This is a genomic window from Streptomyces sp. NPDC057939 (assembly GCF_042887545.1).
Lineage (GTDB): Bacteria > Actinomycetota > Actinomycetes > Streptomycetales > Streptomycetaceae > Streptomyces.
Genome location: NZ_JBHVPG010000003.1, coordinates 169596 through 227266, shown reverse-complemented (window position 1 = coordinate 227266; position 57671 = coordinate 169596). Strand labels below are relative to the sequence as shown.

The window sequence follows — 57671 nt, the reverse complement described above, 5'->3', positions numbered from 1 at the left end:
GGCCACGGCCGCACGGCGCTCGGCCGGGCCGGTGTTGTCGTCGGCCAGGATCGTCGTGGCCTCGACCCGGTTGTCGTCCTTGGCCGCCTCAAGTGCTCCGTTCTCGAGGAACGTCCGCACCTTCGTGGGGTCCTCGGTCCTGAGCACGGCCACAGCCGCCAGGGCCACGTTCTTGGTCGAGATCGCGGCCATGGCCGCGACGTTCTCGACGTTGTCCTGCCGCAGGGCGATCAGCCGGTCGGCGTCGATCCAGTGGACGACGTCCTCGTCCGAGCCGGCCAGCGCGAACTCCGCGGCCTGATGGGTCCACGTTCCCGCCCGCCCGATGAGCTGGATCGCCGCCTTGCGTCCGGCCACCACGGCGTCCGCGGTCCGGCCGGCCTTCAGGGCCGACTCCGCCGAGCCGATGAGCGCGAGCAGTTCCTGCGACAGGCGCGCTTCCTGGGTCCGCTCCCGGTTGTACCGTTCGAGCTGATTCGTTTCGGCGCTCGCCTCCAGCCGCGCCCGCTCGATCGCCTCGGCGGTCTCCTCGGCCAGTCGGGCGGTTTCCGCCTCACGGGCCGTCTGTTCGACCGCACGCGCCTTGTCGACGGCGTCGGCAGCCTTGTTCGCCGCCTCGACGGCCGCGTTGGCGGCTGCCGTCGACCGGTTGGCGTAGTCGACCGCCTGGCCCGCGTGGTTCGCCGCCTCCATCGCGGCCGCTGCCGCCTTCTCCGCGTGATCGGCGGCACTGTTGGCCGCGTCCCGCGCCGCACGGGCGGCGGTCGCCGCCTGCCCTGCCAAGGTCCGCGACTTGGCCGCGGCCCGCGTCGCCCTGCCCGCGGCGGCCTCGGCCACGGCGGCCTCCCGCTGCGCCACGGCGGCCTCGGACTGCGCGGCGCCGGAGGCCACGGCCGCGTCGGCCGAAGCCCGAGCCGCGGCGGCGGCGTTGAGGGCCGAGCCGGCGGCGGCCGCACCCGCGGCGTCCGCCGCTTCGGCGGACTTGGCCGCGAGATCGGCCTTCTCCGCCACGGCGCGGACGAACTTGACCATGGCCGTGGCGGCCTGCGCCGCCGCTCGGGCCGCGTCCGCCATCGCCGCGTCCTTGGAAGCCCCGATCGCGGCCTGGTACGCCCGGGTCGCCGCCCGTCCCGCCGACGCGGCCGCTGCCGCGGCGGCGTGCGCTGCCGCCACCGAACGCTGCGCGGCGGCCTGCGCCGTCCGCGACGCCGACACCGCGGTCGACGCGGCTGCCGCCGCACCCCGGGCCGCCTGCGCCGCCTTGTTCGCGGCCCTCGCCGAACGCTGGACGTCCTGATTGGCGGCCTCGGCCTCGGCCTTGGCCTCCAGCGCCGCCTCCTTCGCCTTCTCGGCGGCCTTCACGGCCTGCTGGGACAGCTCGACGGCCTCGTCGGTCTTCCGGCCGGCGCGCTGCCCCTCCGCCTCCACGACCTTGACCAGCTGCTGGATCGTCGCGGTCTCCTCGTCACGGGCACGGGCGATGTACTGGCCCGTTTCGAGGAACCACCGGATCGCCCTCGGCGTCCCGTCGTCCAGTGCCCGCTGCGCGTACACCCTCACCTGTGGTGACGCCGTCACGAGGATCGACGTCACCTGCACCCGGTCGTCCTCCTCGTGGGCGGTGAACTGTCCGCCGCTGAGGAAGGCGCGCAACGCGAAGTCCGAATCGGCCTCCAGCGCGGCGGACGCGTCACGCTTCACCGCACGACCACCGCGGGCCATGACCGTGGTCACGGCCACCTTCAGGTCCTCGCGCACCGCGCCCTGGAACCCGCCCTTGAGGAAGGCCTCGACCGCCGCCGTGCCCCCCGACAGCGCCGCTCCGATGCCTTCGCGAGTCGCCTTGCCCGCCATGACCAGGGACTGCGTGAGGGTGAACCTGTTGTCCTCGGCCCGGGCGGCGGCCAGCTTCTCGTCGAGGAACGCCTTCACGTCCGCCGTGCTGCCCACCAGGGCGGCGGCGGCAGCGGTGCGGACGGCTCGGCCGCCCGTCCGGTACGCCCAGACGACCTTGCCGCGGTCGGTGTCCGGCAGGCCGGACCCCTCGGGCACCGCGGCGGACCCGACCGGACCCGCGGCGTACGCGGACCGGCTGAGCACCGTGCAGTTGGACAACGCACAACCGGCCGCCACCCCGGCGAAGGCGGTGAGTATCTGACGTCTGTTGAGCTGTCGTGAACGTGATGCCATCACGACTCCCTTCTCTTGCGCTGATCCCGACCAGGACGTGCTCCCGGCCTGACGGGCTGTCATGGTCGGTGGTCCGCACCGGGTGTGCCGTTCGGACTCGGTGAACACGACCGCGATGCCGTGTTCTCCGGTGACGCCGACCGGGTTCGCGTTTCGCTCCCCGGCGGCGATCACCACTCTCGGCGCACCGCGGGGGTGGGCGGAAGGGAAACCGGCCGGCCGAAAGGGGCCCTGACCCGTTCCGGCCTGGGCAAACGCCCTCCGGCGCTCCCCCTCCCACTCCGCGGCGCATCCGGAACCCGGGCGCCATCCCCGCCATCGGAGGCCTGCGGTACGGCACGTTCCGCAGGCCGCTCCACGCAGCGAAGTACCTGTCGGATCCCGACCACCGGGGGCGAATTGCCGGGCAGGACAACTGGTCAGGGCAGCTGGACAGGGCAGCTGGACAGGGCAGCTGGACAGGGGCGAGTCCTTGGACGCCCGGCCCTGCGTCGCCGGCTCCGTTGCGCCGGCGAAGGCAGGTTCACCTGACGCCGGCCGGAGCGGGTGGGCAGCTCGGGCTGAGGGGCGATTCGGGCGGGTGGGCAGCTCCGGCTGAGGGGCCGGCCACAGCGGGTGTAGGGGCCCACGCTCCCGGCTCGACGTGGAGCAGGACGGATCGCGGTGGCACGGATCCATGCGGGGATCCCCTGCGGAACGTCGTCCTGGAGCCTGTCCCGGTCCGGGACCGGGACGACCACACCGAGCAGGTTGGCGGCGACCACCGTCCCCTGCCGGAACGGGGCACCGGCCTGCTGGAGCGCATGGAACTGCTGGAGGAGCAGAAGGAACCGCTGATCAGGACGCCCCCGGCCGCCCCGCCTCGGCGGCTGGAACCCGTACGCCTGCCCCGAGGCCAGGGGCGGGTCCGGTCCGGCGGGCGCCGACGTCCGGTCAGGGCTGGTCGGCTTTGGTCAGGGTGCGTCGGGCGGTACGGCGACGATGCGGCCGTCCACGCACCGCGTCACCAACAGCGGTTCCCCGCCGGGTGCCCGGGCGGCGTGGAGCTGGAGTTCGCGTCGGGCCGTCCGACTCCAGCCGCCGACGGTGGCCGCCCAGTGCGGGTGGGCGTCGATCCGCAGGCCGGTACGCAGCAGTTCCGCGCGCATCGCGCGGCCGTCGGGCGGCGGGGAGGCCGCCAGCCGGTTGAACAGTCGTGTCCAGTGTTGCTGGAGCGCGACCAGGTCGTCCGGGAAGCCGGCGTTCGACGGTCTCGGACCGTCCCGACCGGTGCTCACGCCGCGGTACCCCAGCCACGGGCCCGTGCCCGGCGGCGCAGGTCCGCCCCGCCGGCCCGGGAACGCCCCGGGGCCGACCAGTACGGGTGGGCGTGGATGCGGCAGGAAAGGCTGATCAGCCGCCGCCGCAGGACGGCCGTACCGGAGCCGGGAGGTGTACGGGCGAGGGCGCTGTAGGTCGTCAGCCAGGCCGCCTGGAGGGACAGCAGATCGTCGGGGAAGCGGAGCGGGTCCATCCACCCAGTGAAACATGTGTTCGAATTATTGAGCCACACGCGAGGACCCGTTGCGGACGGGGGACGTGGGTGTGGGCGGGCTCGGCGTCGCAGTCGGCCGCTGAGCGCCGTAGCTGACCGGCCTGCCCGACCATCCGCCCGAGAGGTGCTGGGGGGGGTGTCTCGTCGCGCCGAAAAGGATTGTCACGAAGGCCGGACATCGTCGATGATCACCTCATGACGACCAGAAAGGGCCATGCCGTCTAGGCGCCCCGCTCACCTCTCCCCCGCTCTCCTCACCGCCGCCACCGCCGCTCGCGCGCCGCCGACCGCCGCTCACCGCAGCGTCCGATGGCAGTACCCGACGGCAGTGACCGCCCACCCAGGAGAGCCCGCCCGTGCAGAAGACCGCCCTCGTCCCCCACCTCCACCTTCCCCGAGCGCACCACGACCGCCACGTCCTGACCAGTACCGTCGATGTCTTCGGCACCGCCCACTGGCTGCTTGCCGAACGAGCCCCGCAGCCCCGCGGCGACGTACCGCCCGTCGACGCCCTGGTCGTCTCGGTCGATCCCGACGGCGACGTGGAACTCACCGAGCTGAGCGGCGTGCGGGGCCGCCGGCCGTACCTGGACCGCCTGCCCGACGGCGGGTTCGTCGTCGCCGTGTCTCGCACCCGCCGGTACGAGGAAGCGAAGCAGGTCCAGGTCTTCGACGTGCTCGGCCGCGAGACCTCGTCCTTCTCCGTCGGGGACGCCATCGAGCACCTGCTCGTGGACGAAGCCGGCCACATCTGGGTCGGGCACTTCGACGAAAACCCGGTCGGGATCCGCCGCTGGAGCGCCACGGGCCGGCTCGTCTGGACGTCGGACGGCGCCCGCATCCCCGGTCTCTTCGACTGCTACGCCCTGAACGTGTCGGGCACCACCGCCTGGGCGTGCCCGTACACGGACTTCCCGCTCGTCGAGATACGACCCGACCGCCCCGACCGGCCCGTCACCGTGTGGACGAACGGCATACGGGGCGCCCACGCGGTGGCCGTCCACGGCGATCGGGTCGCCTTCTACGGCGGCTACGGCGAGGAGGGGGACCGACTCGCCCACGGCAGGCTCACCGAAACATCGGTCGAGCCGAGGGACGTCGGCCTGCTCACCCTGCCCGATGGCTCCGCCCCCGGCCGCCGGCGGATCGTCGGCCGAGGAAGCAGGATCTACGTCCAGGCCGAGCCGTTCACCGCGTGGGGCGTGTTCGACCTCAGCAGCTGCAGCTGATGCCAAGCACAGGGAAGACCGATCGAGCCGCTGGCCGACCATCCGACGGCCCGTTCCGCGAGGAGTTTGCCGCGGCGGCGCCCAGGAACGGCGCGTCCTCCCGGATCCCGGAGCCGCCCCGCACCCCGAAGGCAGTCGCCATCGAGGTACGGGACCAGAACCACCCAAGGCAACGTTCGACGCCCGGACCTGCGGCTCAGGGCTAAGGCGTGGGCTCAGGGCATGCTGGTGAGTGGCCAGAGATTCGGAGCGCTGCGTCGGATCGCCGCGCGTATGTGGACCATGGCCAGCACGGCACTCATGTCGGTCTTGCCCACGGTGTACCGGACGTGATCCTTGCAGAACCAGAGCGCGTTCTCGGGTTGCCCCTCACGATCGGTTGGTGGCCGTATCGCACGGAAACGCACGAGGGTGAAACTCTCGTAGTCCTGGTCATTGTGGGACGCGGTGCAGATCGGAACTGCGCAATACGGAGGCATCACGGCTGGTCAACTCCACTCCCCCGAAAGAACCTTGATCGCAATCCTATGTTGGGACGGTCACACGCCTGCCCACCCCGTCTCGGTTTCGACGTGGTCATTCGACCGAGGCATTCGCAGGCGCGCCGACTAGCCCGCAGTTGCGCTCTCGGCATGGCGTGCCCGCACGGCGGCGATCACCCGCTGACGTGCCAACCGCCGGGCCTGCTTGAGCTTCGCGTCTGCCAACAGGAGGGGCGCGAACCAGATCCAACCCCACACGCTGTAGGAGACGGTCCCGCTCAGCACCAGCGCCTTGTTGGTGACGAGGACCAACACGAGGGCGGCCCCGTACGCGACCGCCCGATGGCGGACCATGAGCCGGAGCGGGGCTCGCCAGGGGCCGGCCAGCAATTCCAGTGCGGCCGCCACCTCGGCGGCTCGCAGGTCCTCCGGATGCGCGGGCGCCCGTACACCTTGCTGCAAGGCCTCGGCGACCTCGATGCCGTGGGACGCCTGAGTCGCACGCTCGGCCCGCGCGGTTGTCGTCCTCTGCCGCACGTCCTGCCAGTAGCCGCGCCCGGCCCAGCCGAGCGCGTCCTCGACCCTGGCCGCCTCGGGCGACCCCGCCGGAGCCAGCACCGCGATCCTCTCCTTCAGCAGGACCGCGCGATTGCTGCGCCCGGGGTGTTCCCAGCTGTCGGCCCGCAGGCACAGCTCCAGGTAGGAGACGAGCAGGCCGAGGTCGTCCGGCCATTGTGCGAGCCCGGTCTCGTAGGCGGTCTCCGCCTCGGCATCGTGGTCGTCCTCGTCCTCCGCGGCGTGTGCGAGACCGAGCCATCGATAGAGCACCGGATCGGGCCCGAGTTCGTCCAAGCCGGACTTGGCCGCCTCGCGAACCGTCGAGAACCCACCCACCGCGAAGAGTTCCTCGCAGCGGTCCGCGTAGTCGTCGTGTGTCATTTCCCCGCCCGCCCCGGTCGATCGCCCAGTCGATCGCCAAAGCCACCATCTGTTACACGAAATCGCAGGTCAAGGCCCACATTCCGCCATCGCCGGACTTCATCGGCCGGGTGAACGGCGCCGTCGGCCCGGAGCACCCGCCTCCGGAGAACTTCCCCCACCGGCAACACGGTTGGTGCAGTCGTCGCCGACCACCCCCCGAAGCGTCCTCCAACCAAAGGCACACACCCCTCAAGACCTTCGCAACAGCACCGTCCGTCCTGGTCAGGGGCTCGGTCCCGGTCGGCGTCGTTGACTGAGGTCATCTCCCGGCGGGGTGTGTGCGGGCGGACCCAACCAGACCGGTGGGTACATGTCCGCCTGACTCAAAGGCCGTTGGTCACCCACACCGAATTAACCTTAAGGTTGACATGCGAGTTAACCCTAAGGTTAAGTTCAGTGTCGAGATGGATCGAGGCAGTGGGAGGAGCCCTACAACATGGCCGAGTCACAGATCCCGTCATGGGAGTCCGCCGTGGCAAGCGAGGAAACGCGCCAGGCGTGGCAGCGCACCAGCTCCGCGAATCGCCGCGCCGCGGCCCTCAGCCGCGGGGTCGAGGAGTTGGGGAGTCAACAGGAGGTCGCCCGAACCCTGGGGGTGAGCGCTGCGGCGGTCAGCAAAGCACTCGGTCAGGCACGCCAGAGGAGCGCCGGCGAGGTGCCGCCCGCCGACTTCATGGAGCTCGACCTACCTCGTACGGCGGGGCACGTACTGACCCTTGAACAATGGCGGGCCCTGCCCGCCGACCGGCAGGCGGCCGCGGCCGAAGCTGCCGCGCTTCGGTGGGGCGCCATCGCGACGGCCACGCAGCGGCTCGCGGCGCAGTTGAAGGAAGCCGGGGCCTACCTGTACGAACGGACGCCGTACGACCCGGAGAACAAGACCGTCGAGCAAGAAGAAGCCGTCCAGAGCGACGAGGCGGACAGGGCGGTCAAGGCCGGTGAGAAGCCGGCGCCCGCCCTGATCGGGCCCGACGATCTGCGCGTCGACCCGCTCCCACTGGCGACCGTCTACCTCGACCTCGGCGAAGCCATGCGCGCGCGGACCCTGGAGGCAATCGGCTCCGAAAGGTTCTGGAGCAGCCTCGCCCACCATGCCCCCGCCTCCGACTGACCCCGACGCCCCTGTCGGACAACCCGCTCGGGGAGCCGGTCCGCACCGGCGTGACCCCGACGAGTACTCACAGAGGAAGCACGCCGGGGAAGGCGCCGTGGTCGGCGTGCGGCGAGGTGAGGGCGAGCCAGCCGTGGCCCCGGGTCCCGGTCCCTGAGCCGACCGTGTCCGGGTCGACCGAGAGGTGACCACAAGCGGTGCGCGCACCGGCGGTTCCCGCGTTGGGCGGAGCATCGTCGTACTCCGCATCGAAGTCGGGGTCGTCGACCGCGAGGGTCTCCCAGGGGAGCGGGTCGCCCTCCCATTCGGGGTCGCTCTCGGCGGCGTACTGCCGGATCACGTGACCTTGCTCGGCGACGAACCACACGTCGGAGCCACCGTGGTCGTCGAGGAAGAAGAGCTGCGCCCGGTCACAGTGCCGGCTGACGCGCTCGACGGTCTCGACCATGTCCTCCCAGCCGTTTCCGACGAGGTGGGCGTACGAGCCGAAGACGAGGCGCCAGCCGTCCAGTTCCGGGGTGATGAAAACGCGGCCCACGGCCTGGACGGCGCCGTCGCCGCCGGGAGCGGGCACCTGGATGTCCTGGCCCTCCACCGCCTTGACGCCGGCGGTGCACGTGATGGGTCGCCGGTGGTGGAGGTCCAGTGCGTCGAAGAGGCCTTCGTACGAGGCTCCCGGCACGGCCAGCCACCATCCGAAGAGCTGGTGCGACGGTGCGCTCGGGGTTTCGCCCGCGATCTTCACCCGGATCAGGCGCTCGATCGTCGCACGGTCGCGGGCATCGAGCCCGTCGATGCCGCCGCCCGCGACGAGCACGGCCATCGCGCCCCGGCGGGTCCGCAGTGACGCGGCCGGGTCCCGGCGCAGGGCGCGCAACCTGGTGCGGTACGCCTCGTGGGTCAGGCAGGCGTAGTCGTCGGCCTTGTAGGGGGCGGTGCGGCGGCCCGCGTAGCACGCCAACAGGGCACGCAGCCCGGCGTCGGATTCCGTCCGCAGCCTGACGAGTCCCGCGAAGCCGTTGCCCGCCGCGCCGCGAGCGGGATCGGTGGCCAGCTCCGCGTACCGGTCGGCGCACCGCTCGTCGAACGAGCCGAGCAGGCGACCCACCGCCCAGTCCTTGATGTGGCCGCGCCGCCAGGCCGCGAGCACGGCGTCGAAGGCGGGCGGCCCGATCAGGGTCAGGATCCGTATGACGGGCTGGAGCGTGGCGGTCGACCGGGCGTCGGCGACGCTTGCCAGCAGCGCGGGCACCACATCGTCGGCGCGCTCCGTGAGGAGCGCGAGGACGGCCTCGGCCCGGGCCCTTTCGTCAGTGTCACGGTCGGCACCGCCGGCGTCGACGCCGACGCCGACGCCGACGCCGGCGGTGGCGGTGGCGGTGGCGGTGGCGGTGGCGGTGGCGGTGGCGGTGGCGGTGGCGGTGGCGGTGGCGGTGGCGGTGGCGGTGGCGTCGATCGGATCCACGAGGTCACGGATACGGCGGAAGTGTCCCGAAGCGCCAGGTACCTCCGGTGCGTCCACGGTGTCCAAGGCGCCGCGTTCGCGCAGCGTGCGGAGGTCGTCGAGAAGAGATTCGATCTTCATGCCGCGCACGCTATCCGGCCCCGCTGACAGGGCAACGGCACACTCGGCCGCACCGTCGCACGGCCCTCCGACCACCACATACAGATAGCAACTCATCTTCCCCGTAGAGGAGTTCGAGGACCGATGACCCTGGCCATGAAGCTCCTGCACTCGTTCCCGGACAGTTGCCGCATGCGGCGATGGAGGTCATCGCGCGGCCGCCCCGGCCAAGCTTCCCTCCCTCAGCAGCGCGGCGGACTCGGTGAGCAGGTTGGGGATCAATTGCGTCTGAGTAATCCTTGCCATACTTGACATGCAGTTGAAGTTAATCATGGGGCTCTATACCTTCGAGACCAGAGCGCAGGACGCAACGTCTGACGCAGCCTCACCAACCCGCCTCACAAAGGGAGTAGCACCATGTCCAAGACCTTCAGGACCACCGATGCCGCCACCGCCTCCGATGCCCACCTGCTCGACGAGACCGTGATGGTGGTGCGTGCGGCCGGTGCGGCGTTGCGTGAGCGGTTCGGGGAGGTGGTCCGTTACCGGAGTCGTGAGGAGTTGATGCGGGCGTTGGCCGTCAATGACGCTGCGGCTCTCGACATCCTGCGTCCCCGCCTCACCGCTCTGCGTCCGGACGCGGGGTGGGTGGAGGACGAGTTGGACGGCGGGGCGTTGCCGGCGGGTGAGTGGTGGGTCGTGGACCCGGCCGAGGGCAACGTCAACCACCTGCACGGCTTGGCGGACTGGGCGGTGACCGCCACCCTGGTGCGTGAGAACCGGCCGGTGCTGACCGTGGTGCACCTGCCGTTGACCGGGGAGACCTACACCGCGCTCAGCGGCGCGGGCGCGCACCTCGACGGCCGGCCGCTGCGCGTGGCCCCCACCACCGACCTCGCTCTGGGCATCGTGGCCACCAGCCAGGCCCGGCCGGACGAGGACGAGAAGATCGTGCGGCGCGTCGGATCCTCGATCACCGCGATGCTCCTCGACGCGCTCGTCGTGCGTACCTCGGTGCCCGCGACCCTGCACCTGGTGAACGTGGCCGCCGGCCGGATCGACGCCTTCTGGCAGTTCGCCGGCGCCCGGGCCGACCTGCTGCCCGGAGCCCTCCTCGTCACCGAGGCCGGCGGACGCGTCACCGACACCGAAGGCCACCCCTGGACCCCGCGGAGCGAGGGCCTCCTGGCCGCCGCCCCCGGCATCCACACCCAAACCCTCACCACGCTCTCCCACTGACCACACACCCCGCACCCGCACCCGCACCCGCACCCGCACCCGCACAAGGATCGGATCACCATGACCACGATCGCAGTACTCGGAAACGGCCGCGTCGGCGGCAACCTCGCCACCGCCCTCACCCGCGCCGGACATCACGTCACCGTCGCGGACCGCACCCCGGGCGCCGCCGCCGACGCCGCCCGCACGGCCCGCATCATCATCAACGCCACCCCCGGAGCCGGCTCCCTGGAACGACTGGTCGCCCTGCGCGAGGAACTGCGCGACAGCATCCTCATCGACGTTTCCAACGCCACCACCGACGGACCCGACGGCCTGCCCGCCGACCTCATCCACCCCGGATCGAGCCTCGCCGAACAACTCCAGGAAGCACTCCCCGACACCCACGTCGTCAAGACGCTCAACACCATGCTCTTCCCCGTGATGACCGCACCCGCCACACTCACCCAGGCGCCGACCGCGTTCCTCTCCGGCGAGGACCAGCAGGCCAAACAAACCGTGCGCGCACTCCTCACCGACCTCGGTTGGCAGGACCACTGGATCACCGACCTCGGCGGCATCCGAACCGCCCGCGCCACGGAAGCCGCGATCCTCTTCGTACCCCACGTCATCCGCGCCAACGGATTCACACCCTTCGCCATCTCGATCGCCCGCTGATCCGCGCACGGCGCGCACGGCGCGCAGTCGCAGCCGCGCTTGTTCTCCCCCGCGTGCAGCCCGTCAGCCGTTTCGTCCGCTGCACCACCAACGGCATACGTGCCGGAGCCCGCACGGGGCTTTCTTCCACAAACAAGGAAGGAAGCCTCCGGAAAGGACTTACGGGCCTACGGGCCCCGGATCCGAGATCGGCCGCCCCAGAGCGATACGGCCAGCAACTCTCCGTGAGATTCGGGCAGCTTCGGGGTGAGCCGCCCCATAGGACCCACGTCACATACGACCCGGGATAGTAGAACCCGCAGGCCCGGTACGACCCCTTCGCCGGCCCCCACACGCACCGATGCCCTCGCGCTCGCCGTCGGGTCCTCGGTCCCCGGCTGCGAGGGCGGGTAGTAATCGGGTTCGTTGCCAGGCCGGTGGGCCGTCTGTAGAACTGGATGAGTCGCCGAGCGGCCCGGGTGTTTCACCCGCCGCTGACGAAGCCCTCCGCATCACCTGAGTGGCTCACGCACGTCCTCGACGTGCAGCGACCGCCCTCGTCCCCTGTGGAAGGCTCCCCCGTGTCGAACACCGTCATCCGCCGCATCGCCGCCTCGAAGAAGGCCCTCGCGGGCACCGTCGTCGCCCTCGGCGTCGCCGGCTCCATGCTCGCCACGGTCCCCGCCCAGGCCGCCCCCATGAGCGCCAAGGCCGTCGCCCAGCAGATGATCAAGGACCCGGCACAGTTCGCGGCGTTCAACAACATCGTCTCCCGCGAGAGCGGCTGGAACCACACCGCCACGAACTCCTCCTCCGGCGCCTACGGCCTCGTCCAGGCCCTCCCGGCCTCGAAGATGTCCTCCGCCGGCTCCGACTGGAAGACCAACCCCGCCACCCAGATCAAGTGGGGCCTGGACTACATGAACTCCCGCTACGGCAGCCCCGTCGGCGCCTGGAACTTCTGGCAGACCCACCACTGGTACTGAGCCACCAGCGGAACCCAAGACGCACAAGAACGCCCGGCCGGGAAACCCCCGCCGGGCGTTTTCGCATTGCATGAGCAAATGTCTGCCATCAATCCAAGGATCGGGCTCCATCCCCGGAGGCGGTTCAACGCCGATCAAACCGCTTCAATGATGTCCCCGACGGAGCAAACGAACCCCTTCACGAGTGCGTGTGGCAGTCGACCGGTTTCGCCCGCAGAGCTCGTACTGCCGTCGCGCGGAAAGATGACGGCCTCGGCCGCTTCGATGCCCCCGCGAATGATTCTTACGTGATCGCCTGCATTGAAGTCCCCGTCGATGAGCTCGACGTAAACCGCACTGCCCCTGTCGCTCTTGGCGAAGACAAAGACCTCAGTGACCTCTGCCCGACTCACCGGTTGATCCTCCATCAGTGCCATCCCGTTCTTCGTGGGCGGAGACCGGCCATCGCCTCCAGCAACTTCCTCGGGCTGTCGCTCGGACAAGCCCCCTCTGGGCACAGTTGCCCGGAGCCGCGGCGGCGAGTATGCCGCCGCGGCGATCCGTCGACAAGGCCTCGCTCCGCAGTGCCCCGCAGCGCCCCGTAGTACTACGTAGTACTACGGCCACCGGATCCGACGGAACGCGGCTCCGGCAGGATGAGCATGTGACTGCCGGAGATGAGCTCGTGGAGCTGCTGAAGCGTGCCGGGCTGGAAGTTGTGGAGAGTCGGTGCACCGAGGACGTGCTGCCGGTGCCTGCCGCTCGGCGCCTGATTCTGGCGGACTTGAGCGAGCCGTCGGTCTCCCTGCGTACAGACCGGCCGGACGCGATCGCCGAATTCAACGCGCAGTGGCACCAGTACGCGGTCGAACACGGGGTGATCGGCGAGGACGGAGTCTTCCTGATCGACGTCGTCCGCAGCTCGACGAGCGGTATGCCCAGCTCCTGGACCCGCGTGCGACTCACCGATCACTGGGACCTCGCCGGGGTGCTGGGCGAACGACCGGGAGAGCCCACCTTCATCTCGCTCTCGATGAACGGGAACGTCCTCCTGGCGACGGCGACGGCGACGACAGTGACAGCGACGGCCCCTGCCGACGGCGAGCTCCGACTCACCGTCATCGACCGGATCGAGGAGCGGCTGGACGCCGACGCGCAAACCGCAGCTCGGGAAACCGAGACCGAGCGGAGCAGCGCATGGGAATCCCTCCTCCAGGAACCACTCCCTTCGGAGCGGACCCGTGAGTCGTGGGCCCACGGCCTGCTGTTCAACCCGACCACACCCGACGAAATCCGATGCAGCCTGGTGGGCTTGACGCGCCACGCCCTGTGGCGTCCCGTCCCGACGGCTGTGATCGAGGCGGCCCTGACCCACCCGGAATGGAAGCTTCGAGCCCTGCTGGCCGAAGCCCAACCGAACATGACGCCCGACCAGTGGAGCCGGCTGATCCTCGGCGAACAGAACACCCGGCACCGGTGGATGCTCGCCATGCTCGCGGCAAACCGAGAAGCCACTCTCACCGACACGGCATACGAGCAGCTGGCCGCGGACCCCTCCACCAGGGTCCGCGAAGAGACCGCCCGGCTGCCCGGCATACCCGCCCGACTGGCCTTCGTCCTGGCCACCGATCCCGGCCAGAACGTGCGAGCCGCCGTCTGCCGGAACGCCTGGCCCCACCTCGACGGCCGAACGAGAGCCGCCCTCCTCGACGACCCCGCCGACAAGGTCCGCGTCGCGGCACTCCTCCGACACCACGAGGACCACCCCATGCCTCGGGCGGTCTTCGACTCCGAGGAGCTCGGCGACGAAGCCGCCGAAACCTGTCGGCTGGAGCGCGACCTCGCCGAACACTTGATCCGGCACGGCGATCCCACCCGGCGCCGACGTCTCGCCGGCAACCTCCGCCTCGATCCGGATGTGGTCGAACTCCTCGCCGCCGACCCCGACGAGAACGTGCGCTCCGCCGCGGCGACCCACCCGTCCCTCACCGAGGAACAGCGCGCAACCATCGACTACGACTTCGACCCAGGAGTCCACCACTCCCCGCTCGCGTGGGTCACCGCACTGCACGAGAACGCCGACGCCATGCGCCTCCTGGCAGCGTCCACCCACCCCCTCATCCGCAGGAGCGTCGCCAGAGCCAGGCACCTCCCGCCGGACGTCGTGGCGGCCCTCGCCAACGACGGGGACCGTGTCGTCCAGCTTTTCCTTGCCGAGTCCTGCGAAGACGCACCGGCAGACATGCTCCTGAGGGTGTGGCTTTGGTCGACGGGGAGCCTCAGCATCCCCGACCGCCCCCACGGCCACCGGAACTTCCCCCGCCACGACCTGCTCCGGTACGCGGACGATCCGAACCCGCGCCTACGTCAACTAGCGCTCGACGACCGCGAATCGACAGCCGAACTCGTGGAGCGATTCAGCCGCGACGGCAGCGAAGAGGTACGCCGGCGCGCCGCAGCCGATCCACGGCTGACGACCACCTCGGCCCTCCGCCTCCTCGACGACGCACACTCCGACGTCCGCCACTCAGCCCTCGGGCACCCCCGGCTTCCCGCACGCGTACTCGTCCGCCTCCTACGTGATGCCGACACCGCGGAGGCTGCTGCTCGGCACCCGGCCGTGCCGGCCCCCGTAATGGAGTGGATGCTCCGGTCGCTCCAACCCCCGCCGGCCACGGGCCCGGTGGGTTGGCCAGGTCGGTCTGCGGGCGGGTGTTCATGACAGTGCGACTCCTACGGTGGCAGTCCACCGAGACCGCCCGGCACACCGAGATCCGCGACCCGGACCGGCGCCTCTTCGGTACCACGCAGGGATTCCAGTCATGCGGGTTCACGGCCTCGCCGGCAGCACGGAGAGCGTGCCGGGGTGAAGTGGACGGCGGCTTGAGTTCCTTCCGTCGCTCCTCAGTGGCGTGGCTGAGCCCGCCATGGCCATCGGGTCCTACGGGCGGTAGATCACCTCGACGGCGAAGGCCACGATCACTCCCCAGACCCCGCAGCCCAGGAGCCAGAGAGCATCCAGGACGAGTCCGGCGCCGATGACCGTGAGACCACCGCTCCCGACGGCGAGCACCGCTCGCCGGACACCGCGGTCGGGCCCCCAGGAAGTGGTCATACGGACAGCATCCCGCCGGAGCGCCACGGTGGCCACGGTCCGGCGGAAACCCTGGCACGATCCTGACGCCGTCTGCCGGTTCCCCGGTACATCGGGCGGGACATCCGCTCGGCGAGCCCTGCCCGCAGCGCCGGGGGCTCTCGCCGCGTGACCTCGCGGACCGGGGTACGGAGTTCCCGCCGGTGGCACAGCCACCGGCAGGGGGCTCATCCGGCGAAGTCGCGGATGACCCGGCGTGCCAAGGTGACGGCGGCCGGACCCAACTCCGCGGCCACGGCGGCCTCGCGCGTGCCGTCGCACGCGACCACCGCCGGGTGCGGTCCGACCGTACCGACCGCCGCGGCCACCTCGTCGATCAGCCCGAACAGGTGCGGCGCGTCCTGCCTGTGGAGCACCGGTCCGTCCTTGGGAAGGCGCCGTGGACGGGGCCGCAGGACCGCCGCCAGACCGAGCAGCACGACGCCGATCACCGGTTGCGGCCCCGCGTCCCAGCCCGCCGCCACCAGCAGCACTCCCGCCACCACGAGCAACGCGGTGAAGCCGTGGACGAGCAGGGAGAGTCCGAAGGCCGACACCGACACCGCCTCCCGCCCGGGGGGCGTTCCGATGCCGGCTCCCCGCTCCAGGTCTGCCGCCAGCTTCTCCCCGTGCCGGTGGACGAGACGCCGGCGCACGGCCGCGATCCGCCCGGGCTCCGGATCGGGCGCGCCCGGGTCGACGTTCCAGTCGCAGGCGTCACACCACTCCACGTACCTTCCCGTCCACCGGCACCGGTGCCGCGCATGCGGGACACTCCCGGGTCCCCGGCCGCCGTGGCCGGCGCCTCCACGCTGTCCATCGCTGTGCTTCCCCTCCCTGCCCGCTCCTGCGCCCGAGGTCCCCGGAAGGATAGGAGGGCAACGAAAGGCCAGACCCCCCCGGGCCGGCGCACCATGGCACCCCGCTCACTGAACCGGTCCCCCGGGTGCGGCGACGGCCGGATGCGGTCGAGTCCGGGGGGCGCCGCCCGATGCGGTGCAGCACGGTGTCCGGTGGGGCAGGCCCAAGGCGACAGCTCCCACCCCCAGGTGCGCCGCCGCACTCAGATCCTCTCAACCGCCCGCCGCTGTCCGCGTCATGCGCGTGGGTGGATGTCCGTGGCGCCACCCACGTTCAGGTCACCCCCCGCCTCATCCGGCAGCCACTCCCCCGCCAACACCCGGACCCCGAACGTCCGATCAGCCGGATCATCCACGACGGCTCGCACCCCGTGAGCGGCGTCACCCCCACCGTGCGGCTGCCCGCTCACACGTCCGCAGGCTTCGACCTCCCTACCGACCTAGGGATGCAGCCGGCTCGCGCTACGCCGTTCATGTCGAGGCCCGAGCCGGCCCCTCGTTCCACCGCAGGCCTGATACCGCCGCACGGCTTGCGGACACGGCCGCCCTGTGGCTCACCGGCCGGCGCCCCCCCTGAAGTGGGCTCATTTCGGGACGATTTGGGCTAGCTTGCCGAGTCTCCGAGCGGGGTGCTAACGCCGTTAGCACCCACCCGAGGTGCTAACGGCGTTAGCACTGGAGTAGCAACTGCCGCAGAAAGTTAGCAAAACGCTTCTATTGGATCACCGACATCGCCCTCCACGGCAGTATGCTGCCGTGCATGTCATCTCCGAACTCGGGAGCTGAGCGGGAGAAGCTCGCCTCCAAGCTGCCCGCCCACCTCCAGCAGGCACTCAAGGTCCGTGCGGCACAGCTCCAGACCGATATGCAGGACGCCGTCGCCTCCGGCATCCAGGCCTGGCGGGACTGCCACGACGAGCTCCCCCCAGTCAACACCGCCGGGGCCGACTCCTTCGGCACCTACCTCCCCGAGGGCCTCTACGAGGACTTCAAGACCGACTGCCGGGAACGAGGCGTCTCCTACATCCAGGGTCTCGCCCAGTCCGTCGTCCTGTGGCTGGCCGACAACCCGGCCGAAGCGCAACGGACCACTCGGCGGATCATCGTCTGCAACCAGAAGGGCGGCGTCGGCAAGACTGCCGTATCCGCCGGTCTGGCCCAGGCCCTCGCCGAGGACCCCACCGCGGTGGGTGCCGCAGCCTCCGCCGCGATCGGGGGCCTGCGGGTCCTCCTCGTCGACTACGACCCCCAGGGCCACCTCACCCACCAGCTGGGCCTCACCGCCATCCCCGCCGGCGAGGAAAGCCTCATCACGCACATGCTGCACCGGGAGCAGGCCAAGCAGTCGCTGCTCGACCTCACCGTTGCCATAGGGGGTGACCGCTTCGCCGACCGTCTGCGGATCCTGCCCGCCGCCTTCGACGCGTTCCTCCTCGACTCGGGTCTCACCGTCTTCCGAGGACCGCGCGAAGCCGCACTGGAGCGGGCGCTGGCCCCTCTTGAGGAGCACTTCGACGTCATCGTCGTCGACTCGCCCCCCAGCCTCGGGCTCGCCATGGACGCCGCTCTCAACTACGGCCGCCAGCGCGACGGAGAGAAGCCCGGCTCCTCCGGCCTCGTCATCCCCGTCGAAGCCGAGGACACCTCCGCCCAGGCGTACGGCATGCTCATCCAGCAGATCGACTCCCTCTCCCGGGACTTCGACATCGAGATCGAGCAGCTCGGTCTGGTGGTCAACAAGTTCGACAGCCGCCGCGGCTACATCGCGACCTCCTCCCTGGACAAGTGGAAGTCCCTCGGTACTCCCCCGGTCCTCGCCGTCGTTCCCGACGTCAAGGAGCAGCGCGAAGCCGTACGCAAGCAGCGGCCGCTCCTCGACTACGCACCCGACTGCGAACAGTCCCACCAGATGAGGCAGATCGCCCGCGGGGTGAAGACCGCATGAGCAAGGCAGACATGCTCGGTGACTCCCCCACCTTCAACGCGGTCGCCCAGCCCATGAGCAGCCGCGCGGCGTCCTTCGCACGGTTCGCCGGCCAGGACGCTCCCGCCACCGACCAGGCTCCCCCCACGGCGGCCGGGACGCTCCGCGTTCCGCTGGAAGCCCTCGCGCACAACCCCTACAACCCTCGCGAGGAACTGAAGTCGGTCGAGGACCTGGCTGACAGCCTGACGTCCCGAGGAGTCATCCAGCCCCTCGCAGCCGTCACCCGGCAAGCGTTCCTGGCCGCGCACCCCGGCCACGAAGCACAGATCGGCCAGGCCGCGTACATCGTCGTCGACGGCAACCGGCGCCTGGCCGCCGCGAACCTTGCCGGTCTCGACGACCTCCCCGTCCACGTCGACGACACCCTGGCGCAGGACGCCGACACCCTCCTTGAGACGGCCCTCATCGCAGCCGTCCAGCACGAGAACCTCGACCCCCTGGATGAAGCGAAGGCCCTCCAGCGCCTCGTCGACGTTCACGGGTCCCAGCGAGCCGTTGCACGCGCCCTGGGCAAGTCGAGCCCCTGGGTCACCCAGCGCATCGCCCTGCTCAAGCTCACGCCAGAACTCCAGTCGGCCGTCGAGGACCGTACCCTCCCGGTGGAGATCGCGCGCAACGTCGGCCAACTTCCCGAGCAGCAGCAGAAGAGCGCCGCCGAGGAAGCCCTGGCCAAGCGAGCTGCTACCAAGCGACGCAGGCAGGGCAACCAAGGCGCCGACGCCGTTGCCCCCGTCGAATCCTCTCGGGGTGCTAACGCCGTTAGCACCCCACCGGCCCCCGCAACGGCAGCCACCGTGGTCGCGCCTTCGGCCCCGGCCGCTGCCGAGGCCGAAGTCCCGGCGAACGAGGGTGCCGAGCAGAGTGGGTTCTCGACGCCGGAAGCCGTCCCCTTCCTCGTGGACCTTCGATCTGTTCCCCGCCTCCCGTGGGATGACGGGATCAAGGTCGCCGAAATGATCCTCGAAAGGATGGACGCTGCGCAGCGCGAGCTGCTCCTGGAGCGGCTCCTGGCCGCGCACGGCGAGGAGTAGCCGCGCAGCAACTCGCTCCCGACTGAGCCCGTCCGGAATTCCGGACGGGCTCAGTCACGTTCCGGACCCAGGGGTGCTAACGCCGTTAGCACCCCTCAGCCTCGCCGGCGCCCGTCCCACCACCCGGCACGCACCGCTGGACATCGACCACGCCCGCACTGACCGCGCCCAAGGCCCGGCTGAAAGCGAAGGTCGTCATGTGCGGCGACCGGCCGCACATGACGGCGGACGACGGCGGACAATGAGCACCATCGCCTCGACGATCCGGATCGCGCATGAAGCCGGGGGAGAGGTCCTTCACCCACGGCAAGTTGATTGGCTGTCCTGCTTCACGGAAGGCTGACCGATCTCACCGACCGAAGGCTGACCAGTGCCTTCCGACCGGCACAGGCGCGCAAGTCGCAACGTGGCTTCGTCCCGGACATCAGGGTCTCTGTCCGCTGCCAACGCCCGAAGCTGCACGATCAGCTCGTCGGCGTCCTGTCCGGTCGCCCAGCGTGGGTCACAGTCGAGCTCCGCAGCGAGCTGATCGGCGGTTCCCTCGTCAGAAGCGACTGCACGCGCAGCAAGCACCGCCCGCAAGCCGGCCAGATCCCTCCGAGCCAGGAGAGCCGACGCCGTATCCGACGTCACACCGGTGTCCTGAACGTCCAGCAACAGACGGTGCAGAACACCAGCGACATCCTCAATCTGGTGAGCTGCCGCCAGGCATCGTCCTGCGGCAGCCCGAATAGACCAAGCCGGCGATTCCGCTGCGTCGATCGCGTCGAGAAGCCCTTGCCTGATGAAGTAGTCCACGCGATCAGGCTGTCATCGGAATGTCTCGATCGCGCCTCGTTGAGACAACACCGCAGTGGTCAATCTTCCCCTTGGCCCCGCAGGGGAGGGCGGGAGGTCAAGCTCTGTCCACACGACGAACCTACGGCGGAAAGTCCCATCCACCGGGCCGCTCGAACGACACCGGACCTCAGGACAGACGATCGGAGGAGACCTCGTCATCAGCGGGCGTGCCCGGTGAGTTGAGCATGCAAGCCAAGCACTGTCGATCACGCAGACGGCTCGGGCTGTTGCAGCCAAGGGACGGCAACATGCATCCGTAGGTGCCCATCGGGAGGGCCGGGCTCTTGTCCCCGTACTCCTCCGCGTGCACGGCCAAGCGCAAAGGCGGGCCCGCACCGATGTAGCTCCCGCTCTATGGCCGAGTTCGGTTCCGTAGCGTCCGCTCCCTTAGTGGTCGGCTCCGGAAGTCCTTCGGGGGTTGATCAGGCGGCGAGGCGGCGCGAGGATTCTTCGGGGTGATCGGCGGTGTGCCGGTCGAGCCTGGCCAGTAGATCGTCCAGGTCGGAGGTTCTTCAACCGGTGCCGCTCGGCGGCCGTCGGAGATATCGGGCGGGCGGCGGCAACGGGCATGGCAGACAGGCCGATCGAGAGAAGTGGATCACGATGAACGCGGCCTGACGCCTCGGAAGAAGCTGGCCCGCGCGACACGCCGCGCATACACAGCGGCCAGCCGCCTGGGACAACTGCGAAGAGGATTGCCGATGGCTGGAGCCCGGCCTCCCCTCCGTGGGGGAGGAACCCGACGCCGGAGTCGCTCTCAGGTATGGGTGGTCGTCGACCTGAGCGCGGATGTGGAGGTTGGAGGGTCTCTGGAACAGTGCGACGTGAGCACGCGATTCGTTGCCCCGTTCCGGGAGGGTCCGTACATGTCCAAGGTCGCCGTTCTTCGCCCCGAACCCGCAGTAGCCGATGTTCCGCTGCCGTCGCGGCGGGCCGTCAGGGCCGCCTACGCATCTGCGTTCTCCGCGACTGTCGGCTTCATCCCGTTGCACGCGGTGTGGGCACTCGGTATTCCGCTGTGGGTCGACGAGAGCAAGTTCCGCGACTGGTACGCCGTCGGCGGCGGCCCCTACCTGTTCGTGCTGGGCGCGCTGGCCGTGATGGCCGGCGTCCTGGCGCTGAGCCTGGTCCGGCCGTGGGGGCTGGTGTTCCCGAGTTGGGTGCCGCTTGTGGCGGGACGCAGAGTCCCGCCACGGACACTGGCCCACACAGCCTTCACAGTCGCGGCCTTCCTGCTTCTGTACACCGTCTGGTCCGCCATCCTGACCGTCATCCAGTGGAACGACCCCGGCATTTTCAGCCGATGGATCGTCGTCTACGGGATCCCACAGTTCTTGGTATGGGGAATCGGCCTTCTCGTCGCCGCGCACTCCTACCGCAGCCGGACGACACCGCACCACTGACCCGAGTCCACGGACGCCAGCGGCCGACAGCTGAGGAGTCCGACAGACAGGTTTCTGGGTCACCTCAGATCACCAGGTGGTCGCTTCCACCAGTGCCATCAACTCTCGACAGCCGCCCTCGAGACCGACGTGAAGCCGACGTCAGAGTCAACCCCCGAAGGACTTCCGAAGCCGACCACTTAGCAGCAGGCAGCGATGAGGGAGTTCTCCTGGAGGAAGAGGAACTCGGCGACGTGCGGAAGCGTTTGGGCGAAGCCTGACGGACCATTGCGACGAGCGAGCCTTCAGGCTTCACCTGGTATCCCACGGCGAAAGACGACAAGGAGCGTCAGATCCGGATCGCGGGAACCGCCCATCACGGTCGACCACGACACCGAAGCATGCCGACTCGTGCATGGCATGGAGGAGAGGTTCCCGTCGAAAGGAACGAGGCAGTCCTTGCAGACGCGTGGGGGAGGGGTGACTGAGCTACCTCGTGGGTCAGCTGCGGGAGCAGGCGTAGGACGACATTGACGCGGATCGCGCGAAACCTGATGGCCTTTGCGTGGGGTGCCGCGCACCTTGCCGGCCGTAGCGGGCTCAGGGTTGGATCGATGTGGTCCAAAAGAGCAGCCGCATTGGGCTGTTGAGGTGACTTGGACATGCCCTCACACCGCCCTGGAGCCGACCGAAAGCCGCAGGAGCCTCTCTGGCGGCCTTTCAGGCCAGGGGTGAAGCAATCACTCAAGGAGCCTTGAGAACGGGCCTTCAGGGTGCCATTCCGTGGGTCGCTTATAGCCCACTATTGCCTATTTCTGCGTTTTGTCATGGAGTGCTACTCCCTCTCATCGCAGCCGGATCCTGTCGGCTGTCGCAGCCGATATCGGGCGTCGGAGGCCCCGGTTACGGTTGCCGAGTGAACGAATGGAATGCACCAGCCGGAGCACCCGCCCACCACGAAGCGTTGCTGCCTCTCCTCGGGACCGACCCGGAGGCCGTCGCCTTCTTCGCCGGGGTCGCGGACCTCGATGCGACGAATCCGGCCGACCACCTCTTGGAGACCGGGATCCGGCTCGCCTCCGGGGCCCGGCTGGAGCAGTTCGCGCGGGCGGGCTCCGGGGACGCGTTCTGCTTCGTCGGCGAGGGTGGCGAGGAACGACCTGTGGTGTACGTCAGCCTCGATGGCGAAGCCGGACCGGTTGCTCTGGGACTGCTGGAACTGGTGCAGTTGTGTCTGGTGGCACCGTGGTGGCGGGACGCTCCCGGACGGACGGCCGAAGAACTCCGGGCCGTCGTCGCCGAGTACCGGGAGGACATGCCCGACCTCGACCAGCGGCGCGACCGTGCGGCCTCGACTCTCGGTCTCGATCCGGCCGGACTTCCTTCGGAGACTGAGGCCCTGGAGCGACTCGTAGAACTTGGCCGGGGACCGATCGCCGCGACCTGCCTTGTTGTCGGATACGGGGACGACCCTCTCGACCCCCTGTTCAACGCTGCCTCCGACCGCCCCTGACCGAATCGCCCATCCGGGTTTCTGTGCGCTGCCGGAGATCGGGAGAAGCCAAGTGTCCGCTGCTTCGGGGTCCGTCCGCAGTCGGAACTCGGCCACCACGCTCGGCAGCTGATGGATCCGCGATCTTGTCCTCGATCAAGTGCTGCTCGGTTGATCCCAGGGGCCGGCCCCTGGACCCCGCCAGCGCCTGGCCGCGCTGGACCGGCCCTGGCATGGGGGGCTGCCCGCCCCCCAGACCCCCCGGCCAGGCGCTCGGGCGCCCTGGACCCGCTCACCCTCCAGTCCTGCGCCAACTCCCTTACGGTCGCCGGCGCACCGGTCGGGCGCAGGGCGCCCTTCCTGGACAGGAGGGCCTCCAAGGCAACAGCGGCTCGCGCCACTTGGGGCTGACGTGGGGGGCCGCCCGTCACATGTCACCTATACCAGGTACAGGGTTGAGGTGTTGTGGCCGAGCTTCGGGAAGGGGAGACGCGAAGGTCCTGTCAACGTACGAGCCAGACCAACGAACTGGCACAAGAAGCCGGATCGCCGCCGACGAGAACGAAGTTCGTACGCCGCAGGCCACAGCTCGCTCTTTAGTAAGAACCCGCGGCAAATCCAGCCCTCTGACCTGCATGTTTACGACCAGGGATGTGCCGCCCGCAGCACATTCAAGCCCGTGAAGTGTGTACCCGGCGGGCACATTTGGAGAAAAAATCAAGCAACAGTTGATTTTCCGCAAGCCCGTTCCCGCCGAGCATCACCGCAGGTCGGAGCCTGGGGGATCGAGACGAAAGGCCGGGGGAGCGCTACGTCCGACCACTCTGGAATGTGTCGTCATGACGACACATAAAATCAAGCACACATGGACTTTCAGCCCGCAGGCGCAGCAAAACTTCACGTGGCGTGTACTTTCCGATCCCCCTCCGTGTGGTTCGCGCATCAGAGGAGACTCCTGGCGCGCCGGTGCGCCAAAAGACAAGCCCACGTTGATTTTTCGGTAGTCTCGGACCGCCTGAGTAACAAGGAGGTCCTGTGACATCTGATCCGCCCGCCCGTCGTCGACAGCGCGGGCCCCGGCCTGTCCCGGCACCCGCCGCGGCAGGGAACGACGCCGAATACGGAGACATCCTGGCCGTGCTCGGCCAGCAGCTCGGGGAGAAGGTCGCGCAGGCGACAGACCCCGGCGGTCGCCGTCGCCTCAAGGGCGTCCACTTCGAATACGCCGCGGACCCGAGATCCGTTCACGACATGGCCGGCGGCACCGGATACAGCCTCGCCAGCAACTGGTTCACCCAGCTCCTGGCGCAGCTCGCCGTCGCCAACAGCATCACCAAGTCCCAGCTCTGCGTCTTCCTGTTCGTGGCCGGGGGCCAGGTACCGGGTACCGGAATCGCCCAGTACACCCAGCAGGAGATCACCGACGGGCTGAACAGGATTGCCGCTCAGAAGGGCGGCAAGATGATCACCCGTTCCACCGTCAACCGTGCCGTGCAGGCACTGTGCGGCTACAACTGGGTGGAGAAGGCCGGCAACGGCCGGATCCAGATCAACGTGCGACTGTGGTTCCAGGGCAACAGCACCGCCCAACAGGAAGTACTCGCCGAGATCGCCGACAAGCACGACCACGACCCCGAGGCGTTCCCCTACGCGGTGGGACCGGAAGGCGCCCACCAGGAGGAGCTGGACCTCGACTTCGGTGCCGAAGCCAGTTTCCGTGGAAGGAAAAGGACCGGGTGATAGTGCTGACATGCCCGCGCACGGGCGACCGCTCACGAGGAAGGCCATCCCATGGCTAACGTCATGTCTCCGATCGTCGCGGAGCGCATCTGGGCCCTGCCACTGTCAGGATCCGCCGTCAAGTTCCTCCAGTACCTCGTCTCCCGCAGCGACTTCGGGGGAGCACTGCCGGTCCGGCAGAAGGACATGGCGGCCGAGTACGGTGTCACACCCCAGGCCGTCAGCGGACTCATGGCGCCCTTGTGTGACCTCAACATCGTCCTCAGGCCGCGCAGTGAGGAACGGAACGGCAATTCCTACCGGCTTCACCCGCTCGCGGCGAAGTACGAAAGCCCCGACGCGATGGAAGCCGCGTTCCGGGCCGCTCTCGCACGGATCCAGGCGGGCGACCTTCCCAACCTGAAGCTGCCGACCTACCACCAGGCTCCGCCGGCCCCGACCGGCAGGCCGAAGCTTCAGGTCGCCTGACCGGAGACCGAAGTCCCGGTCGGAATCCGCCGACCCGACACATACAGAGGGCCCCCACCAAGGTGGGGGCCCTCTGTGCCTGAGTAACAGTTGTCGGCCAGTATATCCGCCGAGCCGGTTCCCTGCAGGCGAGTCGGGAATCTGCCGCGACCCCTACTCCTGGCTCTCCCGCAGGGGCCGGCCGGGTTCGTCGGCCATGACGAGCTGGGTGACGGTGAAGTCGTCGGGAGTGCGGATCGAGACGCGGTGAAGGCCCGGCGCCGCCACGGTCGCGAGGGCACTGACTTGGCCGTCGTCCCAGCTCAGGGTGAGCTTTTGCTGGTCCTTCGCGTCTTCGAGGTTGGTGAGGAGGCAGGTGGTCCCGGCGAGGGAGTCGAGGCCGCTGAGGGTGATCTTCCACGGAAGGCCGGCCTCGACGAGGTCGGGCGCGGTCAGGCCGCATCCGGCTTCGCCCAGCGGCGGGCCCATGTGGGCGTCCTCGCGGAGGATTTCGGTGATGGCCTCAAGCGCGGTCCCGGCCTTGGCGACGTCGCCGTGCTGGAGGGGGAGCGTGGTGACCGCGGGGGCGATGGCTGCCGATTCCTTGTAGACGGTGCCGTCGCCGTGGACGTGGAAGAACTTGATGTTCTTGTTGCTGTCGCGGATGAACGTGCCGTCGGCGTGGGCCCGGGCGCCGTCGAGGTGTGCTTCGACCTGTCCGTCACGGATGGTCAGGTTCTGCCAGGTGGGCTGGTTGATGCCGACGACGGAGCGGTGGTCGGGCAGACCGATCGACTTCTGGCCGTGGTGGAAGCGGGCCGCGTCGCGGGCGAGTTCCGCGTTGCCGCCGATGGACGCGATGTCGCCGGGCGTCAGGTGGCGGATGTCTCCGTTGCCGCGCAGGCTCTTGTACTGGGGCAGCAGGTCGTGGAGGCCGGGCATGTCCGCGCAGATGGCGCGGAGCCTGCGGTGGGGGAGCGGAACGGGGGCTCCGCGGCCGCTGTTGAGGATGACCGCGGCCTTGACCGCTCCGTGGAAGGGGGTGCCCAGGGTGATCACGCCGCGGGTGTCGCCCAGGAGGTCGCTGTCGTACCGGTCGTCCAGCGCCGCCCGGGTCACGAGCCCGCCCATCGAGTGGGCGACGAAGACGAGTCGGGCTTCGCGCTCGTCGACGCGGTGCCGGCGGGCGGCGTCGTGGGCGGGGTGCAGGCGCCAGGATGTCAGGTGTTCGCGTGCCGCCACTGCCAGGAGACGGGCGTTGACCGCGACGGGCAGCCGCCAGTCGTACGCGAATTCCAGTACGGCGGCGGGGTCGGCGACACTCGTACCGACGGTTTCCACGAGGTCGGTGTAGGGCTCGAAGCCCGCCAGATAGGGCGTCCAGGCACTGTGCTTGAGCAGGCCGGTCGCCTTGACCCGGGTGTGCTTGCCGTCGAGTTCCTCGTCGGTCATGCGCAGGCCCTCAAGGCCCTCGGGGCTGGTCCAGGCCTTGCGCAACCAGGAGATTCCTTCCAAACCCCACACATGCTTGTTCCTGTGGGTGTCGAACAGTTCGCTTCCCATGATGCCGGGGACGATCACGACGGCGTCCTGGGTGACGTGATCGGGTAACTCGCCGGTCATACCGGCGGCAGCCGTGACCCGAAGCTGCTGATTCTGGTCCATGGGTGTGAACAATAGGGAAAGTGAACGGGCAGCGAGGCGAGATCGGCTCAGCACGACCGACCCCTGAGCCGGAGGCCGCCGAGAGCCCCCATGTGCCGGGCCAGGGCGCGCTCTTCCTCCTGCTCCTGGAGGACGGCACTCCCGAGATGCGGGCCGCGATCGACGACCAACTCGACGCGGTGGCCGCCTGGTGGTTGAAGGCTCCTCCCGACGGACCGGGATTCAGACAGGTCGAACCGGAGCACCCCGCGACCGGCCGGCACGACGTGGAACGCTTCCTCGCCGACTCGCGCATCCGGGAGGTGCAGGCCCACGTCCCGCTGGTCCTGTACGTGACCGGGCACGGGATCACCTCGGGGGCGGCGATGCACTACGCGATGCTTCGCGACACCGTCCCCGAGCGGCTCCTCGCGACGGGACTGCGCACCACCGAGATCATCGTCGCGGCACTGGACTCGCTCTCCCAGGACGTCCTGGTCATCGTGAACATGTGCGAGTCATCCGACGTCGGCTCCGAACTGCAGGCCATGGAACGCGACCTGACCCACCGCACGAGGTCCGCGACGCTGCACGTCATGGCCACGGCGGGACCCCAACGGAAGGTGGCGGCCGGCGCGTTCGCGGCGATCCTCCGGGAGGCGTACGAACTGTTGCGCTCCAGCGAGGAGATCACCCGCCCCTTCCTGACGATGGAAGAGTTCAGCGGAGCCCTGCGCCAGGCCACGCGTGCCATCAACGCGAGGGAGGGCCGCGAGCTGGAGGGGCCTCGGGTCCTCCTGTCGGGCAAGCAGGACGTCCCGACCGCGACCCTGCCCAATCCGGGGTACCGGGTGGTGGCGGCGGCCGTGGAACCGGGCCGGCAGGAACTCGCGCCGACGCTGGAGCACCTGGACTACTGGTTGGAGAAGGCCAGCGGCCGCACCAGCGCCACCGACGCCGGCTGGTACTTCTTCGGCCGCAGGCCGCTCAACGAGGAACTGGCGTCGTTCTTGCGGGGGCCCGCCGCCGTCATGGTCGTCACGGGCATCGCCGCCAGCGGCAAGTCGGCGATCCTCGGCCGCGCGGTGACCCTCAGCGATGAGAGCTTCCGCCGTTCCAACCGGTTCGAGGCCGCGGTCCTCCACTGCCCGCCCGAGACGGTGCCCGACGAGGGTTCGGTGACGGTGGCCGTGACCGCCCACAACCGCGATCCCCTGGACCTCCTGCGGGCCGTCGCCGTGAAGCTGGGAGCCACCGCGGATCCGTCCGGAGGGACCGACGCCCTGCGCAGGTGGCAGGCCGGGTTGAGCCGGTTCCTGCAAACCCCCGGGCCGATGGTCACGGTCGTCGTCGACTCGCTGGACGAGGCCAACGATCCCGTGGGATGCGTACGGAACGTCCTGGTGCCCCTGGCCGGGCACCGAACGGCCCACGGCACGCGCCTGGACCACGTTCCGGCACAGCCCGCACAGGCCACGCCCAAGGGCCGGGGTGTCCGACTGGTGATCGCCGTCCGCAGCAGCAGCCCCGCCGACGACATGTCCCGCGCGGGCCACATTTCCCGCGCCGGCGACACGTTCCACGGCGACGGCGTCCCGCTCGGTCCGGACAGCGAACACGAACTGCTGTCCGGGCTGAAGGAGTCCTTCCCCGAGATCACCGTCCTGCGCACCGACCTCGAAGAGATGAGGGAGGACATCGCCGGCTACGTCCGCGCCCTCCTGGACGGCGAGGAAACCTGGCGGGGGCAGGACCTGGGCGAGGTCTCCCAGGTGGTGGCGGCCGCGGTCGGCCGGTCCTTCCTCGACGCCCGCGTGGCCGCGGAGCAGCTCAGGACGGGCGGGCCCGTACTCCTGGGGGACGCGTGGTGGCTCGACCGGCTGAACACTGGCACGGTGGGTCTGCTCGCCGCGGACCTGGACAGGGTCGCGGAGGACGGACTGGGGGGCGAGGAAGCGTTGGCGCTCCTGCGCGCGACGGCGTTCGGTCTGGGGCGCGGCATTCCCTGGGGGGAGGTGTGGCCCGCGATGGCGGCAGTGCTGCTGGAACGGCCGCTGGAGGGGGCCGACGAGAAGATTCGCACACTGCTGGGCGGGCGTCTGTCCGGGTATCTCACCCATGACAGCGAGGACGACCGTCGTGTCTACCGTCCGGCGCACGACCGGCTGGCGGCGGTCCTGAGGCGCTGGCCCACGGGCGGCGCCGTCGGGGGAGGGGGGAACGGAAGTGACAGCCGACCATGAAAGTCGGGCAGCGGAGCCGACCGGCGAACCGGGTGTGCACGCGCGGATCGCCGAAGCCCTGGCGCAGTTGGTCGCCAGGGACGGGGAGACGCCCCCGCCGCCGTACGTGCGCCGGTACCTGGCGGCTCACGCCCAGCTCGGAGGCGCGCTCGACGATGCCCGTGTTCCGCCGGAACTGCTGCCCTGGGCGACGGGCGCCGGAATCCGGGGAATGCTGACCTCGTCCGGGGCGCGGGAGCCCGGTTCGTGGCTGGAGGCCTGGGCCACGGTCGAACCCTATTTGCACCGGGCGGACGTCCCTTCGCGTCTGGCCAGCCTCCAACTGGCCTATGCGGGGCTGCGCTTCCCCCGAGTGCCCCGGGCGCGCATGCCCGCAGAGGTGGCGTCGCCGCCCGCTTCGCGGCTGGCGGTCCTGTGGTCCCAGTGGACCCCGCCCGTCAACGTCCTGGCGAAGGTGGCCGTCCCCGTCCGCTCCCTCGCGGGATGGACCACGTCGGAGGGCCGCTCCCTTCTGGCGGCGGGAGACGAACACGGCGGAATCGAGATCATCGACCCCGTCGACGGAAGCGCGGTCGGCGAGCGCATCACCGCGCACGAGGGCGAGGTCCGGTGCCTGCTCAGCGGCACCCGCCCGGGCCAGGGCCCGGTGCTGGTGTCCGGAAGCACCGACGGCGCCGTCCGGGCGTGGGACCCGGTCCGCGGATCACTCGTCGACCAGGTCCACCAGCCGGCCGGCATCTGGATCGACGACCTCGGCACCTACCGCGACGCCGAGGACGAACTGGCCGTCATCGCCGTCAACGGGTGCGCCGAAGTCGTGCGCTGGAACGAGCGCATGGGAGCGGAGGAGCTGATGGCCCTGCCGGGGGAGACGCCCCGGACCGACAAGGTCGCCCTGACCACCTTCGAGGACGAGGCGGGCAGGCGGTTCCTCGCGATCGCCGACGGGACGTCGCTGACCTTCAGGGATCCGGAGGACTGCGGGAACATCGCCGCGGCCTTCGATCTGCCCTGTCCCGTCCGGGCACTGACGGCCACCACCCGGGCCGGCGAGGTGGCCGCGGGCCACGTGGACGGGACCGTCACCCTCTGGGGCAGGGCCGGGAGGACCGCGACCCAGGAAGTCGGCGCCGCTCCCGTGCTCGCCCTGGCGGCCCTGGCCGTCGGTTCCCGTCATCTGATCGCCGCCTGCTCGGCCAACGACATCGTCCTGTGGAGCACCGACCGAACCGCGCCGGCGGCCCTGCTGAGCGACCACAGCGCGCCGGTCACCGCCCTGACCCGCGTCACGGTGAAGGGCAGCGACGCGCTCGCCTCGGCGTCGTTGGACAACACCCTGCGCCTGTGGGACCACAAGGATCTGGTCAAGGTCCTGGACAAGGCCCTTGGAGACGGTTCCTCCTCGCCCCCACGCGTGACCGACGGGGTTCTGGCCCGCGACGACCACACGAGTCCTGCCTGGTTCGCGCTGAGCGGCGGCAGCCGTAGCGGCATCGACGTGTGGGACGTGGCCGGCGGGACCGTCGTGACCGGCGTGCGCACCGGGGCCCCGCCCGCGGCGATGGCCTGGGCACGACGAACACAGGGCCGGACCCTGCTCTGGGCCGAGCCGGACCATCACATCCGCATGTGGGACGCCGGGACGCGAACCCACCTTCCGCGCCGTCTTGAGGGCCACATCATGCGGGTGCGGGCACTCGCTCCGCTGACGACCACGGACGGCCGCCACCTGCTCCTGAGCGGCTCCGACGACTACACGGCCAAACTGTGGGACCTGGACGAAGGCAGCCTGCTGTGCGACTGGAGCGGCCACCACCTGCGCGTTCTCGCGGTCGCCGCGGCTTCGAACCACCACGGCCAGGACTGGTACGCCACCGCCGGTTCCGACGGCACCGTCCGCCTGTGGAACATCGAGGACGGCGCCCAGGGACAGCCCCTGCGATGCATGCAGGGCCGCATCCACACCGTCGGCATCAACCCCAGCCCCGCCGGCGGCTTGCCCCCGCACCTCGCCAGTGCCGGCCAGGACGGCACCATCCGCTTGTGGGACCTCCTTGAGCACCGCCCGCTGAACGAGCCGCTGACCGGTCACACCGGTGCAGTGCGCGCCGTCGCCCTCTGGACCCTCGACGGTCTCGGAAGTTTCCTGGCCAGCGCCTCCGACGACGGAACGATCAGGATCTGGAACACCGCCACCGGCCGCTGCCTCCTGCTGCTCGCCACGGGCAGCCCCGTCCGAACGCTTTCCGCCCACCCCTCACCCGACCCCACCCGCATCGTGCTCGCCTTCGCCGGCGAAGCCGGCGCCGCCATCCTCGAACTCGAACTCGACGAACGCTGACGCAAGCCCCTCTGACACCATGCGCCCCCTGAAATCCCTCGTGCGCCCCCAACTGATCGCCGCAACCGCTCGCTTCGGTCCGGCCGGCGCATAAAAATGATCGTTCGGCATGTGCCCGGGACCAGCACCTGACGAGACCCTCGCCCGGCCTCCGCGCTGCGCGACCACACCGGTCCCTTCCGCGACCCCGGTCCGTTCGGCGACCCCATGCCGGCGACAGCGGACCGACGAGCCACCAGCGTTGCCGGCACACGCCCCTTGCCGGGCCCGGCCGGAGCAAGGAGCAGCTACATGACCACGGACAGGACCCCAACGGGCATCAGCCTCATCCAGGCGCCCGAGCGTGGCATCTGGCGGCTGGGCAAGGCGAACGAACCCCTGAAGTACGACACGATCAGCAGGCAGGTCGCCTCCGGCTCCGGAGGCAAGCCGTGGAGCATGGCGAGCTACGGAACGTTGTACTGCGCCACGGACCAGGAGGGGTGCTACGCCGAGGCCCTGGCACCCTTCCGCCTCCACCCCACCACGCTCAGGGACGCCGTGGAGGACTGGAAGGACCCCTCCTACATGCCCCCCGGCCGGCTTCCACGGGACTGGTCCACACGCCGCATCCTCGTCCGCTTACAGCCCGTCAAGGAAGCACGCTTCCTTGACGTCGACGACGAGGAGACCCTGGAAGCCCTGTCCCGGGAACTCCGCCAGGAACTGGCGGCGCTCGGGGTCTCGCGGCTGACCACGGCCGACATCCAGGGGTTCAACCCCCGCGTCACACGCCGGATCTCCGCGTGGGCCATCACCCAGCGCACCGGTCCGTCCGAGCAGGAACGCCTCATTCACGGCATCGCCTACCGGTCCCGCCTCGGCTTGCGCCAGTGCTGGGCCGTCTTCGGCGACGTGGAGCTCAAGCAGGTGGAGTCAAGCCTCGTCTTCCCCGAGGCGGAAGCGTTGCGCGAGGTCGCCGACGAGTGCGGACTCAGGATGCTCTGAGCGGTACCGACCCGGAGCCCACCCACTTGCCCACTTGCCCACTTGCCTGCCCACCTGCTTGGCCACCTGCTTGGCCACCCTGAAGTCCACCGGCAGAACAACCTGCTTGCCCGTAGTCCGAACGGAGGATTCCCTGCCGAGTTCGCCGACGGGAAGCCCCCGTACGTCGCAGCAAATCGCGGAGTCCGCCCAGGTCAGCTGGCAATTGCCGTTCCAAACGGGCCTGTTGGGGGATGACGAGAAGACATGTCGGTTCTGGCTTACGGGTGGAGTTGGGTAGTGATAATGGGTAATCTGAGTACGACCGACGACGGAAGATGCAGGGGGAATCATGATCACGAAGAGCTCGTTCTTACGGCCGGGCTGCCCGGTGTCCGTCCTGGCGGTGTCCGCCCGGGACTTGACGCCGATCCACACCGACATGCCCGACACCGTTCCGACCCATGGCTCGGAACCCCTCAGTCATCCGCGCACCGGATCCCATCCGACCGGCAAGCGACGATGCTGAGCGCTGGCCTGTAGTCGGCGCCACCCACCCGCAGCGGTCACGCTTCCCCGCGGGACGGGTACATCAGAGGTCCATCAGAGGTCCCATCAGAAGCGTTCACCTGCTCGCCGAGACCGAGCGTCCATGCATTCGTCCCCTCGCAGCAGCATGCGACAGCCAGGTCCTGTGCGCATCCAAGCACTCACCGCCCGACACGTGACCGGCCACCGAACCGGCGCGTAGCCAGGGCACCGAGGGAGACCACGCCATGCCCATCGAAACCACCACACCGGCCAGCAAGAGCGACATCAGCGCCGGACTGGCACACGCCACCACCGTACGCATGCACATCAGCGAGATCGCCCGCTTCCTCCAGGACAATCTCGGCCAGCGACTGACCGCAAGGATCGCGGGCATCAGCGACCCCAAGCAGGTCGGCAAGTGGGCCTCGGGCAACACCAATCCGCGTCCCGAGTCCGAGGAGCAACTGCGCGCCGCCCTGCAGGTGTTCCAGCTGATCCAGTACGCCGAAAGCGTCTACACCGCACGCGCCTGGATGATCGGGATGAACCCCCAGCTCGAAGACGAGGCACCCGCCCTGTGCATCGCCGCCGGACGCCGCCGCGACGTCATGAGCGCAGCGCGCGCCTACGTGGACGGCAGCTGACCGGCCGCCATCGGGCGCACCCCTGGCTCCGGTCGGCTGGAGCCGGAGAGCCACGCGCGCACCGCGCCCTCTCCGAGGTGAGCGCCCTCACCCTCCCGAAGCGCCGCCGGTCGTGGCGCGCAGGGCCCCGGCGACCACCGCGGCGCTGCGCGCCACGACCGGCGGTCCGCGGTCTGCGACCCGGCTGCCCTTGCACGCTCCCGCGAAGGTTGAGCACGCCGAGGGTCGGCCGAACGCGCCGCTTCGCCGAACGCGCCGCTTCGTAGCGGCGGGGCCGTGACCACTCCGAGCCCCTCTTCCAGCCCCTCTTGGGAGCCCACTCGGGTGCCCGCCACCGTTCCGGTGCGCGCCTCGGGAAACTGCCGCTGGAGCGAGCCTCGCGGCCGGCCGAGGAGCCGTACCGCCTGACGGTTTGCCGGCCGGGTTGGGCGTGCTCCTCGGCACCGAACCGGTCCTCACCGTCGCCGATGTCGGCGCCGCTCCGGGCGCGGCCACCACCACCCGGGGCGCGCGGAGTCGCCCGTTCCTCGATCTCCCAGGTCGCGGCGGCGGTTCGCGCGAGTGGGAGCCGTCGGGTCGTACCGCGTGCGTCGCCTCGCCAGGTCGCGAGTTCCCGGTATTTGGACGGTCGCAAGAAACGGGGACCAGTCCCCGTTTCCCGTGCTACTGTCCGACCGTCAGCAAAACGGGGATGAGTCCCCGTTTACGGTGCGGGGGTGGGGGATCATGGCAACCACGGCTTTGGTGCTCGGTGGTGGGGGAGCGGTCGGACTCGCCTGGACGGTCGGAATGCTGGCCGGGCTTGCGGAGGAGGGCCTCGACCTCTCCGGCGCCGACGTGACGATCGGGACCTCCGCCGGCTCAGTGATCGGTGCGCGGCTCACCTCGGGAGTGCGGGCCGAGGACATGTACCGCGAAGAACTCGACGGAGCCCCGGTGCTCGACGTCACCGTCACTCCGGGACAGACGGCCCGCTTCCTGTGGGCCGCGCTCGGCTCGCGCGATCCCCGGCGTTCCGCCCAGCGCCTCGGGCGGGCCGCGCTGGCCTCCCGTACCGTCCCCGAGTCGGCCGTGCACGACGCGGTCGCCGTGCTCCTGGCCGGCGTGCGCGACTGGCCCGCCGCCGACCTGCGGCTGACCGCCGTGGACGCGCGCACCGGCGAGCTGGCGACGTTCGACTCCGCCTCGGGCGTCGCTCTGCCCGATGCCGTGGCGGCCAGTTGCGCGGTACCGGTGATCTGGCCGCCCGTATCGGTGGCCGGCCGCCGATGGATGGACGGGGGCAGCCGTTCGACGGCCAACGTGCACCTCGCCCGCGGAGCCCGCCGCGTCGTCGCCGTCACCCCGATCCCCGAAGCGGTCGGCCCCCACCCGAGCTCCACCGCCCAGGGCGCCGAACTCGCCGCTGACGGGGCGCTGGTGGCGGTGCTCACCCCCGACCGCGGGGCCCGCAGGTCCTTCGGCCGCAACATGCTCGACCAGACCCGCCGTCCGGCCGCCGCACGGGCCGGCCGTGCCCAGGCGGCGGCCTGCGCGGAGGCCGTCCGCGCGGTGTGGACCCCTTGACGCACCGGACACGTACGGAGCGGGACGCTTCCCGCTCCCGACGGGCCTTCGCCCACTCGATGAGCAACCACCCGTGCGGCCCCTTCGGCCGCATCCTTCGAACCGGAGTGTGGACATGAACAGCAGCACCGACGTCGTGGTGATCGGTGGCGGTTACGCGGGCGTCATGGCGGCCAACCGCCTCACCCTGCGCGGCGACGTGAAAGTCACCCTCGTCAATCCCCGACCCACGTTCGTCCACCGGATCCGACTGCACCAGCTGGTCGGCGGGACGGACACGGCGGTCGTCGCGTACGAGGGCCTGCTGGCCGAACGCGTACGGCTGGTCGTGGACACCGTCACCCGGATCGACGCCGACGACCGCGGTCTCGTCCTCGCGGGCGGCGGGACACTGACGTACGACTACCTGATCCACGCGGTCGGCAGCGGCAGCGCCGACCCGACGGTTCCCGGAGCCGCGGAGTTCGCGCACCCCCTCGCCACCTTCGAGGAGGCGGCCGGGCTGCGGCAGGTCCTGGCGGCCACGCCGGCCGCGACCGCGGTGACGGTGGTCGGCGCCGGCCCGAGCGGCATCGAGACCGCCGCCGAACTGGCCGAGGAGGGCCGCGCCGTCACGCTGGTCTGCGGCGGGGTAGTCGGACCGTACCTGCACGCCCGGGGCCGGCGTTCGGTCGCCCGCCGGCTCTCGAAGCTCGGGGTGAGCGTGCTCGACGGCCCCGGAACGAGGGTGACGGCCGTGACCCGGACGGCCGTGACGCTCGCCGACGGTCGCGAGGTGCCGAGCGGGCTGACCGTGTGGACCGCGGGCTTCGCCGTCCCGGACCTGGCCGTACGCAGCGGGCTGAGCACCGACCCCGAGGGCCGTTTGCTCACCGACGAGACCCTGATCAGCGTGGACGACGGCCGTATCGTCGCGGCCGGTGACTCGGCGGCGCCGTCGGGCCTGCCGGTGCGGATGAGCTGCCAGGCGGCGTTGCCGATGGGGGCCCGGGCGGCCGACACCGTCCTCAGCCTGATCGGGGGCGAAACGCCGGCCGTGCTCAACCAGCCCTTCGGTGCCCAGTGCATCAGCCTGGGCCGGGGCGCCGGCGTCCTCCAGTTCGCGGACCGCTTCGACACCGCGGTCCGGCTCAAGGTCGGGGGGCGTCTCGGGGCGAAGCTCAAGGAGGTCATCTGCGCGGGGGTCGTCAAGCAGCTCGCCGCCGAGGCCGGTGAGCCCGGAGGCTACAAGCTCCACCGCCTGGAGCGCGGCGGCACCCGACAGCGGCTCGTGCGGGCCGACGGCGACCGGGCCCGGGCCGACCTCCCGTCGCCCGCCTGACCCGGCTTTGACCCGGCTCTGCCCCCGGCCCTGACCCGGCTCGGACCGCCTTGACCCACCGACAACCAGAGGAACGCCATGCCTGCTCCGATCCCCGGTGAACTCGACGTCACCGAAATCGACTTCGCCGTCGACCCGCACCCCGTCCACGCCGCGCTGCGCGAGAAGGGTCCCGTGCATCGGGTCCACATCCCCGGCAGCGGCGACGTCTGGCTCGTGCTCGGCCGCGCCGAGGTGCGCGCCGCGCTCACCGACCCCCGGCTGAGCAACGACATACGGCACTCCGCGACGTGGAAGAGCGACGGCGGCAACGCCATCGGGCTGAACATGTTGCAGACCGACGCCCCCCGGCACACCCGCCTGCGCGCCCTGGTCGCACGCGAGTTCACCGCAGGTCGGATCGAGGCCATGCGGCCGCGCGTGCAGCGGATCGCCGACGACCTCATCGACGCCCTCCCCGCGGCCGGGACCGTCGACCTGGTCGCCCACTACGCGCTGCCGCTGCCCCTCACCGTGATCTGCGAGCTGCTCGGAGTCCCCGTCGAGGACCAGCATCTCTTCCACACCTGGTCGACCGAGCTCGTCGCACCGTCCTCGCCCGCCGCGGCGGGCGCCGCCGCCGGGGAGATGGCCGCCTACTTCGCCTCGCTGATCGCCGCCAAGGCAGGTGCCCCCGGGCCGGACCTGATGAGCGCCCTCGTCGGGGCCTCCGCGGCGCCGGACGGGCTGAGCGCCGAGGAACTGCTCGGCATGGCCTTCCTGCTGCTGGTCGCCGGGCACGAGACCACGGTCAACCTCATTTCGGGCGGCGTCCTGAACCTGCTGCGCCACCCCGACCAGCTCGCCGCGCTGCGGGCGGACCCCGGCCTCCTCGACGGCGCCGTCGAGGAGATGCTCCGCCACGACGGGCCCGTCACCACGGCGGCCTTCCGGTACGCCGCGGAGCCCCTGGAGATCGCGGGGGTCCGGATCCCGGCCGGCGACAGCGTCATGCTCTCCCTGGCAGCCGCCTCCCGGGATCCCGAGCACTTCGCCGACCCCGACCGCTTCGACATCCGTCGCGCTCCCCGAGGACACCTCGCGTTCGGCCACGGCATCCACCACTGCCTGGGTGCGCCGCTCGCCCGCGTCGAGGGGCGGATCGCCGTGGAGACCCTGCTGCGGCGGCTGCCGGACCTCGCCCCCGCCGCCGGCCCGGACTCCCTCCCGCACCGCCGCAGCGCCATGCTCAGCGGCGTCGTGGGCCTGCCGGTGCGGTGGTCGCGCCGGCTCCCCGCGTGACGTCGCCCCCGATGCGGATAGCATCCGTACCGGACCACGATCCCCGCTGCCGGGGCGCCCGCGTGGGCACCGACGACGCGAGGAGTGGACAGTGACCCCGGGCAGGGAGCGGCCGGCGCCGGTACGGCGTGACGCGCTGCGCAACCGCGAGTTGTTGCTGGCGGCCGCGCGCAAGGCCTTCGCCGCCCAGGGCCTGGACGCCCGCCTCGACGAGATCGCCCGCCGGGCCGGCGTCGGAAACGCCACCCTGTACCGGCACTTCCCCACTCGGGCCGCCCTGATCGACGCGGTGTTCCGGGACGCGCTCCAAGGCACCGTCGACGCGGGCGAGGAGGCTCGGGGCGCGGCCGATGCGTGGGCGGGGCTGGCCGGCTACCTGGAAGCGGTCTTCACCGTGCTGGCGGCGGACCGGGGGGTCAACGACCTGATGACGACCCCGATCGAGGGCGTGACCTCCCTCGACGCCGTCCACGTCCACAACTACGAGACGATCGCCCTGCTCGTGGGCCGCGCTCAGCGTGACGGAGCGATGCGTCCCGACGTCACGGTCGAGGACATGCTCCTGAACCTGGCCACGCTGGGCCGCTCGGTCCCTGCCCTGGCGGCCGTGGGACCGCCGCACGCCTGGCGTCGGCAGCTGGCCCTGTTCCTGGACGGCCTGCGCGCCGGGACCCGCCCCCCGTCGGACCTGCCGGCGCCGGCGCTCACGGCAGAGCAACTGGCGGCGGTCCTCCTCGACCTGGGGCCCCACCGCCCGGCTTGAACCGGCCAGGCCGGGCCCGTGCACCGGGAGCGGTAGGCCTTCACCGGGTCGGGGCGGGAGTACGGCGCGTCGCGGATGAGCACTGAGCACCGGATCACTCGGTCGTCGGGGCGGCCCGCTCGGCTTCGGTACGCAGCTTGAGGGCTCGCTCGGCGGGGTCGTAGCCCGGTCCGACGCCCTCGATCAACAGCAGGTCGCCCTCGATGTGGTCGGCGCGCAGGCGCAGGATGGCCCGGTAGGCCGGGGACTCGTACCAGGCACGTGCTTCGGTCAGTCCCGGGAATTCGATCAGCACCATGCTCCCGGGCCACGTCCCCTCCACGACCTCGGCGGGCGGACCGTGAATGACGAAACGGCCGGCGAAGGGGTCGAGGGTCTCCTGGATGCGCTCCAGGTACTCGATGACGTCGGGGTGGTGTCGGCGGGCGCGAAGATGAGCAAAGCCGTAGGCGGACATCGTCGGGCTCCTTCGTGCCAAGGGGAGTGGGACGGCCTCGAACCTAGCCGGGGCGGTCGGGTGGTGCGATGACCCCGGAGGTAATCGACAGCACCTCGCGAGGACCCGTGCCGTCTTCGGTCCCTTGGGTCCTCCCGTCAGTGCTCTCCGTCCCTGGAGGGACTGAAGGAATCTGCCGTCCTCAGGTGCCCAGCTGGACCCAGGGTCTGATGTCGGTTCAGTCCCTCGGTCCGGCCCTGATTTCAGTCCCTCCGTAAAACTGCAGGTCAAAGCCTTGTCGGTTCGGATCCAGGGACTGAAGGGACTCAATTTCACCTCTTCCGGCCTTCGTGTGCGCGTATGTATGTGCGAGCGCGTATGAAGCATGTGCTCTGGTTGCGTCATAACTAGGAAATTCGGTCCCTTCGGTCCCTGTCGCGAGCCAAGAACGGCCCTGACCAGCAGGTTTTGTAGTGACTGAAGGGTCCAGGGACCGAAAGGGTCCGAGAGAGGGTCCAGCCCCTGGTTCGGGGTGCGGGGAAGGGGGGCCTCCGGACAGCCGGGGAGTGCCCGGTCCCCCGAGGGTCCGAGGGACCGTGACCGAGGGGCCCCGGAGGGGCTGGGAGCGGACAGGGACCGAGGACCCGGTCGGGGCGCCACGCCCGGGCTGCACCAAACGGACAAAACGTCAGATTCTCGGCAGAGTGCTTACTTGGCCATGGCCTGAAGGGACTCAAGGGACTGAAAAGTAACTACGGTCCAGTGAGCTGCGGAGTTCGTGTCATGGGCTGCGCTAGGCTCCGCAATACTGGAACTTCGGTCCCTTCAGTCCCTGTGTGCAGGGCAGGGGCCGTACGCCAGGACCGAGAACGCCCAGGCAACCTGTCGAGGAAGCAGAACGTGCCAGCCCAGTCCGACGACCAGATCCAAGCCGCCCCCGCTGTGCCCGATCGGCATCAGGGAGTGGCGCGTTGGTTCGCGGCACAGGGCTACCCCGTACATCCGCTGACGCCCGGGACGAAGACGCCCCCGGCGAACTGCCCCTCCTGCCGTCCTCCCGCGCCGTCGCACGAGCCGCAGTCCTGCCCCTGTCGCGCGCGAGGCCTCTGGTGCCACGGCTTCCACGCGGCCACCACCGACGAGGAGGTGATCGCGCAGTGGTGGCGTCAGGAGCCGGAGTTCGGCGTCGCGGTCTCCTGCGGACCGGCCGGGCTCCTCGTCATCGACATCGACGCCCACTCGCCCGTCCTGCCGGACCGGCAACGGCTGCTTCCCGGGATCCGGGTGGACGATCGTGTCGACCTGTCGGGCCTCGCCTCCGGGTTCGACACCCTGGCGCTCCTCGCGGCCTACCGCTCGCAGCCGAATCCGGCGGACGACGCCGAGACCCTGCGCGTACGGACGCCGTCGGGCGGACTGCACGTCTGGTACCGGGTGCCGTACGGCGCTCCCCGCTACCGCTCCTCCAGCGGTTCCAGCCCCCGTGTCGCGCTCGCCTGGCAGGTCGACGTCCGGGCCACCGGCGGATACGTCGTCGCGCCCGGAACCCGAACCGCCTCGGGGACCTACCGGACACTGCCCGGTGCCCGAACTCCCGCCGCCCTGCCCCTGTGGCTGAGCGCCGAACTCATCCGCACAGGTCACACCGGCGCCTCCGCGACAAGCCCCGCTGCCGCGCCGACGCCTGCCCGCCGCACGCGGTCGGACGGTGCGGACGCCCACCGGATCCTCAGGCCCCTCCTCGACGAGGTACGTGATTGTGCGACCACCCCCTCCGGGACGGCGTTCGCCGAAAAACTCAACCGGGCGGCCTTCACCGCAGGAGGTCTGGCCGCAGCCGGATACATCACCCAGGCCGAATGCGCCGGCCTGCTGACCGAAGCCGCGGATGCCGCGCGCCCCCGCCAGAGCCGCAGGAACCAGCTCGTCATCGACTCCGCACTCCGCGCCGGCGGCAACCGCCCGATCCACCCCAGGGGACGTTCATGAGCAGCGCAGGCAGCACCGGGTTCGACGCGCAGGCCGCGGCCGAGCAGCTCGCGGTCTTCAACGCCGAAGCCGCCTCTTCGGCGACCCCGCAGCTGCCGGCTCAACAGGGTGCGGTCGTCGACGGATTCCGGCCGGGAGACTTCGTCCAGTCCGGGCTGCTGGGCAACCTCACCGATCGCGGCAACGCCAAGCTCTTCGCCCACCTGCACAACCACCGCTTCCGTCATGTCGAGGGACTCGGCTGGTACGTCTGGGACGAATACCGGTGGAAGCGCACCGGCGGTGAGAAGGCCGCCATCTGGGCCGCCGGGGACATGGCCGAGGACATGCCGGTGCACGACCCGCGCGGCGTCTTCACCGATCGGGAGCTCAACCAGCACCGCAAGCGGGCGATGTCCACGTCGGGCGTCAAGGCCATGCTCGCCCAGGCGAAGGCCTCGCCCGGGCTCGCCCTGGACCCCGACACCCTCGACGGCGACAAGTACGCCCTGTGCACCCCCGCCGGCGTCGTGGACCTGCGCACCGGAGACCTCCGCAAGCCCGACCCCCGGCGGGACCTGCACTCCCGCGCCACCTACGTGGCCCCCGAAGCCATGCCCACGCCCCGCTTCGAACGCTTCCTCACCGAGACGTTCGGCAGCGACGACAAGGGCAGGGAGATGATCAACTTCCTGCACCTGCTCCTCGGCTACTCCATCACCGGTGACGTCGGCGGCCAGGTCCTGCCCTTCCTCTACGGCATCGGCGCCAACGGCAAGTCCGCCCTCATGGACGTGGTCATCAAGATCCTCGGGGACTACGCCGACGTCGCCCCGCCCGGCTTCCTCATGGAACGCGGCAAGTTCAACGAGCACAGCACCGAACTCACCGAACTGCACGGCCGCCGGCTGTTCGTGTGCAGCGAGCTCAAGCCGCACGACAAGTTCGACGAGGCCCGCGTCAAGCTCCTGACCGGCGGCGACCGACTCAAAGCACGACGGATGCGCCAGGACTTCTTCAGCTTCGAACCCACCCACAAGCTGTGGCTCCTCGGCAACCATCGGCCCGAGGTCGGCACCGGCGGCCACGCCTTCTGGCGCCGAATCCGCCTCATCCCCTTCGACCGGGTCGTCCCCGACCACCGCAAGATCGACAACCTCGCCGAGGAACTCGTCGCGGACGAGGGCCCCGGCATCCTCCAATGGATGGTCCACGGCGCCATGGCCTACCTGGCGACCAAACCGTCCCTGGGCGGACCCACCGTCGTGCGCACCGCCACCCAGGCGTACGCCACCACCGAGGACCACATCGGCCGCTTCCTGGGCGAATGCTGCACCACGACCGCCGACCTCGACGAGCCCCGCGACCTCCGCGTCGAGCAGGGCGCCCTCTACCGCGCGTACAGCATCTGGTGCCAGGAGGGCGAGGGGCTGCGCCCCGCCACGACCCGCGCGTTCGCCACCCGCATCCGCGCCGAGGCGGGCATCTCCTCACCGAGCGAGATGCTGCGGTCCAACGGTCAGAAGTTCTATCCCGGGCTCGCCCTCCTCACCGAGGAGAGCCCACCGGGCGAGGCGACCGGAGCAGTCCGCGCGTGAACCGACCCCGGCGTACTGTCCGCAGCAATCCCAGCCCCCTACGATGGACGGAAGAAACCATGACCCAAGCCCGGCACCCCATAGCCGGTACACGGCTACCTGCCGCGCACAGGGCCGCCTGCCCCGCCGGACAGGGACGCAAGACCGAGGAGGGACGAAAGCCATGAGCTCGCTACTCGAACCGAGCGATCTCGCCCACGAGAACAAAGTGGTGTGGCTGGAGGACCCCGACGGGCTCGACTACGTGCGCCAGGCCCTCGACAAGACGCCCCGCCGACGGGGCAAGCCCCGCTACTACCGGGACGGCCGCATGATCGGCTTCACCGAACTCGGCGACACGGCGGAGGCCGACCCCGACAGCGGCCTGCAAAAGCGCCGGGTCTTCTACCTCCTCCCGCACGATCGGGACGCCGAGCCCAACGGCCTCTACAAGGAAGGCGCCCCCGGCGAGGCAGTCGACCCGCGCACCATCGAGCCCCGCAAGGTCGGCCTCAAGACGCCGCGCTCCCAGCGAGGACTCGCAGCCGGCGAAACCGTTGCCTGATTCGGTCCCTTCAGTCCCTGTCGTCTCGCCGCCGGCGCTCTGACCTGCGCGTTCGTCCAGGGACCGAAGGGCAGGAACCGGAGCGAGTCATACCGGACAGCCGCTCGACGCCCGCCGGGTCGGCTGCTGCGCCGGTGGGGCCGGGCCATGCTCGACCCTGACCCTGACCCGGGTGCCCGCGTCGCCGCCGCACTCACCGGCCGGAACGCGACGGTCGCGCCGGCGGAACCTCTGGAGCGCCGACGAGCAGGGGGACTGCCCGTCGACCGAGGACGTCCACGGCGTTGACCGGGGACGTCCGTGGCGTTGACCGGGGACGTGCACGGCGATGGCTGAGGACGTCCACGGCGATTCCGGCGGCCTGCCCCGCGTCCTGTCCGAGGACATCGCCCGGTTCATGATGGACCCGCCCCTCCCGCCGTGGGCCATGGGACCGATCGTCGCCGCCATGGTCGCGATCGGGGAGTCCCGAGGCCTGCTCCACCGACGCGGCACGCCTGTCCGGGACGGCGCCCGGGCACCCGGCCGCCCCCTGGGTGTTTCCGCCGGTCGGAGCGTCAACCTGTCGTCATGGGTGGCAGGTTGGATCCAGGATCATGGATTTGCTGCCACGGTTGTGGCAGGCTCTTCGGCGTACGTCCCCGGGCTGCCTGCCCTCGGGGCAGCGCCGCGGGCGCGCATCCGCCCAATCCCGGGAGATCGATCCGTGACGGAGACCGCCTCCACACCAACGGCAGCCGCCGCGCAGTTGGCCGCGACCGCCGACCGGGTCGTGGCCCTGGGCGTGAAACTGGGCCGCGACCGCGAGGAGGTCCTCGATCCGCCGAGGCTGAACCTGGCCTCGGGCGTGCCCGTGGACGTGGTCCGAGCCCTCCTGGGCGGCCGACAGGCGGGCGAACCCGATCTTCAGGAGCGCTTCAAGCAGAGGCTCCGCCTGCTCCACGAAACGCACCTCCACGAGACGGGACGCAAGTACTCCCACGGGGAGATCGCCGCGCGGAGCGGATTCTCCCGGCAGCAGATCCAGGCCCTGTTCGCTGGAGACCGTCGCCCGACCATGCAGCACTGCGCCATGCTCGAAAAATTCTTCAGGAGGCCCGCGGGATTTCTCCAGTCCGAGGACATCGACGCGCTCACCACCGCACTGGTCGCCATCGAGAAGTCGCTCCTCCAGGAGTACAGCGAGCGGGGGACGCCCGCGAACCCTCCCTCCGCGCCCGGTGCGCCGAGCATCTACGCCCGGCACGGTGTGGACGGCATCGCCCTGCGCGCGGCCCTGATGCCTGACAAGGGCCGTCGGAGGCTGCTGGAGTGGATGGACGACTACCTGGCGGAGAACCCCGTGGAGGGGGACGCGGGTGCGGCGGGGGGCCCGTCGTGAGGTGGCACCGAGGGGCGGGTTCCATCGGGTCGACGCGTTCAGGACTTCGGCGGTCCGGTGGAAGCGTTCGGTGACGCACTACGCGGATCAGCCGTCCGGGCAACAGGGGCAGGGGAAACAGATGTGCCAACGGTGGGACATGCGGCATTCGATCGATGCCCTGGTGGGCGGGATCGACCATTTATCGGCTCCCGTAGCGAGCTCGGAGCTCTGCCTGGCGCTTTGTGAGGCGTTGGCGAAGCGTCGGGGACGGAAGATCGAGTTCCGTGCGATCTCCTTCCTTCCCGGCACCGTCAGTGGGCTCGCGCCCAACCTCGGGGAACAGGACCTCGTCCTGGTGGAGGAGAACACCGCCGCCGAGCACCAGCCGATCATCACTGGGCACGAACTGTGCCACCTCGAACTGGGGCACTGTCACATGCGTGTGACGGAAGGCTCCGTGGCGGCTCGTCCGCTCCGGCACGACGCCGATCCGCAGGACCTCGTCCGGTCGGGGCTGTCGGCCGCCCGACGCCGGAGCCCCGCGCTGCTGGAGTCCGACGGTACGGCCGCCAAGCGGCACAGGAAACAGGAGGCCGAAGCCGAGCGGTACGGGCTGGAGCCGGCGCACAGGGTCCACCACCTCCTGGCGGACGTCGGTGCGGAGGCCGTGGATCGGGGCACCACACCCGGTCGAACAGCGGCCGATCTCGGCTCACGAAGCTTACGGGGCTGACCTTGTCCGATCCGAGCTTCCACGTACCCGCGGCCCTGGGCCGCCCGGCAAGCCTCCTCAGGCTTCCCAGCCTCATCAGGAATCCACGCGACCCCATGCTCCAGGCCGTCATGGCGTACCTGGTCACCGCGACCTGCCTGTTCCTCCTCGGGTCGATCCCGATGCTCGTGAAGGTCGACGACCTCACGGACACACCCAACTTCGCGGCCCCGCTCTTCTACTCCACCCTCATGGCGTGCACCGGCTCCGGCATCGTCCTGATCATCAACTGGCGGGTCATCCATGACGGACCGATCGCCTTGAACCCCTACTTCGACCTCGCCCTGAGGGACCGCTCGGTCGCCGACGAGCTCACCCGTGGAGTCGAGCGCCACGTGATCAGCACCTCGAAAGCCCCTCAGGAGGGCTTCGGCGAGCGACGCGACCTCTTACGGGTTTCGCGGTCGCTGTCCACGATCCCGGCTGCCGCCCGGCCGAGCGCGAGGCGAGAACCCGCGTGAGGACCCTGCTCGTTCCGCGCCCACCCACCATCCACACCGTCGCAGTCGATCGAACTGCCTCAACACGCTGCGCCACTCACGCGGGACCGCGCGCCGGCATCGACCTCCCCATCGATCCGGCTCCGCCGCGCAGCGTACGAGTCGAGGGGGACACGTCATGACCAACCTGTACTACTACGTCCTTGCCGCGCTCCTGGCCTTCGCCTTCGCGCTGAGGATGCCCGGACTGCTCGAACACCGGCGGGACCCGTTCGTTCGCGCCGTGTCATTGCTCCTGCCGCTGGCCTCGGCCGTCTTCTTCTTCGCCGCGCCACCGACGATCTCCTGGGTGAACGAGCTCACCGGCACGGCCAACTTCTCGGCCCCGGTCGTCTACGGCCTCGTCACCGCCCTGAGCGCGGCCCTCGTCAACCTGATGATCACGTGGCGCGGGGGACCCGAGCAGCAACAGCGCGCAGCCACTCGATGGTGCTTCGGCGTCTACGCGGCCGTCATCGCCGCCCTGTTCACACTGTTCGCGCTCGGCGAGACCCCCGAGGAGCGCCTCCTCGACTTCGACACCCACTACGCCAAAACCCCGTACATCCGGGAAATGATCGTCCTGTACATCGCCGGGCACGCGCTGTCGACAGTGACGCTGGCGGTCCTGTGCTGGCGCTGGTCACGCGAGGTCCCGGGCCTGCTGCGCATCGGGTTGGTGGTCATCGTGGCCGGCTCGTTCCTGAGCCTGATCTGGGACGCCTGCAAACTGCTCGCCGTCACCGCCCGGTGGACCGGGCACGACTGGGACACCATCAGTACGACCGTCGCCCCGACGGCGGCCTCCCTGGCCACGCTCACCCAGGCCATCGGGCTCCTCCTGCCGTCCGTCGGCCAAAGCCTGACCGGTCGGTGGCACCGATGGTCCCAGTACCGACGACTCCGGCCCCTGTGGCTGACCATGCGGGCCGTGACACCGTACGGAGCGGTGGGCATTCCCTGGTGGTCCCCGCTCAGCATCAGGCACCTGCGCAGGACCATCCTCATCCGTGACGGCCTCAGGCTCCTCGGCGCCACCCTCGACCACCGGGACACGGGCCCCCGCGCGCAGGAGCCCGCCTCGATGCCTGATGTGCTCGAACCGGACCCGCTCGAACCGGACCCGTTCGAAGCAGACCCGTTCAAACCGGAGTCGCTCAGACCGGAGTCGGATCGGCACGTCTCCACGGTGCTCACCGCGTTGGCCACGCTGCCCCGCTCCGTTCACGGCCAGGCCGGCAGCAACGTCGAGAGCGTGCTTGCGGGCGATGACGACGGGCTCGTCATGCTCTCCGACGCCATCCGCGTGTTGACGGTCCGGGACGAGCGCACCCTCCGGAGGTTCCACTGCCGGCCTGACCGGCGGCCCGACCGGCTTGATCGGCCCGACCGGCCCACCGGTCGACCGGGTGGACTTCACCCGGACCGTCGGTCGGCACGGACCGTGGGCGTCGATGGCGACTGATCCGCCCACCCCACCCGGAACCTCCTTATTCGCCCCGCCGTGTCCGCTCGGCCGTGTCCGCCCCGAGCGGGTTCGGCCCGAGCGGGTCTCGGCCCAATGATGCTGACGCAGCCCGCCCCCGCGGCGGCCCACCAGAGAGCTGTCACATGACCAACCCCGGCAACACCCGCACCACATCGACACAGCGGCGGGCCATCGTCATCGGCGCAGGCATCACAGGGATGCTGGCGGCGGCCGCGCTGCGCGAAGTGGCCGATGAAGTGCTGATCGTCGAGAACGACGAGCTGCCCGACGGCCCGCTCCCCAGGAAGGGGCTCCCGCAGGCCCGGCACGCCCATACCTTCTGGAGCGGCGGGGTGCTCGCCGCAGAAACGCTCCTTCCCGGGGTGACCGACCGTTGGCTGGCAGCAGGCGCGAATCGAATACCGATACCCACCGGCATGGTCGGATTCAGCAGCGAGGGGTGGTTCCGGCGCTGGAACTCCGAGACCCACTTCATCCTCGCCTGCAGTCGGGACCTCCTGGACTCCGTCGTACGCGACCTGGTGCTGGAAGCCGGGGGAGTGAAGTTACGTCAGCGGACCCGCGTCGAAGGCCTGACCGGCAGCGCCGGCAGGGTCACCGGGGTACGCGTGCGCGGGGAGGACGGGCGCGAGGAGGAACTGGAGGCCGACTTCGTCATAGACGCGAGCGGGCGGGGCTCACGCACCCCCCAGCACCTCCAGGAGCTGGGGGTGGGGTCCGCCCCCGAGCGATCCCTGGACCTCGGCCTGGTGTACGCGACCCGCGTATTCCGTGCGCCCGAAGGAGCCGGCGCCTTCCCCATCGTCAGCGTCCAGTCCGATCCGCGGCTCGCGCGACCCGGGCAGGGAGCCAGCATTCTGCCGATCGAAGGCAACAAATGGCTGGTCACGGCGCTGGGCACCAGAGGAGGCGAGCCCACGGGGCTGGCCGAGGACTTCGAGCCGTTCACCCGTGGCCTCCGGCACCCGATCGTCGGCGAGATCATCTCCCATCTCGATCCCCTGACCGACGTGGCGCTCAACCGGAGCACCCGCAACACGCGCCGGTACTTCGAGCACGTCAAGAACTGGCCGGAGCGGTTCGTCGTGATGGGCGACGCCCTCGCCGCGTTCAACCCCGCCTACGGGCACGGCATGTCCGTGGGCGCGCAGTCGGCGCTCGTGCTCCGGAACGTGATGTCGACCAACGACGTGGCCACGCCCCACCTCTCCCGGCGCATACAGAAGGCGGTGGCCAAGCCCGTCGCCGCGGCCTGGGACCTGGCGCTCGGTCAGGACGTCTTCTATCCGCAGGTCCAGGGCGGTGCCCCGAGCCGCAAGGACAGGATCCTGGCCAGGTACGTGAACCGCCTGCTGAAGACGAGCTGCGGCAACTTCACGATGGTGCGCGACTTCACCGACGTGACCTCGCTCCAAGCCCCGTTGACGACGCTGGTGAAGCCCCGTGTTCTGCTCGGCGCCGCGCGCGGCCCGCTCCACCCGCCGCTGAGCGGACCGCCGCTGACGGAACGGGAACTCGGGCTGGTCACCGCGCGCGGTCGTCGACCCGCGGACCAGTGACTTGCCGGAGCGCGAAACGTCCGCCCCGCCGGCGCCGCCTCGATCCGATGGGTGACGCGCGTAGCGGGTGGCGGGCGTATTGGGCGACGCGCGCAGCGAGCGGCGAACCACCTCTCGGGCGGAGGTTGAAAGTGCCCGAAGAGCCATCGAGCCATCCGAACTCCGAAGGGATCCAGAGTTGAACGGCAAGGTGACGTTCCGTAGTCCTTGGAACATCCTCGTGTGCGGAAGTGGGCTTCTCCTTCTCCTCGTCGGTTACGCCACGGCCTCCGAAACCCCTTGGACTCAGGCACCCTTCACCATCACCGCGAGCCTGGTCGGCGGTCTGTGGATGTCCGTCAGAGGGGCGCTGTGCGCGGCATGGGTCGACCCCTCAGGAATCAGGTACCTGGGGGTCTTCTCCGCGGAGCGGATTCCGTGGGCCGTCGTGGAGGAAGTCACCTGTGAGCTCCGAGGCGGCACCCTCATGACCTCCGCCATGCCGGTACTCAAGCTGAAGGGCGGCCGGTCGGTCTCCCTGGACGGGCTGGCCGGCTACACCCTCGGCAACGACGAGAACAGCCGCGTGACCAGGCAGGTGCACGAAATGAACGCCACCCTCAAACTCCACCGGAGCATCGGCCGACGTCCGTTCAACGGCGCGTGACGGTACGGGCCCACCAACCCTACGTACCGTGGGCCCGTCGCCTTTCGGCTGGCGGGGACGCGCGGGAATGCGGAGCACGGGCCGATCGGCCGCGACGGATCCGGTTCCCGGGCAACCCGAGTCAGGGCTGCTCGCGCCACAGAGGTCCCTGCCCGGTGGTCGAACGACGCGGCTCTCCGGACCGCGGTAGGACAGCTGCCGGTCGTACCGGCGCTGATGTTCGGCGTCGCGGAAATCTAGTTCGCACCAGCGGGTTCCCTGATGCCCGGGTGCGGAGCGCCAGTGGCTGGCGAGCACGCGGAGGTGGTTCCAATCGTCCGGAGGCGCTCCAGCCGTTCCTCCCCTCGTACGCGGCGCTCCTCCTCGGGGAGCGGTGGAGGCAGCGGAATCCCAGCCGGGCTGGCCGCCGGCCGCAGTGCTGCCGCCATCGCGGACGTCGGGGCCGTCGGGCCCGTCAGCGGCCGAGGGCGGTTCGCAGGGTGATGCCGTGGCGGGCGCGTAGGCGGCGGACCTCCCACACGGACAGGGCGGTCACCGTCAGGGGCCCGCCGAGGAGGAAGGTGTAGAGCACCTCCGGCGGCGCGGCCACGTCCGGGCCGGTGAAGAGCTGGAACGCGAAGAGCGCCCACACCAGCAGGGGCGAGAGCAGGGCGGGGAGCAGTTGGTGGACGGACGAGGCGCGAAAGCAGGTGCTGACGCAGACGTACGCCGCGACGATCGTGTACAGGATCGAGGCGACCAGCAGCACGACCGCGAGGAGCGCGCCGATCACGAGTACGAGCAGGCTGAGCAGGGAGCAGATGATGCCGCGGCCGAAGATCGAGGAGAAGAAGGCCACCAGGCCCGGCTCGTCGACGAGGTCCCCTTTGAGGGTTGCGAGGGACAGCCAGATCACGGCCGGGCCGACGGCCAGGGAGAGCGTGCTCAGAGCCGGTCCCGAGAGCCGCCGGGCGAAGACGCGGCGCCGATCCGGAGTGCCGGCGATCAGGAACGCCGCGATGCCGACGAACGTTCCTGCCATCAGGACGCCGCAGGAAAGGCCCAGTTCGACGAGTTTGCCGAGGACGAATTCCTCCCGTCCGTCGCTCAGCGGATACGCCACGACGATCCAGATCGCGGCGACGATGCCGAGCACCGTCCGCCCCATCCGCATCGCGCTGATGACCTTGTCCTCCGGACGTTCGTCCGGCGGCGGGCTGCTCTCGCCCATGACGGCGTGGAACACGCCGCTCACTGCTCCGCCCCCGGCCGTGCGGATGCCGGGATGCGGGCTGACCCTGTTCACTTGTCTCCCCCGAGTGTGGTGCGTGTGCTCCGTACGACCTGCGTGGTCACGAGGAACATCGAACACCCTAACGGTTCTTGGAGTGCGGCCAGTGTGGGTCCGGACGGGGAACCGGCAGGAACCGGCGGCGCCCGGCGCGGCGCGATCCGCGCGCGTTGTGTCGGGGAGCCGCCGCGGGCGTGGCGTGGCGAGTTGACCAGGTGGGGAGTTGGCGCGGTGGTGGTCCTCCGGCGCGCACGGGGGCGCCGACAGAGGGTCAGGCTGCGGGGGTCGGGTCCGTGAGGCCGTCGATGATCATCGTTTCGAGGTTCACCTGGTACCAGACGTCCTGGGTGGTGCCGTCCTCCAGGGACTGGGTGACGACGACCTTCTCGTGGCCCGCGCTCTCCCCGGCTGTCACGATCTTGGCGAAGGTGGGGAGCGTCTTGCTGCGGAAGACCGGATCGGTCTGGTTCTTGTACCCCCAGTCCGTGAGTGCCTCGTCGAGTTCGGTGGTGAGGTACTCCTTCCGCACGGCGAAGGTGTCCTTGCCCTCGCTGTGCTCCCCGTTGGTCGCGTCCCGGTACGCCTGCCAGAACTCGCCGACGGCCAGCTCCGCACGCGTTGCCCGAGCAGCCGCAGCGGCGGCGGCGGCGTGCGGGGCCTGGTGTGCCTCTGCCTGCGCGGGCAGGGTCAGCAGGCCGGAGGCTGCGAGCAGCGCCGCGGTGCAGGCTCCGACGACCGCGCTGCGCAGACTCATTCGGTAGGACACGGAGATCTCCCTGGGGAAGTGTGGAGGGGTGTAGGGGTACGGGCGGAACGGGGCCACTCAAGCCGTTCCGCCTGCCCGGGGATACCGACCGTCCGAGTGACCTCCCCGGGACCGGCCGGGCCGTCGGTCGCCTTCGTCTGGTGCCCGTGGAGGGAAATCGTTTCCGCGCTGTACTGCGGAGACTGCCCGGAGGGTCCGCGCCACCCGCCCGGCCGGTGGTACCGGCGGTCGCGGGCCGGGCGCCGACTTTGACTCCGACGAGTGAGGTGTCCGTCGGGGAGAGCGGTTGCCCGGCTGACGCGCTCGGACGCTCACCTCGTAGCCTTCGCACATGACTGATGATCCCTTCCGGTGTCGCTGTGTCCTCTGTCATGACTACGGTGACCGGGACGCAGCGGACGGCGCGGATCTGAGGATCATCGAGAACGTGGGGCGGCACGGATGGCACGTCGCAATGGTTCCCGAGGACGAGATCGGTCCCGGTTTCGCTTACACGATCGGCCTTGCGCACACTCACGGCGGACCTGAACTCGCCATGTTCGGACTCGATGTCCACGCCATGCACCGCATGCTCAACAGGCTCGGAGCGATGTCCGCCGCAGGCACCGTACTGACTGACGGTCAGAGGCATTCCGACGTTGTCGACGGTCGTCAAGTCGGGCTGAGGCAGGTTGATCCCCGCTGGTACCGGACCTTCTTCGGGCGGGCCATCGGGTTCTACCGGCGGCCTCCCTTTCCCGTATTGCAGGTCGGGTGGCCCGACGTGGACGACCGCTTCCACTGGGAGGAACAGGCCGGGGCGAGGCATCAGGAGTCGCAGCCCCAGTTGTGGCTGCCACCGGGTGAGCACCCTGTCGGGATCTGGACGACCGAACTCTGACCCCGAACGTGCCGTCCGGCGGCAGGGCCTTCCGCGCGGCCCGCAGGTCGCCGGCCGCCGGGATCCGAGTTGTCCTGCGGCCGGCCGGAAGCCTCCCGGGGGCCGTCAGCCGGGTCGCGGAGCGCCGCTCGACCGGTGGAAGGTCCTACGGCCTGCCGGCAGGAACGTGACGCCTGGCGGTGCGCGCGGGCGTGATGCGGCCCGTCGGAATCAGGTCGCCCGGGGGTGCTGGAGGCCCTGGAGGAGGAGGGCGATCAGGCGGCGGGGGTCGTAGCGGGGGTCGTTGTCGCGGCCGATGCAGAGGTTGCCGATGCCGCGCATCAGCTCGTAGGGCTGAGTGCCGGGCCTGATGTCGCCGGCCTCGACGGCGGCGTCGAGCAGTTGCGCGCAGACGGGCAGCAGACGGTCGAGGAAGTAGGCGTGCAGCGCGGCGAAGCGGTCGCTGTCGGATTGCAGGGCGTCGGCGAGACCGTGCTTGGTGACCAGGAAGTCGACGAACACGTCGATCCATCGGCGCAGTGCGTCGAGCGGGGAATCGGCGTCGGCCAGGAGCTTCGGGCCGGCTTCGGCGCACGCCTCGATCTGGTGCTGGTACACGGCGGTGACGAGGTCCGCCCGGGTCGGGAAGTGGCGGTAGATGGTGGCCATCCCGACGCCCGCCTCGGCCGCGATCCGGCGGATCGGAGCGTCGACGCCGGCGGCGACGAACACCTCGGCCGCGGCGGTGAGCACCGTCTCCCGGTTGCGCTGGGCGTCGGCCCGCTTGCTTCGGGCAGGCGCATCCGCTGCTGGATCCTCGGCGGCCATCACGTTCTCCTTCGAAACCGGTTGACAAAGCGGAGCGTCGCTCCGGATACTAAATGGAGCGTCGTTCCGTTTCAGTTTAGCCGAAAACGGGACACCCCTGACCGCCCTCTTCCCCCGCCGACGGCAGGACACCGGCGGGCGACGGGCGCCACCGAAAGGGAACCCACACCATGAGCACGTCCACGTCCACGTCCACGTCCATGTCCACGTCCATGTCCATGTCCACGTCCATGTCCATGTCCACGACCATCGCCGGCGTCCTGGGCGCACCCAACCCGGTCCTGTCACTCAGCCCCGTGGTGCTGTCCGTGCCCGGACGCCCCGTGGATCTCCAGGTGCGCGTGTCCGCACCCCTGACCGGCACCGACCTGCCCGTCATCCTCCTCTCCCACGGCCACGGCCCCTCGAACAACCTCTCGTCGCTCAATGGCTACGCGCCGCTCGCCAACTTCTGGGCGGCACACGGATTCGTCGTCGTCCAGCCCACCCACCTCACCTCCAGGACGCTGTCCGCCCTGGTCGCGGACGCCCCCGGAGCACCCGACTTCTGGCGCTCCCGCGCCCAGGACATGACCGACGTTCTCGACCGGCTGGAGGTGATCGAGAACGCCGTGCCGCAGCTCGGCGGTCGGATCGACCCCACCAAGGTCGCCATCGCCGGACACTCGTACGGCGGCTTCACCGCAGCCCTCCTGCTGGGCGCCGGACTCACCGACCCCGACACCGGGCACCTGGCGCACCTCCTGGAGCCCCGCATCAAGGCGGGCGTACTGCTCGCCCCGCCCGGCAGGGGCGGCGACGTCTTCAACGGACCGATGGCCGAGCAGTGGCCGATCATCGGGGCCGTCGACTTCTCCACCATGACCGCACCCGCGCTGGTCGTCACCGGCGACAAGGACGACCCCCGGAACTTCACGGACATGGGCCCGGACTGGCACGCCGATCCCTACACCCTCGCCCCGGCCCCCAAAACCCTGCTCACCCTGTTCGACGCGGAGCACGGACTCGGCGGGATCGCCGGATACGACACCGCCGAGACCACCGACGAGAACCCCGAGCGAGTCGCGGCCCTCGCCCAGCTCACCGCGGCCTACCTCCGCACCCGGCTCCACCCCGGGGACAACGCCTGGCAGACCGCCCACGATGCGCTGACGGTCGCACCCGACCCGGTGGGACGCGTCGAATCCAAGTAGCCCGCCACGGCGTGAAGTCGCCCGGGGTTCGGGGCCGGAGCCGGCATGTGCACCGGGACCGGGACCGTCGGTCGCAATAGGGATCGGATTCGGGATCGGGTGCCGCTACCGGCCCGGACTCCTGCACCGGTTCCCATCGCGGCCGACCGACCCCTGAGGTTGCTCGAACCGGTGAACAACCGCCGCCCGGATAAAGGTTCGTCCGTAGCGGACGGTGTCCCTATCCTGAGGCGCAGCGGGAGTGCGCGCATTCCCGCAGGTTGCAGTGCCGTGGCAGAGCGGCCCATTGCGATCGACGTGGGCGAGGTCCCTCCCACGGCGACTGACGGAGACCGAGCGGACCTGCTCCCATCTGTCCGCGGGTTCAAATCCCGTCGGCATCGCAACCGACCTGGACGTGTCCGGTGTCCAGGGTCCAACGTGGGGAAACGGCCACGTGGTGGGCGGTGTCGGTGGCGCGGTCGGAGACCAGCGGTCAGGGTCCGGCGGTCAGGTGTCCGTCGATCCGGCCGGTGTCGTCGGAGGTGACGTTCAGTTCCACGATGACCATGCTGCCCGTGTCGTTCCGCCAGAGGGTGACCGTGCCCGACGACGGCGTCACGTCCTGGACGGTGCCGAGCACCGCGCCCGTCCGGCGGTTGACCGCCTGGAAGTCGCCCGCGTCACCGTTCCGGAATCCCCGACCCTGACGGTCACGGTCTCTCCCTCGCTCGCGTAGACCCTGTCGCAGTGTTGGAACGGGCCGGGCCGGACCGGGCACGTGTACGGGGCGAAGTCCGCTGCGGGTGCGGCAACGCTCGGCGTTCCCACGGCTGCGGCCGCCGGCGCGAGGCACGCGGCCCCGACCAGTGGGCCGCGTCGGAACGGACCGGACTTCGGGGCTCGAATCATGGACGGCTTCATGCCATGCTCACCTCGCGGACACGACTCGACCTCGCGTTGGTGTGGACACCCGGTGACCTGCCCGTACCGGGCGGCCGGGACGGATCGGCCCTCCCGTCGACCCGCTCGTCGCGGCGAGGGGTGCTGCTGCTTCGGCCGGGCCCTCGGTCGGTTGTTGGGGACATGATGAATGCCGCTAGGGTGCCCTGATCACCGCCCCAGGTGACCGAACCGACTTCTTCGAGGGGACCATCGTGGCCACTCCACCACCGCAGCAGGGCTCGGTCCCGCAGCACCAGCACAACCCGTACGCCCAACAGCCCGGCCAGGGAAACCCGTACGCGCAGCAGCACCAGCAGCCGCCGGGGCACGGCAACCCGTACGCGCAGCAGCAGCCCACCGGTGCCCCGCAGCAGCCCGCGGGCCACGGGAACCCGTTCGCCGCGGGTCCCATGCCGCAGCCCGGTCACCACGTACCGCAGCAGGGCGGCTTCGGCTGTCGGTTGTGCGGGGCGCAGCCGGCGGCGCAGGCGACCGTGCGGGGCCATCAGGGCATGGTCCTGATGATGCGCTCGCTCAGTGTGCAGGGGCCGTTCTGCCGTGACTGCGGGACCGCGACCGTCCGGAACATGTCCGCGAAGACGCTCTGGCAGGGCTGGTGGGCGCCGATGTCCATGCTGCTCACCCCGATCACGGTGCTGCGCAACCTCGGTCCGAGGTCGACGTTCGCCGGGCTCGCGGCCCCGCAGGGCGGTTTCCGCCCGCCGCTGGACCCGGGCAAGCAGTTGCGGCGGCGTCCGGAGGCCCTGGTCGTCTCGGTGCCGATGGCGCTGTCGCTGCTCTTCTACGCGACGTTCATCGTCATCGCCGTGGCCACCGGCTGACCCGCCTCCCGCCGGCGTGACCGTGCCCCCGCAGGCCTTGGGCCTGCGGGGGCACGGACGTTCCCTGTGGGGACTGCGCACGTCGGCACGTGTCCAACCCGCCTCCGAGGCAATGTTGTAGGTCGCCCGCCCGCCCGCCCACCCGTCCGTCGGCTCATGCGCGTTCGTCCGGCCCGGCGGCGTTCCGATGCTGCTCACGTGCCGGAGTGCGGGAAAGCGCAGGTTCAATTGCCGCGCATCCGGCAGGTGCTGTCGATGCCCTTCGGGTCCGAGGGATCCACGTCGGAAACCGTGTCGGGAATCGCGTCGGAAAGCGCGTCGTACATCGCGCCTGATTCGATTCCGGATTCGATTCCGTATGTGGGGTCGGGTGCCGGCACGCGGGCCTGGATGACCGCGCTTCCGTACGCGGTGAGGCTCGCGCGCAGTTGGCTCCAGCCGTCCTCCGAGCCGGCGACGAGACCGGCCATCAGCCGACGCTGCTGTTCCACCACGAACGGCCAGGAGGCGATCCCGATCAGGGTCATCAGCAGGTGGCCGACCTCTTGGGTCGAGGTGAGGGAAAGGGCCTTGCGGAGGGCCTCGTTCTTGCTCAGGTAGTACGCCTGGCGTTCTTCCTCGCCGGGAATCTCCGCGTCCCCGTAGTGCAGGCCCTCCCATGCGAGGAGGCGCACGAGGCTCGGATCGTGCCGGTGGTAGTCGAAGACCTGGCCGACGTATTGCTCAAGGCCCTCCCGCGTCGTCGGTACGGGAACCTGCTCGCTCAGATCCTGGTAGGCGCAGGCCAGGACCCTGGAGAAGAGCTGTTCCTTGCTGCCGAAGTACGAGTACAGACGCTGCTTGTTCGCCGCCGCCTGTTCGGCGATGCGGTCCACCCGGGCGCCCGCGATGCCGTACGTGGCGAACTCCCTGCGGGCTGCGTCCAGCAGACGGGTCGGCGTGTCGCGAGTTGGATCGGTGGTCATGTATCGAGCCTAGCACGGAAACCAACTAGATGGTTGGGCGCCAACCAACTGGATGGTTGGACCCAACCAACTAGATGGTTGCGCCCTTTCAAGCCTTCCCCTAGTGTCGATGACGTCAGCCCGGCCGGCGCCTCCGCCAAGGCCCCCGGGATCACCCGGGACCGGGTAACGCCAGGCGTCGCGAAGAGCGCAGTGCCCCGCGAATGCCCTTGTCTCTCACAGCTCATCGCCCCGGACATCCGTCGTGGCGATCAATGCCACGCGGTTCCACTACCGAGGAGTTCGTCATCAATCAGCCGATCCAGAGCATCGTCCTGGTCGGGGACCGGTTTATCGGTTTCGCCGCACAGGAGAACGTATTCACCGTCTCCCAGTTCATCGACGACTTACGCCGCGGCGCATATGCGCCGGAAGGAGAGCCGGTCCTCGCGGAGAGCGCGCAGGGCGTGTCCGAGTCCGACGTGCTGCTCATCGTCGAAGAACTGCGTCACCGCGGTCTTGACCGTGTGCAGATCAGGCTCCAGCCCGCCACCCTCAGCGGCGCCGGTGAGGTGCACAAGCACCAGGTGGCCAACGCGCTGATCGCCGACCTGCACCAGGTCAGCGACTCACTGTTCGGCGCGGGACTGCGGCTGCACAACGACAACGAGCTGTTGCTCGACCACCAGACCGGCCAGCACGTGCAGGGCATGATCGCCGTCGAGGCGTCGCGCCAGATGTTCCTGGCCGTGACAGAACGCTTCTTCGCGGCTCAGTGGCCGCAGCGCAAGTACTACTTCGTCATCGAGCACATGAACACCGCCTTCGAGAACTTCCTCTTCCCGCTGTGTTCCACCATCGAGTACCGGATCATCGAGTCCCGTACGCAGGACCCGTCCCGGCTCTCCTTCCACGCCGAGGTCGGCATCCACCAAGCCGGCCGCCGCTCCTCCCTCACCCACCTGGCCTTCACCGCCTTCGACTCTGATGTGATCGAGGCCAAGGAGGACCGCCGCGCCCGCCAAGCCGTCGAGCACACGCTCCGGAC

At 70.1% G+C, this 57671-nt stretch carries 50 protein-coding genes and 1 tRNA gene (2 of these 51 cut by a window edge); 34 read left to right on the top strand and 17 right to left on the bottom strand.

Annotated elements, in window-relative coordinates; translation table 11 throughout:
* The 3 genes from ACFVS6_RS05355 to ACFVS6_RS05345 all read right to left on the bottom strand — a co-directional run.
* Positions 1 to 2190: the 5' portion of a hypothetical protein gene (locus tag ACFVS6_RS05355; RefSeq protein WP_389700820.1), read on the bottom strand. The gene continues 1338 nt to the left of window position 1, outside the view; only the first 2190 of its 3528 coding nucleotides appear in the window; its start codon is at positions 2188 to 2190; its stop codon lies off the left edge, out of view.
* Positions 2191 to 3143: 953 nt separating this feature from the next.
* Positions 3144 to 3467: a hypothetical protein gene (locus ACFVS6_RS05350; protein WP_389700819.1), complete on the bottom strand. Its 324-nt coding sequence runs from the start codon at positions 3465 to 3467 to the stop codon at positions 3144 to 3146.
* The gene (locus ACFVS6_RS05345) at positions 3464 to 3703 is read right to left on the bottom strand and encodes a hypothetical protein (RefSeq protein ID WP_389700817.1); all 240 of its coding nucleotides are present in this window, start codon (positions 3701 to 3703) and stop codon (positions 3464 to 3466) included. Before ACFVS6_RS05345 ends, ACFVS6_RS05350 begins: the two co-directional genes overlap by 4 nt.
* A gap of 377 nt (positions 3704 to 4080) precedes the next feature.
* On the opposite strand from ACFVS6_RS05345, the gene ACFVS6_RS05340 reads away from it, so the two are divergent.
* Positions 4081 to 4953: a hypothetical protein gene (locus tag ACFVS6_RS05340; RefSeq protein WP_389700816.1), complete on the top strand. Its 873-nt coding sequence runs from the start codon at positions 4081 to 4083 to the stop codon at positions 4951 to 4953.
* Positions 4954 to 5561: 608 nt separating this feature from the next.
* On the opposite strand, the gene ACFVS6_RS05335 is transcribed toward ACFVS6_RS05340, so the two are convergent.
* Positions 5562 to 6374: a hypothetical protein gene (locus ACFVS6_RS05335; protein WP_389700814.1), complete on the bottom strand. Its 813-nt coding sequence runs from the start codon at positions 6372 to 6374 to the stop codon at positions 5562 to 5564.
* A 478-nt stretch (positions 6375 to 6852) separates the two neighbouring features.
* Between ACFVS6_RS05335 and ACFVS6_RS05330 the strand changes: the two genes are divergently transcribed.
* Positions 6853 to 7527, top strand: coding sequence for a hypothetical protein (locus tag ACFVS6_RS05330; protein ID WP_389700813.1), 675 nt, complete (start codon positions 6853 to 6855; stop codon positions 7525 to 7527).
* A gap of 67 nt (positions 7528 to 7594) precedes the next feature.
* Here the strand turns inward: ACFVS6_RS05330 and ACFVS6_RS05325 are convergent, their stop codons facing one another.
* Entirely contained in the window at positions 7595 to 9112 is a 1518-nt protein-coding gene (locus tag ACFVS6_RS05325; RefSeq protein ID WP_389700812.1) for a hypothetical protein, read from the bottom strand.
* Positions 9113 to 9508: 396 nt separating this feature from the next.
* Here ACFVS6_RS05325 and ACFVS6_RS05320 point away from each other — a divergent pair, with 396 nt between their 5' ends.
* From ACFVS6_RS05320 to ACFVS6_RS05310, 3 genes are all read left to right on the top strand, one after another.
* Positions 9509 to 10330 carry an inositol monophosphatase family protein gene (locus tag ACFVS6_RS05320; protein WP_389700811.1) on the top strand — a complete coding sequence of 274 codons (822 nt, stop codon included), beginning with the start codon at positions 9509 to 9511 and terminating at the stop codon, positions 10328 to 10330.
* 60 nt (positions 10331 to 10390) lie between these two features.
* Positions 10391 to 10987: an NADPH-dependent F420 reductase gene (locus tag ACFVS6_RS05315; RefSeq protein ID WP_389700809.1), complete on the top strand. Its 597-nt coding sequence runs from the start codon at positions 10391 to 10393 to the stop codon at positions 10985 to 10987.
* A 560-nt stretch (positions 10988 to 11547) separates the two neighbouring features.
* Positions 11548 to 11952, top strand: coding sequence for a transglycosylase SLT domain-containing protein (locus tag ACFVS6_RS05310; RefSeq protein ID WP_389700807.1), 405 nt, complete (start codon positions 11548 to 11550; stop codon positions 11950 to 11952).
* Positions 11953 to 12086: 134 nt separating this feature from the next.
* Here ACFVS6_RS05310 and ACFVS6_RS05305 read toward each other — a convergent pair whose 3' ends face one another.
* Positions 12087 to 12368 (bottom strand): hypothetical protein, encoded by a 282-nt coding sequence (locus ACFVS6_RS05305; protein ID WP_389700806.1) that lies wholly within the window; start codon positions 12366 to 12368, stop codon positions 12087 to 12089.
* Between the two features lie 347 nt (positions 12369 to 12715).
* On the opposite strand from ACFVS6_RS05305, the gene ACFVS6_RS05300 reads away from it, so the two are divergent.
* Positions 12716 to 14653, top strand: a complete 1938-nt coding sequence (locus ACFVS6_RS05300) for a PE-PGRS family protein (protein ID WP_389700804.1) — start codon at positions 12716 to 12718, stop codon at positions 14651 to 14653.
* 219 nt (positions 14654 to 14872) lie between these two features.
* Here the strand turns inward: ACFVS6_RS05300 and ACFVS6_RS05295 are convergent, their stop codons facing one another.
* Complete coding sequence (locus ACFVS6_RS05295) at positions 14873 to 15046, bottom strand: hypothetical protein (RefSeq protein ID WP_389700803.1); 174 nt, start codon at positions 15044 to 15046, stop codon at positions 14873 to 14875.
* Between the two features lie 206 nt (positions 15047 to 15252).
* The gene (locus ACFVS6_RS05290) at positions 15253 to 15795 is read right to left on the bottom strand and encodes a hypothetical protein (protein ID WP_389700801.1); all 543 of its coding nucleotides are present in this window, start codon (positions 15793 to 15795) and stop codon (positions 15253 to 15255) included.
* Between the two features lie 889 nt (positions 15796 to 16684).
* Here ACFVS6_RS05290 and ACFVS6_RS05285 point away from each other — a divergent pair.
* Both ACFVS6_RS05285 and ACFVS6_RS05280 read left to right on the top strand, forming a co-directional pair.
* Positions 16685 to 17869: an AAA family ATPase gene (locus tag ACFVS6_RS05285; RefSeq protein WP_389700800.1), complete on the top strand. Its 1185-nt coding sequence runs from the start codon at positions 16685 to 16687 to the stop codon at positions 17867 to 17869.
* Positions 17866 to 18942, top strand: a complete 1077-nt coding sequence (locus ACFVS6_RS05280) for a ParB/RepB/Spo0J family partition protein (protein WP_389700799.1) — start codon at positions 17866 to 17868, stop codon at positions 18940 to 18942. The genes ACFVS6_RS05285 and ACFVS6_RS05280 overlap by 4 nt, the downstream gene beginning before the upstream one ends.
* A 297-nt stretch (positions 18943 to 19239) precedes the next feature.
* Here the strand turns inward: ACFVS6_RS05280 and ACFVS6_RS05275 are convergent, their stop codons facing one another.
* The gene (locus tag ACFVS6_RS05275) at positions 19240 to 19740 is read right to left on the bottom strand and encodes a hypothetical protein (RefSeq protein ID WP_389700797.1); all 501 of its coding nucleotides are present in this window, start codon (positions 19738 to 19740) and stop codon (positions 19240 to 19242) included.
* A gap of 908 nt (positions 19741 to 20648) precedes the next feature.
* Here ACFVS6_RS05275 and ACFVS6_RS05270 point away from each other — a divergent pair.
* The 4 genes from ACFVS6_RS05270 to ACFVS6_RS05255 all read left to right on the top strand — a co-directional run bounded on the left by ACFVS6_RS05270 (position 20649) and on the right by ACFVS6_RS05255 (position 24864).
* Positions 20649 to 21185, top strand: coding sequence for a hypothetical protein (locus ACFVS6_RS05270; protein ID WP_389700796.1), 537 nt, complete (start codon positions 20649 to 20651; stop codon positions 21183 to 21185).
* A gap of 895 nt (positions 21186 to 22080) precedes the next feature.
* Positions 22081 to 22677 carry a hypothetical protein gene (locus tag ACFVS6_RS05265; RefSeq protein WP_389700795.1) on the top strand — a complete coding sequence of 199 codons (597 nt, stop codon included), beginning with the start codon at positions 22081 to 22083 and terminating at the stop codon, positions 22675 to 22677.
* A gap of 1014 nt (positions 22678 to 23691) precedes the next feature.
* On the top strand, positions 23692 to 24396 hold the full coding sequence (locus ACFVS6_RS05260) for a hypothetical protein (protein WP_389700793.1): 705 nt from the start codon (positions 23692 to 23694) through the stop codon (positions 24394 to 24396).
* Positions 24397 to 24447: 51 nt separating this feature from the next.
* A complete protein-coding gene (locus ACFVS6_RS05255; protein ID WP_389700791.1) occupies positions 24448 to 24864 on the top strand; it encodes a hypothetical protein in 417 nt (138 codons plus the stop codon).
* Between the two features lie 153 nt (positions 24865 to 25017).
* Here the strand turns inward: ACFVS6_RS05255 and ACFVS6_RS05250 are convergent, their stop codons facing one another.
* Positions 25018 to 26508 carry an esterase/lipase family protein gene (locus ACFVS6_RS05250; RefSeq protein WP_389700789.1) on the bottom strand — a complete coding sequence of 497 codons (1491 nt, stop codon included), beginning with the start codon at positions 26506 to 26508 and terminating at the stop codon, positions 25018 to 25020.
* Between the two features lie 20 nt (positions 26509 to 26528).
* Between ACFVS6_RS05250 and ACFVS6_RS05245 the strand changes: the two genes are divergently transcribed.
* The 8 genes from ACFVS6_RS05245 (at position 26529) to ACFVS6_RS05210 (ending at position 38143) form a co-directional block, all read left to right on the top strand.
* Complete coding sequence (locus tag ACFVS6_RS05245) at positions 26529 to 28730, top strand: hypothetical protein (RefSeq protein ID WP_389700788.1); 2202 nt, start codon at positions 26529 to 26531, stop codon at positions 28728 to 28730.
* Entirely contained in the window at positions 28714 to 31071 is a 2358-nt protein-coding gene (locus ACFVS6_RS05240) for a WD40 repeat domain-containing protein (protein WP_389700786.1), read from the top strand. Before ACFVS6_RS05245 ends, ACFVS6_RS05240 begins: the two co-directional genes overlap by 17 nt.
* A 291-nt stretch (positions 31072 to 31362) precedes the next feature.
* Complete coding sequence (locus tag ACFVS6_RS05235; RefSeq protein WP_389700785.1) at positions 31363 to 32058, top strand: RES domain-containing protein; 696 nt, start codon at positions 31363 to 31365, stop codon at positions 32056 to 32058.
* Positions 32059 to 32813: 755 nt separating this feature from the next.
* Complete coding sequence (locus tag ACFVS6_RS05230) at positions 32814 to 33212, top strand: XRE family transcriptional regulator (protein WP_389700783.1); 399 nt, start codon at positions 32814 to 32816, stop codon at positions 33210 to 33212.
* 726 nt (positions 33213 to 33938) lie between these two features.
* Positions 33939 to 34778, top strand: a complete 840-nt coding sequence (locus ACFVS6_RS05225) for a patatin-like phospholipase family protein (protein WP_389700781.1) — start codon at positions 33939 to 33941, stop codon at positions 34776 to 34778.
* A gap of 115 nt (positions 34779 to 34893) precedes the next feature.
* Entirely contained in the window at positions 34894 to 36099 is a 1206-nt protein-coding gene (locus ACFVS6_RS05220; RefSeq protein ID WP_389700779.1) for an NAD(P)/FAD-dependent oxidoreductase, read from the top strand.
* 78 nt (positions 36100 to 36177) lie between these two features.
* A complete protein-coding gene (locus ACFVS6_RS05215) occupies positions 36178 to 37380 on the top strand; it encodes a cytochrome P450 (RefSeq protein WP_389700777.1) in 1203 nt (400 codons plus the stop codon).
* Positions 37381 to 37471: 91 nt separating this feature from the next.
* Entirely contained in the window at positions 37472 to 38143 is a 672-nt protein-coding gene (locus ACFVS6_RS05210) for a TetR/AcrR family transcriptional regulator (RefSeq protein ID WP_389700775.1), read from the top strand.
* 94 nt (positions 38144 to 38237) lie between these two features.
* Here the strand turns inward: ACFVS6_RS05210 and ACFVS6_RS05205 are convergent, their stop codons facing one another.
* A complete protein-coding gene (locus ACFVS6_RS05205; protein ID WP_389700774.1) occupies positions 38238 to 38600 on the bottom strand; it encodes a DUF1330 domain-containing protein in 363 nt (120 codons plus the stop codon).
* 942 nt (positions 38601 to 39542) lie between these two features.
* Between ACFVS6_RS05205 and ACFVS6_RS05200 the strand changes: the two genes are divergently transcribed.
* From ACFVS6_RS05200 to ACFVS6_RS05160, 9 genes are all read left to right on the top strand, one after another.
* The gene (locus ACFVS6_RS05200; RefSeq protein WP_389701130.1) at positions 39543 to 40568 is read left to right on the top strand and encodes a bifunctional DNA primase/polymerase; all 1026 of its coding nucleotides are present in this window, start codon (positions 39543 to 39545) and stop codon (positions 40566 to 40568) included.
* Positions 40565 to 42145, top strand: coding sequence for a phage/plasmid primase, P4 family (locus ACFVS6_RS05195; protein ID WP_389700772.1), 1581 nt, complete (start codon positions 40565 to 40567; stop codon positions 42143 to 42145). The genes ACFVS6_RS05200 and ACFVS6_RS05195 overlap by 4 nt, the downstream gene beginning before the upstream one ends.
* 163 nt (positions 42146 to 42308) lie before the next feature.
* The gene (locus ACFVS6_RS05190; protein WP_389700770.1) at positions 42309 to 42689 is read left to right on the top strand and encodes a DUF6009 family protein; all 381 of its coding nucleotides are present in this window, start codon (positions 42309 to 42311) and stop codon (positions 42687 to 42689) included.
* 706 nt (positions 42690 to 43395) lie between these two features.
* Complete coding sequence (locus ACFVS6_RS05185) at positions 43396 to 44070, top strand: helix-turn-helix domain-containing protein (RefSeq protein ID WP_389700769.1); 675 nt, start codon at positions 43396 to 43398, stop codon at positions 44068 to 44070.
* 139 nt (positions 44071 to 44209) lie between these two features.
* Complete coding sequence (locus ACFVS6_RS05180) at positions 44210 to 44785, top strand: toxin-antitoxin system, toxin component (RefSeq protein WP_389700767.1); 576 nt, start codon at positions 44210 to 44212, stop codon at positions 44783 to 44785.
* A 95-nt stretch (positions 44786 to 44880) separates the two neighbouring features.
* Entirely contained in the window at positions 44881 to 45285 is a 405-nt protein-coding gene (locus tag ACFVS6_RS05175; RefSeq protein ID WP_389700765.1) for a hypothetical protein, read from the top strand.
* A 157-nt stretch (positions 45286 to 45442) separates the two neighbouring features.
* Complete coding sequence (locus ACFVS6_RS05170; RefSeq protein WP_389700764.1) at positions 45443 to 46768, top strand: MAB_1171c family putative transporter; 1326 nt, start codon at positions 45443 to 45445, stop codon at positions 46766 to 46768.
* A 146-nt stretch (positions 46769 to 46914) separates the two neighbouring features.
* On the top strand, positions 46915 to 48351 hold the full coding sequence (locus ACFVS6_RS05165; RefSeq protein WP_389700763.1) for an FAD-dependent oxidoreductase: 1437 nt from the start codon (positions 46915 to 46917) through the stop codon (positions 48349 to 48351).
* A 178-nt stretch (positions 48352 to 48529) separates the two neighbouring features.
* Positions 48530 to 48997: a hypothetical protein gene (locus ACFVS6_RS05160; RefSeq protein WP_389700761.1), complete on the top strand. Its 468-nt coding sequence runs from the start codon at positions 48530 to 48532 to the stop codon at positions 48995 to 48997.
* 454 nt (positions 48998 to 49451) lie between these two features.
* On the opposite strand, the gene ACFVS6_RS05155 is transcribed toward ACFVS6_RS05160, so the two are convergent.
* On the bottom strand, positions 49452 to 50282 hold the full coding sequence (locus ACFVS6_RS05155; RefSeq protein WP_389700759.1) for a hypothetical protein: 831 nt from the start codon (positions 50280 to 50282) through the stop codon (positions 49452 to 49454).
* A gap of 256 nt (positions 50283 to 50538) precedes the next feature.
* A complete protein-coding gene (locus ACFVS6_RS05150) occupies positions 50539 to 51033 on the bottom strand; it encodes a hypothetical protein (RefSeq protein ID WP_389700757.1) in 495 nt (164 codons plus the stop codon).
* 331 nt (positions 51034 to 51364) lie between these two features.
* Between ACFVS6_RS05150 and ACFVS6_RS05145 the strand changes: the two genes are divergently transcribed.
* Positions 51365 to 51913: a DUF4262 domain-containing protein gene (locus ACFVS6_RS05145; protein ID WP_389700756.1), complete on the top strand. Its 549-nt coding sequence runs from the start codon at positions 51365 to 51367 to the stop codon at positions 51911 to 51913.
* A gap of 210 nt (positions 51914 to 52123) precedes the next feature.
* Here ACFVS6_RS05145 and ACFVS6_RS05140 read toward each other — a convergent pair whose 3' ends face one another.
* Both ACFVS6_RS05140 and ACFVS6_RS05135 read right to left on the bottom strand, forming a co-directional pair.
* Positions 52124 to 52720 carry a TetR/AcrR family transcriptional regulator gene (locus ACFVS6_RS05140; RefSeq protein ID WP_389700755.1) on the bottom strand — a complete coding sequence of 199 codons (597 nt, stop codon included), beginning with the start codon at positions 52718 to 52720 and terminating at the stop codon, positions 52124 to 52126.
* Positions 52721 to 52796: 76 nt separating this feature from the next.
* Positions 52797 to 52958 carry a hypothetical protein gene (locus ACFVS6_RS05135; protein ID WP_389700754.1) on the bottom strand — a complete coding sequence of 54 codons (162 nt, stop codon included), beginning with the start codon at positions 52956 to 52958 and terminating at the stop codon, positions 52797 to 52799.
* Here ACFVS6_RS05135 and ACFVS6_RS05130 point away from each other — a divergent pair.
* Both ACFVS6_RS05130 and ACFVS6_RS05125 read left to right on the top strand, forming a co-directional pair.
* Positions 52951 to 53913, top strand: a complete 963-nt coding sequence (locus ACFVS6_RS05130; protein ID WP_389700753.1) for an alpha/beta hydrolase family protein — start codon at positions 52951 to 52953, stop codon at positions 53911 to 53913. The genes ACFVS6_RS05135 and ACFVS6_RS05130 overlap by 8 nt on opposite strands.
* Positions 53914 to 54178: 265 nt before the next feature.
* A tRNA-Gly gene (locus ACFVS6_RS05125) sits at positions 54179 to 54296 on the top strand.
* Between the two features lie 92 nt (positions 54297 to 54388).
* Here the strand turns inward: ACFVS6_RS05125 and ACFVS6_RS05120 are convergent.
* Positions 54389 to 54514 (bottom strand): hypothetical protein, encoded by a 126-nt coding sequence (locus tag ACFVS6_RS05120; protein ID WP_389700751.1) that lies wholly within the window; start codon positions 54512 to 54514, stop codon positions 54389 to 54391.
* Between the two features lie 535 nt (positions 54515 to 55049).
* Here ACFVS6_RS05120 and ACFVS6_RS05115 point away from each other — a divergent pair.
* Entirely contained in the window at positions 55050 to 55679 is a 630-nt protein-coding gene (locus tag ACFVS6_RS05115; RefSeq protein ID WP_389700749.1) for a hypothetical protein, read from the top strand.
* Between the two features lie 224 nt (positions 55680 to 55903).
* Here ACFVS6_RS05115 and ACFVS6_RS05110 read toward each other — a convergent pair whose 3' ends face one another.
* On the bottom strand, positions 55904 to 56644 hold the full coding sequence (locus ACFVS6_RS05110; RefSeq protein WP_389700748.1) for a TetR family transcriptional regulator: 741 nt from the start codon (positions 56642 to 56644) through the stop codon (positions 55904 to 55906).
* Between the two features lie 254 nt (positions 56645 to 56898).
* On the opposite strand from ACFVS6_RS05110, the gene ACFVS6_RS05105 reads away from it, so the two are divergent.
* Positions 56899 to 57671 carry the 5' portion of an AfsA-related hotdog domain-containing protein gene (locus ACFVS6_RS05105; RefSeq protein WP_389700746.1) on the top strand. The gene runs 28 nt beyond the window's last position, so only the first 773 of its 801 coding nucleotides appear in the window; it begins with the start codon at positions 56899 to 56901; its stop codon lies off the right edge, out of view.

Excerpts from the sequence above, each read along its gene's own strand:
- ACFVS6_RS05315 (WP_389700809.1), top strand. The coding sequence starts at position 10,391 with ATGACCACGATCGCAGTACTCGGAAACGGCCGCGTCGGCGGCAACCTC.
- ACFVS6_RS05295 (WP_389700803.1), bottom strand. The coding sequence starts at position 15,046 with ATGACCACTTCCTGGGGGCCCGACCGCGGTGTCCGGCGAGCGGTGCTC.
- ACFVS6_RS05270 (WP_389700796.1), top strand. The coding sequence starts at position 20,649 with ATGTCCAAGGTCGCCGTTCTTCGCCCCGAACCCGCAGTAGCCGATGTT.
- ACFVS6_RS05130 (WP_389700753.1), top strand. The coding sequence starts at position 52,951 with ATGTCCATGTCCACGACCATCGCCGGCGTCCTGGGCGCACCCAACCCG.
- ACFVS6_RS05285 (WP_389700800.1), top strand. The coding sequence starts at position 16,685 with ATGTCATCTCCGAACTCGGGAGCTGAGCGGGAGAAGCTCGCCTCCAAG.
- ACFVS6_RS05305 (WP_389700806.1), bottom strand. The coding sequence starts at position 12,368 with ATGGCACTGATGGAGGATCAACCGGTGAGTCGGGCAGAGGTCACTGAG.
- ACFVS6_RS05335 (WP_389700814.1), bottom strand. The coding sequence starts at position 6,374 with ATGACACACGACGACTACGCGGACCGCTGCGAGGAACTCTTCGCGGTG.
- ACFVS6_RS05175 (WP_389700765.1), top strand. The coding sequence starts at position 44,881 with ATGCTCCAGGCCGTCATGGCGTACCTGGTCACCGCGACCTGCCTGTTC.
- ACFVS6_RS05230 (WP_389700783.1), top strand. The coding sequence starts at position 32,814 with ATGCCCATCGAAACCACCACACCGGCCAGCAAGAGCGACATCAGCGCC.
- ACFVS6_RS05195 (WP_389700772.1), top strand. The coding sequence starts at position 40,565 with ATGAGCAGCGCAGGCAGCACCGGGTTCGACGCGCAGGCCGCGGCCGAG.
- ACFVS6_RS05170 (WP_389700764.1), top strand. The coding sequence starts at position 45,443 with ATGACCAACCTGTACTACTACGTCCTTGCCGCGCTCCTGGCCTTCGCC.
- ACFVS6_RS05255 (WP_389700791.1), top strand. The coding sequence starts at position 24,448 with ATGGCTAACGTCATGTCTCCGATCGTCGCGGAGCGCATCTGGGCCCTG.
- ACFVS6_RS05180 (WP_389700767.1), top strand. The coding sequence starts at position 44,210 with ATGCGGCATTCGATCGATGCCCTGGTGGGCGGGATCGACCATTTATCG.
- ACFVS6_RS05145 (WP_389700756.1), top strand. The coding sequence starts at position 51,365 with ATGACTGATGATCCCTTCCGGTGTCGCTGTGTCCTCTGTCATGACTAC.
- ACFVS6_RS05345 (WP_389700817.1), bottom strand. The coding sequence starts at position 3,703 with ATGGACCCGCTCCGCTTCCCCGACGATCTGCTGTCCCTCCAGGCGGCC.
- ACFVS6_RS05110 (WP_389700748.1), bottom strand. The coding sequence starts at position 56,644 with ATGACCACCGATCCAACTCGCGACACGCCGACCCGTCTGCTGGACGCA.
- ACFVS6_RS05330 (WP_389700813.1), top strand. The coding sequence starts at position 6,853 with ATGGCCGAGTCACAGATCCCGTCATGGGAGTCCGCCGTGGCAAGCGAG.
- ACFVS6_RS05250 (WP_389700789.1), bottom strand. The coding sequence starts at position 26,508 with ATGGACCAGAATCAGCAGCTTCGGGTCACGGCTGCCGCCGGTATGACC.
- ACFVS6_RS05220 (WP_389700779.1), top strand. The coding sequence starts at position 34,894 with ATGAACAGCAGCACCGACGTCGTGGTGATCGGTGGCGGTTACGCGGGC.
- ACFVS6_RS05140 (WP_389700755.1), bottom strand. The coding sequence starts at position 52,720 with ATGGCCGCCGAGGATCCAGCAGCGGATGCGCCTGCCCGAAGCAAGCGG.
- ACFVS6_RS05165 (WP_389700763.1), top strand. The coding sequence starts at position 46,915 with ATGACCAACCCCGGCAACACCCGCACCACATCGACACAGCGGCGGGCC.
- ACFVS6_RS05235 (WP_389700785.1), top strand. The coding sequence starts at position 31,363 with ATGACCACGGACAGGACCCCAACGGGCATCAGCCTCATCCAGGCGCCC.
- ACFVS6_RS05320 (WP_389700811.1), top strand. The coding sequence starts at position 9,509 with ATGTCCAAGACCTTCAGGACCACCGATGCCGCCACCGCCTCCGATGCC.
- ACFVS6_RS05205 (WP_389700774.1), bottom strand. The coding sequence starts at position 38,600 with ATGTCCGCCTACGGCTTTGCTCATCTTCGCGCCCGCCGACACCACCCC.
- ACFVS6_RS05225 (WP_389700781.1), top strand. The coding sequence starts at position 33,939 with ATGGCAACCACGGCTTTGGTGCTCGGTGGTGGGGGAGCGGTCGGACTC.
- ACFVS6_RS05135 (WP_389700754.1), bottom strand. The coding sequence starts at position 52,958 with ATGGACATGGACGTGGACATGGACATGGACGTGGACATGGACGTGGAC.
- ACFVS6_RS05325 (WP_389700812.1), bottom strand. The coding sequence starts at position 9,112 with ATGAAGATCGAATCTCTTCTCGACGACCTCCGCACGCTGCGCGAACGC.
- ACFVS6_RS05190 (WP_389700770.1), top strand. The coding sequence starts at position 42,309 with ATGAGCTCGCTACTCGAACCGAGCGATCTCGCCCACGAGAACAAAGTG.
- ACFVS6_RS05280 (WP_389700799.1), top strand. The coding sequence starts at position 17,866 with ATGAGCAAGGCAGACATGCTCGGTGACTCCCCCACCTTCAACGCGGTC.
- ACFVS6_RS05215 (WP_389700777.1), top strand. The coding sequence starts at position 36,178 with ATGCCTGCTCCGATCCCCGGTGAACTCGACGTCACCGAAATCGACTTC.